Source organism: Limnohabitans sp. 2KL-3 (genome assembly GCF_001269405.1).
GTDB lineage: Bacteria > Pseudomonadota > Gammaproteobacteria > Burkholderiales > Burkholderiaceae_C > Limnohabitans_A.
In genome coordinates this window covers 1-57,671 of the sequence record NZ_CXON01000016.1, presented here as the reverse complement: position 1 = coordinate 57,671, position 57,671 = coordinate 1, and the positions used below count along the sequence as shown (strand labels likewise).

Annotated in this window: 48 protein-coding genes, 2 tRNA genes and 2 pseudogenes (1 of these 52 running past the window's edge); 34 read left to right on the top strand and 18 right to left on the bottom strand. The window is 57.0% G+C overall.

The annotated features are described in order from the left end of the window. Both AMM41_RS16690 and AMM41_RS16685 read right to left on the bottom strand, forming a co-directional pair. Positions 1-523: the 5' portion of a gamma-glutamyltransferase family protein gene (locus AMM41_RS16690; protein ID WP_089961662.1), read on the bottom strand. The gene continues 1,292 nt to the left of window position 1, outside the view; the window shows 523 of its 1,815 coding nt (coding positions 1-523); it begins with the start codon at positions 521-523; the stop codon falls past the left edge of the window. 144 nt (positions 524-667) lie between these two features. After that, positions 668-1,426 carry a 3-hydroxyacyl-CoA dehydrogenase gene (locus AMM41_RS16685; RefSeq protein WP_089961658.1) on the bottom strand — a complete coding sequence of 253 codons (759 nt, stop codon included), beginning with the start codon at positions 1,424-1,426 and terminating at the stop codon, positions 668-670. 249 nt (positions 1,427-1,675) lie between these two features. On the opposite strand from AMM41_RS16685, the gene cfa reads away from it, so the two are divergent. The 5 genes from cfa to AMM41_RS16660 all read left to right on the top strand — a co-directional run bounded on the left by cfa (position 1,676) and on the right by AMM41_RS16660 (position 6,193). Beyond that, positions 1,676-2,851, top strand: coding sequence for a cyclopropane fatty acyl phospholipid synthase (gene cfa / locus AMM41_RS16680; RefSeq protein WP_089961654.1), 1,176 nt, complete (start codon positions 1,676-1,678; stop codon positions 2,849-2,851). Positions 2,852-2,948: 97 nt separating this feature from the next. Next, positions 2,949-3,395: a DUF423 domain-containing protein gene (locus AMM41_RS16675; protein ID WP_194944834.1), complete on the top strand. Its 447-nt coding sequence runs from the start codon at positions 2,949-2,951 to the stop codon at positions 3,393-3,395. Between the two features lie 127 nt (positions 3,396-3,522). Next, entirely contained in the window at positions 3,523-4,089 is a 567-nt protein-coding gene (gene ahpC / locus AMM41_RS16670; RefSeq protein ID WP_089961842.1) for an alkyl hydroperoxide reductase subunit C, read from the top strand. A gap of 162 nt (positions 4,090-4,251) precedes the next feature. Then, complete coding sequence (gene ahpF / locus AMM41_RS16665; RefSeq protein WP_089961840.1) at positions 4,252-5,856, top strand: alkyl hydroperoxide reductase subunit F; 1,605 nt, start codon at positions 4,252-4,254, stop codon at positions 5,854-5,856. Between the two features lie 37 nt (positions 5,857-5,893). After that, positions 5,894-6,193, top strand: coding sequence for a hypothetical protein (locus AMM41_RS16660; protein WP_089961644.1), 300 nt, complete (start codon positions 5,894-5,896; stop codon positions 6,191-6,193). A 72-nt stretch (positions 6,194-6,265) separates the two neighbouring features. Here the strand turns inward: AMM41_RS16660 and hemP are convergent, their stop codons facing one another. The 8 genes from hemP to AMM41_RS16620 form a co-directional block, all read right to left on the bottom strand. Further along, entirely contained in the window at positions 6,266-6,499 is a 234-nt protein-coding gene (gene hemP / locus AMM41_RS16655; RefSeq protein WP_089961639.1) for a hemin uptake protein HemP, read from the bottom strand. After that, positions 6,496-6,909, bottom strand: a complete 414-nt coding sequence (locus AMM41_RS16650; protein WP_089961635.1) for an ExbD/TolR family protein — start codon at positions 6,907-6,909, stop codon at positions 6,496-6,498. Before AMM41_RS16650 ends, hemP begins: the two co-directional genes overlap by 4 nt. Positions 6,910-6,938: 29 nt before the next feature. Further along, positions 6,939-7,667, bottom strand: coding sequence for a MotA/TolQ/ExbB proton channel family protein (locus tag AMM41_RS16645; RefSeq protein WP_089961631.1), 729 nt, complete (start codon positions 7,665-7,667; stop codon positions 6,939-6,941). A gap of 63 nt (positions 7,668-7,730) precedes the next feature. Continuing rightward, positions 7,731-8,426, bottom strand: a complete 696-nt coding sequence (locus AMM41_RS16640; protein ID WP_089961838.1) for an energy transducer TonB — start codon at positions 8,424-8,426, stop codon at positions 7,731-7,733. An 89-nt stretch (positions 8,427-8,515) separates the two neighbouring features. Then, positions 8,516-9,574 (bottom strand): alpha-hydroxy acid oxidase, encoded by a 1,059-nt coding sequence (locus AMM41_RS16635; RefSeq protein WP_089961628.1) that lies wholly within the window; start codon positions 9,572-9,574, stop codon positions 8,516-8,518. 46 nt (positions 9,575-9,620) lie between these two features. Next, on the bottom strand, positions 9,621-10,310 hold the full coding sequence (locus AMM41_RS16630) for a Fe2+-dependent dioxygenase (protein WP_089961624.1): 690 nt from the start codon (positions 10,308-10,310) through the stop codon (positions 9,621-9,623). Positions 10,311-10,323: 13 nt separating this feature from the next. Continuing rightward, positions 10,324-12,633: a TonB-dependent receptor gene (locus AMM41_RS16625; RefSeq protein ID WP_089961836.1), complete on the bottom strand. Its 2,310-nt coding sequence runs from the start codon at positions 12,631-12,633 to the stop codon at positions 10,324-10,326. 147 nt (positions 12,634-12,780) lie between these two features. Continuing rightward, positions 12,781-13,767 (bottom strand): extracellular solute-binding protein, encoded by a 987-nt coding sequence (locus AMM41_RS16620; RefSeq protein WP_089961833.1) that lies wholly within the window; start codon positions 13,765-13,767, stop codon positions 12,781-12,783. Between the two features lie 231 nt (positions 13,768-13,998). Between AMM41_RS16620 and AMM41_RS16615 the strand changes: the two genes are divergently transcribed. Next, positions 13,999-14,838, top strand: a complete 840-nt coding sequence (locus AMM41_RS16615; RefSeq protein WP_228769329.1) for a patatin-like phospholipase family protein — start codon at positions 13,999-14,001, stop codon at positions 14,836-14,838. 187 nt (positions 14,839-15,025) lie between these two features. Here AMM41_RS16615 and AMM41_RS16610 read toward each other — a convergent pair whose 3' ends face one another. After that, positions 15,026-15,559, bottom strand: a complete 534-nt coding sequence (locus AMM41_RS16610; RefSeq protein ID WP_089961617.1) for a phasin family protein — start codon at positions 15,557-15,559, stop codon at positions 15,026-15,028. A 186-nt stretch (positions 15,560-15,745) separates the two neighbouring features. On the opposite strand from AMM41_RS16610, the gene AMM41_RS16605 reads away from it, so the two are divergent. From AMM41_RS16605 to AMM41_RS16555, 12 genes are all read left to right on the top strand, one after another. Further along, a complete protein-coding gene (locus tag AMM41_RS16605) occupies positions 15,746-16,675 on the top strand; it encodes a histone deacetylase family protein (RefSeq protein ID WP_089961613.1) in 930 nt (309 codons plus the stop codon). Then, positions 16,672-17,124 (top strand): acyl-CoA thioesterase, encoded by a 453-nt coding sequence (locus AMM41_RS16600; RefSeq protein ID WP_089961610.1) that lies wholly within the window; start codon positions 16,672-16,674, stop codon positions 17,122-17,124. The genes AMM41_RS16605 and AMM41_RS16600 overlap by 4 nt, the downstream gene beginning before the upstream one ends. Further along, positions 17,121-17,858 carry a nitroreductase gene (locus AMM41_RS16595; protein ID WP_089961607.1) on the top strand — a complete coding sequence of 246 codons (738 nt, stop codon included), beginning with the start codon at positions 17,121-17,123 and terminating at the stop codon, positions 17,856-17,858. Before AMM41_RS16600 ends, AMM41_RS16595 begins: the two co-directional genes overlap by 4 nt. A gap of 41 nt (positions 17,859-17,899) precedes the next feature. Next, positions 17,900-18,166: an ABC transporter permease subunit gene (locus AMM41_RS22300; protein ID WP_228769326.1), complete on the top strand. Its 267-nt coding sequence runs from the start codon at positions 17,900-17,902 to the stop codon at positions 18,164-18,166. Further along, positions 18,167-19,768: an ABC transporter permease gene (locus AMM41_RS16590; protein WP_228769325.1), complete on the top strand. Its 1,602-nt coding sequence runs from the start codon at positions 18,167-18,169 to the stop codon at positions 19,766-19,768. Next, complete coding sequence (locus AMM41_RS16585; RefSeq protein WP_089961604.1) at positions 19,765-20,586, top strand: ABC transporter ATP-binding protein; 822 nt, start codon at positions 19,765-19,767, stop codon at positions 20,584-20,586. The genes AMM41_RS16590 and AMM41_RS16585 overlap by 4 nt, the downstream gene beginning before the upstream one ends. Next, complete coding sequence (locus AMM41_RS16580; protein ID WP_089961600.1) at positions 20,573-21,223, top strand: ABC transporter ATP-binding protein; 651 nt, start codon at positions 20,573-20,575, stop codon at positions 21,221-21,223. Before AMM41_RS16585 ends, AMM41_RS16580 begins: the two co-directional genes overlap by 14 nt. A 78-nt stretch (positions 21,224-21,301) precedes the next feature. Further along, the gene (gene pncB / locus AMM41_RS16575; protein ID WP_089961596.1) at positions 21,302-22,486 is read left to right on the top strand and encodes a nicotinate phosphoribosyltransferase; all 1,185 of its coding nucleotides are present in this window, start codon (positions 21,302-21,304) and stop codon (positions 22,484-22,486) included. 92 nt (positions 22,487-22,578) lie between these two features. Next, the gene (locus AMM41_RS16570; RefSeq protein WP_089961829.1) at positions 22,579-23,961 is read left to right on the top strand and encodes a sodium:proton antiporter; all 1,383 of its coding nucleotides are present in this window, start codon (positions 22,579-22,581) and stop codon (positions 23,959-23,961) included. Continuing rightward, positions 23,961-24,947 carry a 2-hydroxyacid dehydrogenase gene (locus AMM41_RS16565; protein WP_089961591.1) on the top strand — a complete coding sequence of 329 codons (987 nt, stop codon included), beginning with the start codon at positions 23,961-23,963 and terminating at the stop codon, positions 24,945-24,947. The genes AMM41_RS16570 and AMM41_RS16565 overlap by 1 nt, the downstream gene beginning before the upstream one ends. Continuing rightward, the gene (locus AMM41_RS16560; protein WP_089961587.1) at positions 24,944-26,338 is read left to right on the top strand and encodes a DNA recombination protein RmuC; all 1,395 of its coding nucleotides are present in this window, start codon (positions 24,944-24,946) and stop codon (positions 26,336-26,338) included. Before AMM41_RS16565 ends, AMM41_RS16560 begins: the two co-directional genes overlap by 4 nt. After that, positions 26,335-27,528, top strand: coding sequence for an MFS transporter (locus AMM41_RS16555; RefSeq protein ID WP_089961584.1), 1,194 nt, complete (start codon positions 26,335-26,337; stop codon positions 27,526-27,528). Before AMM41_RS16560 ends, AMM41_RS16555 begins: the two co-directional genes overlap by 4 nt. Here the strand turns inward: AMM41_RS16555 and AMM41_RS16550 are convergent. From AMM41_RS16550 to earP, 5 genes are all read right to left on the bottom strand, one after another. Then, positions 27,510-28,382, bottom strand: coding sequence for an LOG family protein (locus tag AMM41_RS16550; RefSeq protein ID WP_089961580.1), 873 nt, complete (start codon positions 28,380-28,382; stop codon positions 27,510-27,512). The two genes, AMM41_RS16555 and AMM41_RS16550, sit on opposite strands and share 19 nt — an antisense overlap. Before the next feature lie 110 nt (positions 28,383-28,492). Then, positions 28,493-29,047, bottom strand: a complete 555-nt coding sequence (gene efp / locus AMM41_RS16545; protein WP_062404128.1) for an elongation factor P — start codon at positions 29,045-29,047, stop codon at positions 28,493-28,495. 96 nt (positions 29,048-29,143) lie between these two features. After that, on the bottom strand, positions 29,144-29,578 hold the full coding sequence (locus AMM41_RS16540; protein ID WP_089961575.1) for a DUF6691 family protein: 435 nt from the start codon (positions 29,576-29,578) through the stop codon (positions 29,144-29,146). Next, positions 29,575-30,057, bottom strand: coding sequence for a YeeE/YedE family protein (locus tag AMM41_RS16535; protein WP_089961571.1), 483 nt, complete (start codon positions 30,055-30,057; stop codon positions 29,575-29,577). The genes AMM41_RS16540 and AMM41_RS16535 overlap by 4 nt, the downstream gene beginning before the upstream one ends. Before the next feature lie 130 nt (positions 30,058-30,187). Continuing rightward, on the bottom strand, positions 30,188-31,285 hold the full coding sequence (gene earP / locus AMM41_RS16530) for an elongation factor P maturation arginine rhamnosyltransferase EarP (RefSeq protein WP_089961824.1): 1,098 nt from the start codon (positions 31,283-31,285) through the stop codon (positions 30,188-30,190). A gap of 54 nt (positions 31,286-31,339) precedes the next feature. On the opposite strand from earP, the gene uvrC reads away from it, so the two are divergent. From uvrC to AMM41_RS16490, 8 genes are all read left to right on the top strand, one after another. Continuing rightward, complete coding sequence (gene uvrC / locus AMM41_RS16525) at positions 31,340-33,268, top strand: excinuclease ABC subunit UvrC (RefSeq protein ID WP_089961568.1); 1,929 nt, start codon at positions 31,340-31,342, stop codon at positions 33,266-33,268. Positions 33,269-33,289: 21 nt separating this feature from the next. Further along, positions 33,290-33,859 carry a CDP-diacylglycerol--glycerol-3-phosphate 3-phosphatidyltransferase gene (gene pgsA, locus AMM41_RS16520; protein ID WP_089961565.1) on the top strand — a complete coding sequence of 190 codons (570 nt, stop codon included), beginning with the start codon at positions 33,290-33,292 and terminating at the stop codon, positions 33,857-33,859. Further along, positions 33,856-34,764, top strand: a complete 909-nt coding sequence (locus AMM41_RS16515; RefSeq protein ID WP_089961562.1) for a DMT family transporter — start codon at positions 33,856-33,858, stop codon at positions 34,762-34,764. Before pgsA ends, AMM41_RS16515 begins: the two co-directional genes overlap by 4 nt. A gap of 76 nt (positions 34,765-34,840) precedes the next feature. Beyond that, positions 34,841-35,926, top strand: coding sequence for a tartrate dehydrogenase (locus tag AMM41_RS16510; RefSeq protein ID WP_089961558.1), 1,086 nt, complete (start codon positions 34,841-34,843; stop codon positions 35,924-35,926). Positions 35,927-36,175: 249 nt separating this feature from the next. Further along, positions 36,176-36,448 carry an HU family DNA-binding protein gene (locus AMM41_RS16505; protein ID WP_089961555.1) on the top strand — a complete coding sequence of 91 codons (273 nt, stop codon included), beginning with the start codon at positions 36,176-36,178 and terminating at the stop codon, positions 36,446-36,448. A 13-nt stretch (positions 36,449-36,461) separates the two neighbouring features. Then, a tRNA-Val gene (locus AMM41_RS16500) sits at positions 36,462-36,537 on the top strand. A 61-nt stretch (positions 36,538-36,598) separates the two neighbouring features. Next, complete coding sequence (locus AMM41_RS16495; RefSeq protein ID WP_089961552.1) at positions 36,599-38,515, top strand: SurA N-terminal domain-containing protein; 1,917 nt, start codon at positions 36,599-36,601, stop codon at positions 38,513-38,515. 54 nt (positions 38,516-38,569) lie between these two features. After that, positions 38,570-38,645 (top strand) — tRNA-His (locus AMM41_RS16490). A gap of 1 nt (position 38,646) precedes the next feature. On the opposite strand, the gene AMM41_RS21985 is transcribed toward AMM41_RS16490, so the two are convergent. Both AMM41_RS21985 and AMM41_RS16485 read right to left on the bottom strand, forming a co-directional pair. Further along, the gene (locus AMM41_RS21985) at positions 38,647-38,790 is read right to left on the bottom strand and encodes a hypothetical protein (protein ID WP_194944833.1); all 144 of its coding nucleotides are present in this window, start codon (positions 38,788-38,790) and stop codon (positions 38,647-38,649) included. A gap of 271 nt (positions 38,791-39,061) precedes the next feature. After that, on the bottom strand, positions 39,062-40,381 hold the full coding sequence (locus AMM41_RS16485; RefSeq protein WP_089961549.1) for a vWA domain-containing protein: 1,320 nt from the start codon (positions 40,379-40,381) through the stop codon (positions 39,062-39,064). Positions 40,382-40,631: 250 nt separating this feature from the next. Between AMM41_RS16485 and AMM41_RS16480 the strand changes: the two genes are divergently transcribed. From AMM41_RS16480 to AMM41_RS16450, 8 genes and pseudogenes are all read left to right on the top strand, one after another. Beyond that, positions 40,632-41,867, top strand: a complete 1,236-nt coding sequence (locus tag AMM41_RS16480) for a hypothetical protein (RefSeq protein ID WP_228769324.1) — start codon at positions 40,632-40,634, stop codon at positions 41,865-41,867. A gap of 24 nt (positions 41,868-41,891) precedes the next feature. Next, positions 41,892-44,807, top strand: coding sequence for an SNF2-related protein (locus AMM41_RS16475; protein WP_089961541.1), 2,916 nt, complete (start codon positions 41,892-41,894; stop codon positions 44,805-44,807). Then, positions 44,792-48,259 (top strand): site-specific DNA-methyltransferase, encoded by a 3,468-nt coding sequence (locus AMM41_RS16470; RefSeq protein WP_228769323.1) that lies wholly within the window; start codon positions 44,792-44,794, stop codon positions 48,257-48,259. The genes AMM41_RS16475 and AMM41_RS16470 overlap by 16 nt, the downstream gene beginning before the upstream one ends. Continuing rightward, entirely contained in the window at positions 48,259-51,600 is a 3,342-nt protein-coding gene (locus AMM41_RS16465; RefSeq protein WP_089961536.1) for a DEAD/DEAH box helicase, read from the top strand. The genes AMM41_RS16470 and AMM41_RS16465 overlap by 1 nt, the downstream gene beginning before the upstream one ends. A 19-nt stretch (positions 51,601-51,619) precedes the next feature. Further along, complete coding sequence (locus tag AMM41_RS16460) at positions 51,620-54,766, top strand: UvrD-helicase domain-containing protein (protein ID WP_089961533.1); 3,147 nt, start codon at positions 51,620-51,622, stop codon at positions 54,764-54,766. Positions 54,767-55,037: 271 nt separating this feature from the next. After that, positions 55,038-55,268, top strand: a pseudogene (locus AMM41_RS22295) (IS5/IS1182 family transposase); the annotation flags it as partial. 149 nt (positions 55,269-55,417) lie between these two features. Beyond that, a complete protein-coding gene (locus AMM41_RS16455; protein ID WP_089961530.1) occupies positions 55,418-57,106 on the top strand; it encodes an IS1634 family transposase in 1,689 nt (562 codons plus the stop codon). 105 nt (positions 57,107-57,211) lie between these two features. Then, positions 57,212-57,671: pseudogene (locus tag AMM41_RS16450) on the top strand (IS21 family transposase); the annotation flags it as partial.

The following is a 57,671-nucleotide window of genomic DNA, read 5'->3' as shown; positions in this document are numbered from 1 at the left end:
ACAACTGCGCCCAAGGCAGGCGGCCGTGTTGGCGGTGCGCCACCTCCAGCATGCGCACCGCGCCGGGCACGCCCACCGAATGGCCGCTTTGCACGGCATCCGCGAACGGCAGCGGTTGGCCTTGGTCCATGAACATCTCTGCGCGGGCACCAGCCGGAGCGGTTTCGCGCCCGTCGTGCGCGGTGACTTTTTGGCCATCAAAGTGCAGCAAAAACGCGCCGCCGCCAATGCCACTCGACTGCGGCTCCACCAGGCCCAGCACCATCTGCACGGCAATGGCCGCATCCAGCGCCGAGCCGCCTGCGCGCAGCACCTGGTGCCCCGCATCGGTGGCCAGCGGGTTGGCTGCAGCCACGGCCTGGCGCGTGTAGGCCCAGCCGGGTTTGGCCGTGTTGCCACTGGCCGCCTCGGGCTGGATGGCAAGATCTGGCACGCTGTAGCGCAGGGCATTGGCGGGTGGCTGGGTGGTGCAGGCGCTCAAAAGCGCCATGACCGTCAGGCTTAATGGCAAGTTGATTTTCATGGATCCTCCGTGGGGAGATGATGACAGCGATCCTTGTCTTAATTTGCACCTGTTCGGGTATTCACGCAGACCTGATCGGAGTTGTAGCCCCGAAAAAAAACAGGCCCCGCAGGGCCTGTCAACAGTCCACCTGAGCGCAACAGCTCACTTCGGAGCCAAGCGGATCGCGCCATCCAGACGGATCACTTCGCCGTTGAGCATGTCGTTTTCGATGATGTGTTTGGCCAATTTGGCGTAGTCCTGCGGGGTGCCCAGTCGGCTGGGGAAGGGCACACCAGCGGCCAGGGCGTCTTGCACTTCTTGCGGCATGCCAAACAGCATGGGGGTGCCGAAGATGCCGGGGGCAATCGTCATGTTGCGGATGCCGTTGCGGGCCAGGTCACGGGCAATGGGCAGTGTCATGCCGACCACGCCGCCTTTGGACGCGGCATAAGCCGCTTGGCCGATCTGGCCGTCATAGGCGGCCACGCTGGCGGTGCTGATCAGCACGCCGCGCTCGCCTGTGGCTTCGGGCTCGTTTTTGCACATGGCTTCAGACGCCAGGCGAATCATGTTGAAGGTGCCCACCAGGTTGACCATGATGGTCTTGGTGTAGACGGCCAGGCTGTGTGCGCCGTTTTTGCCCACGGTTTTTTCGGCCGGGGCGATGCCTGCGCAGTTGATGAGGCCCATGAGTTTGCCCATGGACACGGCCTGTGCCACCACGGCTTGACCGTCTGCCTCGTTGCTCACGTCGCACTTGACGAAAGCGCCCCCCAGTTCTTTGGCAATCGCTTCGCCCTTTTCAGCCTGCATGTCGGCGATCACCACCTTGCCGCCGTTGGCCGCCAGCATGCGCGCTGTGCCTTCGCCCAGACCCGATGCGCCGCCAGTGACGATGAAAACCTTGCCTTGAATGTCCATGTTTCGCTCCTGAATTTGATTGACGTTACGTCAACGTCAATTATGCCCTTTGGTCACGGGCGAGCGAAGGGCAGCCCGTCATAAAAAGAGGCCCAGCAAATCGGCCATCCCTGTGCCCCATCGAGTGCACTTACCGCAAACACGGTAGGTCCGTACCGGTTTGGTCGGATGTGCAAACAGCGCCAGTTTTTTTAGCATGGACAAGGTCACGGGTGCATGACCCGGTTGGCATCATGACAGGAGAACCGCATGGCTTCAGAACTCTCGTGGGACAGGAATGAAACGGTTTTGGAGCGCACCGACGACAACTGGCGTCAGGCGTGTGCCTTGTTGGCCACGGCCGATATCCGTGTCGGGGGCGGCCGACCTTGGGACATGCGGGTGCATCACCCGGCCACGTTTGACCGCATCCTGACGCGGGGCAGTCTGGGCTTGGGGGAAAGTTATATGGACGGCTGGTGGGACTGCGACGAGGTGGACGAGTTGATCACCCGGATTTTGCGGGCGCGGCTGGACGAGCAGGTGGGTCGGGCCGGGTGGCTGTGGGCATCGCTCAAGGCGCGGCTGACCAATTTGCAGTCGCCACACCGGGCTTGGCAGGTGGGGGAGGTGCATTACGACTTGGGCAACGATTTGTACGAGGCCATGCTGGACCCTTCCATGGCCTACAGCTGCGGCTATTGGCCGGTGGCCCAAACCTTGGCTCAGGCGCAAGAGGCCAAGTTGGACCTGATTTGCCAAAAGCTGCAGCTGCGACCGGGCATGACGCTGCTGGACATCGGTTGCGGCTGGGGCAGTTTGATGCTGTTTGCGGCCCGGCATTACCGGGTGCAGTGCGTGGGGCTGACGGTGTCCAAAGCGCAAGCCCGGCTGGGCGCAGAAAAGTCGCGGGATTTGCCCATCCGTTTTGAGTTGACCGATTACCGGCAGTTCAACCTGAAGGGTGAGCAGCGCTTTGACCGCATCGCCTCGGTGGGCATGTTCGAGCATGTGGGGCACAAAAACTACCGCGCTTACTTTGACATGGCCCGGCGTTGCTTGCGTGACGACGGCTTGTTTTTGCTGCAAACCATCGGCAAAAACAGGGCGGGGTCGGGGATTGACCCCTGGGTTGAAAAATACATTTTTCCCAATGGAGCGTTGCCCTCTGCCTCTGAAATCGCGTTCTACAGCGAAGATGATTTCGTCATGGAAGACTGGCACAACTTGGGCGAGGACTACGACAAGACCCTGATGGCCTGGCATGAGCGCTTTGAGGCGGCATGGCCTGCGCTGAAAGACCGCTATGGCGAGCGCTTTTACCGCATGTGGCGCTATTACCTGCTGTGCTGTGCGGGCACTTTCAGGGCGCGTGACAACCAGCTGTGGCAGGTGGTGCTGTCGCCCAGCGGCCACGCGGGGGGCTACCGCAGGCCGCTGGTGTGAGGGGATGGCGGCGCAGTCACTGACGAAAATCCAATCAGCCGCACAAAGCCGTGTTTCAATGCGCTGTTTCCATTTTTCGCTTGATGCGCAGCCCCCCATGTCCAGCCCTTCGTCTGCTCCGTCGTCCTTTTCCGTGCCCCAAGTCTGGCCCTTGTCGGCCCGGTGGTTTCTGGCCCTGGGGGCGATCAGTGCCTGCACCAGCGTGGTGTTCAGCGCCGCCTTTGCGCATTTGCCGGTCTTTGCCGCAGGCGTGCCCACGGCGGTGCAAACCGCTTTGAGCCAGCAGCAATTTCATTCGCTGGGTTTGTTGTTCACGGGGCTGGCGCTGCGGGTTTGCAGGCCTTCGCGTTGGCTGCAGGCGGCGGGCTGGCTCATGCTGATCGGTTTGCTTTTGTTCAGTTTCAACCTTTATGCCAGGCATGTGTGGGCTTGGGATACTTTGCGGTCCATGGTGCCATGGGGCGGCGCGGCGTGGATATTCGCTTGGCTGGCTTTGGCCCTGGGTTTGGTGCAGGGGTTTGGAAGAGTAAATCGACGGGCTTGAGTTGAAAGCTTTTTCCTATGAGGTCGATAGAAACTACTCATGAGTAGAAACCCTAGGTTGTTTTATGATTGCGACCAATGAGTTTTCTCATTCGATAGTTTTTATTAACCACCACAAGGAAATGACCATGTCCTCTTTGATCAATACCCAAGTTCAGCCTTTCAAGACCCAGGCCTTTCACAACGGCAAGTTCGTGCAAGTGTCCAACGAAACCCTCAAGGGCGAGTGGTCTGTGCTGATTTTCATGCCCGCAGCCTTCACCTTCAACTGCCCCACCGAAATCGAAGACGCCGCTGACAACTACGCCGAGTTCCAGAAAGCCGGTGCCGAGGTCTACATCGTGACCACCGACACCCACTTCTCGCACAAAGTCTGGCACGAGACTTCGCCTGCCGTGGGCAAGGCCAAGTTCCCCTTGGTTGGCGACCCTACACACACCCTGACACGCGCATTTGGCGTGCACATTGAAGAAGAAGGCTTGGCACTGCGCGGCACCTTCATCATCAACCCCGAAGGCATGATCAAGACCGCCGAAGTGCACTCCAACGAGATCGCCCGCGACGTGTCCGAGACCCTGCGCAAGCTCAAAGCCGCTCAGTACACCGCCGCCAACCCCGGCCAAGTGTGCCCCGCCAAGTGGAAAGAAGGCGCCAAGACTTTGGCTCCTTCCATCGACCTGGTCGGCAAGATCTAAATCTTGACGTCTGCGCCCTGTATTGCAGGGCGTTGAGTACAGCACAACAGGGCCACAAGCCCGATGTGTGCTGTCCTCAGCGATTTCCCCCAACCCCCTCTGTTCGAGGCCCCGCCACAAGCGTGGGCCTGGGACGAATGCAGCCTGAAACCGGAGAACACCATGCTCGACGACACCCTCAAAGCCCAATTGCAGCAATACCTGGCCCTGTTGCGCCATCCGATTCGCCTGATCGCCTCGCTCGACGACAGCGAGACGGGCGTGGAGATGAAGCAACTGTTGGAAACCATCGTGGGTCTGTCTGACAAAGTCTCACTGGACACCTCTGGCCACGACGCTCGCAAGCCATCTTTTGTGGTGGCGCGTGAAGGTCAAAGCACCGGCGTGCGCTTTGCCGGTTTGCCTCTGGGCCACGAATTCACATCGCTGGTGTTGGCCTTGCTCTGGACCGGTGGGCACCCACCCAAGGTCGAGGCCGACGTCATTGACAGCATCAAAGCGCTGGAAGGCAACTTCAATTTCGAGGTCTACATGTCGCTCAGCTGCCACAACTGCCCCGACGTGGTGCAGGCGCTGTCGCTCATGGCCATCGTGAACCCGAATGTGAAGACCGTGGTCATCGAAGGCGGTGCCTTCCAAGCCGAAGTCGAAGCACGCCAGATCATGGCCGTGCCCATGGTGTTCTTGAACGGTCAGGTGTTCGGCTCGGGCCGCATGTCGGTGGAAGAAATCGTCGCCAAGCTCGACACCAACGCCGGTGAGCGCGACGCCGCCAAGCTCAGCGCCAAAGACCCGTTTGACGTGTTGATCGTGGGCGGTGGCCCCGCCGGTGCGGCCGCTGCTGTGTACGCGGCCCGCAAAGGCATCCGTGTGGGTGTGGCTGCCGAGCGTTTTGGCGGCCAGACCAACGACACCATGGCCATCGAGAACTACATCTCGGTTCTGGAAACTGACGGCCCCAAGTTTGCAGCGGCTCTGGAAGCGCAGGTGCGCCACTACGAAGTGGACATCATGAACTTGCAGCGTGCCGACAAAATCATTCCCGCCAGCCAGCCCGGCGGCCTGATCGAAGTGCAGATGGCCAATGGCGCCAGCTTGAAAGCCCGCTCGGTGATCTTGTCCACCGGTGCCCGCTGGCGCAATGTGAACGTGCCCGGGGAGCAAGAGTACAAAAACAAAGGCGTGGCCTACTGCCCGCACTGCGACGGCCCCTTGTTCAAGGGCAAGCGCACGGCGGTGATTGGCGGCGGCAACTCCGGCATCGAAGCGGCGATTGACCTGGCCGGCATCGTGGCCCACGTCACGGTGTTTGAATTTGCCGACCAGCTCAAGGCCGACGCGGTCTTGGTGAGCAAGCTCAAGAGCCTGCCCAACGTCACGGTGCACACCAACGCCCAGACCACCGAAATCACCGGCGCGGACGGCAAGGTCAACGGCATTCGTTACAAAGACCGCATCACGGGTGATGACCACTGGGTGGAGCTGGAAGGCGTGTTCGTGCAAATTGGCCTGGTGCCCAACACCGAATTCCTCAAAGGCACTCTGGAGCTGAGCAAGTTCGGCGAGATCGTGGTGGACGCCAAAGGCCACACCAATGTGTCCGGCGTGTTTGCAGCCGGTGACTGCACCACCGTGCCTTACAAGCAGATTGTCATTGCCGCAGGCGAGGGCGCCAAAGCCGCCTTGAGCGCTTTTGACCACCTGATCCGCATGCCTGCTTTGCCGGTGACTGACGCCACAACCCCCGCACAAGCCGAAGCCGTTTAAGCTGGCGGTTTTTTTTAACCTCACCAGGAGACCTGTGATGACGTGTTTTGTGATCGACCCCACCGCCAAAACCATCACCCCCGTCCCTTGGGACGGCGGGCTGGAGGCGATCCGTCAGCTGATCGGTTTTGAAACCATCGACAGCGACGAGATCGATGCGAATGGGGACCGTTTGTTTTTCGACGAAAAATGCTTCATTCGCCAGACCCCGGGCGTGGGCCGTTTTCAGCTCGACAGCCTGGCCCCGGTGGCGGGGGTGGGTGTGGTGGTGGGGGCTGGGGTGTCTGCCCCGCAAGTGACGCTGCAGGCCTTGCAGAGGCGGGTCAAATTTTTGTGAATGGCTACGGCTGCCAGCGGGGCTTTCACGCTAGGTCTTGAGAACTTCACGCCCGGCATGCTTGCCGGGTTTTTATTTGGTCAAGATCAATTTGCCTTGCCGCGTGGTTTGCAGGCGATAGATTTCGCCCAAGTGGCGAATGAGCACCAGGGCCTGCTCGCCCAAGAGGTCATGGCTGTCCAGGGTGCGCGTACGGGATGACTGGCTTGCGCTGCGGGTGTCAGTCGGCACCGACCTGGGCGTTCCTGGCGTGATGGTCGATTTGGCGGGGTCTGTCAGCGCAGTCTCAGGCGGTTTCAAGGTCATGGTTTTTGGCCCTCGGTCACAAAACCTATTTTGGCCAGCCCCGCACGCTGCGCAGCGCTCATGGCCTGGGCCACATGTTCATAAGCGACTTTTTTATCGCCCCGGATGTAGAGCTGGGGTTGCGGGTCTTTGGTGGCGTGTTCGCGCAGCGCATCCTCCAGCGCGTCAGCCGCTACAGGCTTTTGGCCTAAAAAGAACTGGCCCTGGCTGTCCACGGCCAGTTGCAAGTTCTCGGGCGGTGTTTTGTCTTGGCTGCTGGGGGTGCGGGGCAGTTCCACCTTCACGGCGTGTTGCACCACGGGGATGGTGATGATGAAGATGATGAGCAGCACCAGCATGACGTCCACCAGGGGCGTCATGTTGATTTCATTCATCACGTCATCGTTGTTGTCGTTGATTTCAAAGGACATGCGGGTTTCCTGGTGGGCGGGTCAGCTGCTCAGTGGCCAACATGCGCTGCAGCAAGGTGGGAAGGGAGATTGGCTTGCGCCGACGGGCTCACGCGGGCACCGGTCACGTAATAGGCGTGCAGGTCATGTGCAAAACGGTTCATGCGGGCGATGATGAATTTGTTGCCACGCACCAGGGCGTTGTAGCCCAGCACCGCTGGAATGGCCACGGCCAGGCCCAGCGCGGTCATGATCAGGGTTTCGCCAATCGGGCCGGCTACCGCGTCGATGCTGGCGTTGCCGGTGGCGCCGATGGCTACCAGCGCGTGGTAGATGCCCCAGACGGTGCCAAACAAACCCACGAACGGGGCGGTGGAGCCAATCGACGCCAGGATGGCCAGGCCGTTTTGCAGGCGGCTGGTGTGGTCGTCAATGCAGTTGCGCAGGCTGCGCGTGACCCAGTCGCTCACGTCCAGACGGTCATGCAACTGTTTTTGTGCCGCCTGGTGGTGTTCTGTGGCCTCTTGTCCCACTTGGGCCAGCGTGTGGAACATGTTGTCAGGGCGGTGGCTGAGCACGGCCAAGCCTTCGGCCAGACTGGTGGAGTGCCAGAACTGTTCGCTGCTCAAGGCGCTTTGTTTGTGTTTCCACACGTCCAGCGCCTTGAGCACGATGACGACCCAGCTGGTGACCGACATGCCGATCAGGGCGATGAGGATCAGACGGGTGACGGCGTCCCCTTGGGTCCAGATGTGTGTGAGGCCAAATGATTCGGGCATGAAAAAACTCCTGTGAATGGGATCGGGCAAAAAAATGGTGGGCAGTTGGGCCGGTGGGGCAGATCAGTCCAGCACAAAGCGGATGGGCACGTTGAACCACATGGCCTCGGGCGCGCCGTTGCGTTGGCCGGGCACAAAGCGCCAACGCTGCACGGTGGAAAGGGCGGTCTCGTCCAGGCGCAAGTAACCGCTGGAAGTTCGGATTTCGGCCTTTTCGGCGCGGCCCTCGGGCGTGATCAAAACGCGAATGATGACGGTGCCTTGCTCGCCCAAGCGTTTGCTCTGGCGCGGGTAGGGTGGGGCCGGGTTGTTCAGGTAGTCGGCGCTGGTGGACGGCAGCACCACGGCTGCCGCTGTGGCGTTGTTGGCAGGGCGCTGGTTGCCAGCTTGCGGTGCGGCTGGTGTGGCCGGGGCAGGCGCAGGGCTTGGCACCATGGGCGCGGCATCGCTGGGGGCTGTGGGTGACAGCACAGGCGTGGGTTGCACGGGAGGGCTGACGGGCTTGGCCTGAGGCTGCCGCTCGGGTTGGGGTTTTGTTTTGGCCTGTATTTGGGGTCTCGCCGGTTCAGGCTTGGGTGCGGCCGGAGCTGGGGCATCCATGACCACGCTGGCCATGATCACCTTGTCGGGTGCGCCTGCGGGGACCACGCGGGTCCATAAACCGCTGCCGAGCAAGTAAGCCACGCCAACGTGGCCCAGCATCACCGCACCGGTCACGCGCCAGGTACGGCTTGGATGCGTGCGGTTGGGTCGATGCATCGGTTCTTCTAAATGGGCTGCTTGCATAAAGTGGCTCAATGGAAATCAAGGGGCGTCAAACGGGCTGCAGAGGCCACAAGCGGTCTTTGTCAATATCTTGGGTGCGCGCAACCCGTCAGAGCCATGGTGGCCTCGAACTCGTCGCGCATCAGGCGCAGCACATGCGCTGCACCGCGGGCGCCCGCATGGGCCAGGCCATACAGGGCAGGGCGGCCAATCAGCGCGGCATCGGCCCCCAGCGCCAGTGCTTTGAACACATCGGTGCCGCGCCGAATGCCACCATCGACCAACACCAGCGCCTGAGGGTGGTGATGGCGAACGGCTTGCACGATGCGCGGCAGCAACTCGGCCGTGGCCGGCAAGGTGTCGAGCACACGGCCGCCGTGGTTGCTGACGATCACACCTGCTGCGCCCAAATTCAGCGCTTGCACAGCGTCTTGCGGGTGGGTGATGCCCTTGAGCAGCACGGGCAGTCGGGTCTGGCCAATAAACCACTGCACATCGGCCCAAGTGGGCGCGGCATCGGCCAAGCCAGCGCACAGGCCTGTGCTGGGTTTGTTTTTGGGGTCGGAGGTCGGCCAATGCACGGCTTTCACGCCTTCGGGCAAAGGCATGCCGTGGCGGCGTTCGCGGTCTCGAACGCCGTGTACCGGGGCGTCCACCGTGAGCACCAGGGCTTCAAAACCAGCGGCTTCAACCTGTGCCAACAGCTCGCGCATGGCACCCCGGTCGGTCAGCCAGTAGAGCTGAAACCACAAGGGGCCACGTTCGGCGTCTGAGGTCACCAGCGCTGCCACGTCTTGCAAAGGCGTGCTGGTCTGGTGCGACAGAACCATGCCGCAGCCTTGCGCAACGGCGGCCAAAGCCATGCCCGATTCCGCATCGGCATGGGCCCAGCGCTGGTAAGCCATGGGGGCCACCAGCAAGGGCATTGGCCATTCGCGGCCCAGCAAGCGACAACGCGTGTGGCCACCGCGCAGGTCTTGCAACACGCGGGGCGACAAGCGCAGACTTTGCCAAGCGGCCACGTTGTGGCGCAGTGTGATTTCGTCTGCCGCACCGCCGCTGAAATAGGCCCAAGCCGCCTCGCCCAGCGCCGCTTGTGCGGCGTGTTCGTGGTCTTGCAGGGTGACGATGGGCTGGGTCATGGTGTGTGCGGGTTGCGGGTTGCGGGTTGCGGGTTCAAAGAGCAGATCAGGTGTTGGCCCACTGGCGAAGCAGCTGGTGATACACCCCGGTCAAAGCCGTGGTCTCGGGCGTTTCGCCGTGTTGTTCACGCAGCTTGAGCAGGTTCATGTCCAGATCGAACAGGATGCGGCGCTGCTCATCTGAGCGCACCATGCTCTCCACCCAGAAAAAGCAAGCTAGGCGCTGTCCGCGTGTGACGGGCGTGACCTCGTGCAAGGTGTTGCCGGGGTACAGCACGGCATGGCCTGCGGGCAGTTTGACGCGGTGCACCACGCTTTGGTCTTGCGCACTCAGCTCGCCGCCTTCGTAGTCATCGGGGTCGTTCAAAAAGACGGTGCACGACAGGTCGCAGCGCACGCGCTGGCCGTCGGCACGCAGTCGAATCGCGTTGTCAATGTGCCAGCCGTAATGCGGAAATTCAGGCGTGTAGCGGTTGATGCGGGGTGTGAACACCTTCAAAGGCAAGGCCGCTGAAAAGAAGGTGCTCGACTGGTCCAACCCACCGAGCACCCAGTGGCGAATTTGCACGGCCGCCGGGTGTTGGTGCGGCAGTTGCAGGTTGTCTTTGACCGTGCGGGCTTGCGGGCCCGCACTGTCCCGCCCGTCGGCCCAGTCGGATTCGGGCAGGGCCAGCAACAGGTCGCGGGCCCTGCGCACGGTGTCCGGGCTGAGCAATTCGGGCAGGAAACGGACCATGTGGGTGTCGTCCTCAGAATTTGTAGGACGCGGTGATTTGCGTCAAACGGCCTGCACCTGGGATGTAGTGGCCGGGGTACAACTGATCGGCATACAGCTTGTTGGTGACGTTGCTCACATTGGCTTTGAAGCTCAGGGCATCGCTGTAGGCGTATTCGGCCATCAGGTCGCCCACCACAAACGATGGCACTTCAAATTCAGAGCGAGTCGGTGTCTGACGACCACGGAAGGTCAGGCCACCACCGACACGCCACTGGCTGTTGATTTGGTATGTCGTCCAAGCGCTGCCGCTGTGCACCGGGGTCAGGGCCGGACGATCGCCTACCCGTTCGCCGGGGGTGTTTTGGCTGCATGAGCCTGTGGCAGGGCAGGGGGCAGCCTTGCTGACTTTGGCATCCGGCATCCAGGTGAAGGAGCCAAACACTTCCCAGTTTGGGGTCAAGCGACCGGCCACATCGATTTCCAGGCCAGAGGCATAACGGCTGCCCGTCAGCGTGACCACGGGCAACAAGGGGTCGGTGTTGCGCTCGTTTTTCTTGGTGGCGCGGAACAGGGCCAGGCGGGTGGTGAAGCGTTTGTCGGCCGAGTCGAGCTTGGCCCCCAACTCCCAGTTTTCCGATTGCTCGGGCGGCGTGTCCACGTTGGAGGCGCCCAGCGAGTAGGTGTCGCCCAGCGAGTAGGTGTCGCCCGAAGTGTTGAACGAGGTGCCGTAAGACAAATGGAAGGACTGCAAATCGTTCGGCTGGAACAGCACGCCTGCGCGTTTGCTCCACTCGCCCACCCTCATTTGGTAACTGGTTTTGGTGCCGTTGTCGGTGGCGTTCGTGGGGTTGCCGAATTGGTCGTAGTCACCTTTCAGGCTGTCGTAGCGCAAGCCGCCCAGCACTTTCCAGTGCGGTGCCACTTGCACAAGGTCTTGCAGGTAGGCCCCCCAGCCGGTGCTGCTGTACTGGTTGTTCACACGCAGCACGCGGGTGCTTTCATCCACCCAGGCCCCATCGTTCGGGGTGCCAATGGTGGTGGTGGGCTTGGTGATGGTCACACCGCCTTGCGCACCCGCTGTGCGGGCGGCGTACACAGTTTTATCTTCGGTGGCCAGGTCGACCCCGGCCAGCAATTCGTGTTTCAGGCCCAGTGCCTGGAACTTCTTGCTGAAATCACTTTGCACATGCAGCGTGTCCATGTCCTGAATCTTCAGGTTGTTACCCCGGTTGATGACCGTGTTGGGGCCGAAGGTGGCCAAACTGACCGCTTGCCTGTCTGGCTGGCTGGCGGCATTGGCAAACCGCACAGTGCCAGCGCGCTGATCGCGTTCGTATCGCCCCTTGCGGATTTGCGTTTTGAGTTCACTGTCGGCCGAGAATCGGTGTGTGTGACTGGCCGTTAAATGTGTGGCGCTGCCCGCGTTGTAGTCGCTGGCTGCGCCGTAATAGGCCTTGGGGTCCAGCGGCAAGACGGTGGACTCCAGCGGGGAGGCGGAGGTGCTTGGGCGAATCCAGGGCAAACCATAGTTCATGCCATTGTTGTTGTTCAGGTGGTACAAGCCAAGTTGGAACTCGTCCTTCTCGCCAATGCCCCAGCGGTAAGCCCCGGCGATGCCTTCTTTGTCCAAAGAACTGCCCGAGCCGTTGTTGTCGGCTTGGGTTTTCATCACGTTCAGGCGCAGCGCGGCGCTCTCACCCGTTTGCTTGTTGAAATCGCCCACCAGCCGCACATGTTGGTGCGAGCCCAAGGTCAAGTCCACTTGGTTTTCATCCATCAAGCGGGGTGTTTTGCTGACCTGGTTGACCGCGCCGCCCGTGGAGCCACGGCCAAACAGCATGGAGGCGGAGCCGCGCAGCACTTCCAGGCGGTCCAGGCTGAAGGTGTCGCGCTCATAAAAAGCCGGGTCGCGCACGCCGTCAACAAACACATCGCCCGTGGCCTGCAAGGAAAAGCCGCGCAAACGGATGTCTTCTTCACCCCCTTCGGCTGCCAGAAAGCTGATGCCTGCGGTGTTTTTCAACGCTTCTTTGAAGGTGTCCAGGTTGCGGTCATCCATCAGTTTTTCGGTCACCACGGTCACCGATTGCGGAATGTCGCGCAGTGCTTGTTTGCCTTTGCCGATGCGGGTTTCGGTGGTCCGAATGCTGTTCTTGCCTTCGGCGATGTCTGTTTCGGCCTTGTCCTTGACGGTCACCGTTTTGAGGGTGCTCTCTTCAGGCTTGTTTTGGGCCATGGCAGCAGGCGCGGCTGAGAGCGAACCCGCCAGCATGATGGCGGCCAGCGGCAGCAATTTGGCCGGTGGCAGGGTGTTTTGGACGTGATCGTGTCTTTGAGTCATGGTGATGCGAGTCATTGATGGGGTGAAAAAGGCAAAACGGGTTTGCCGACAAGTTCAATGGCTGGCTATCACCATCCGGGTGTCCGGTGTGAATGGCTAGCTGATGGAGACAAAGTGGGTCGCCCACGGCGACCACCGGGTGATGCCTTACTTGAAGCCAACCCGGTCCAACATTTGCTGCACCTTGATTTGGTTCATGCCCACGGCGCTGATCGGGAGCAATTCGCTTTTGAAGTTGCCGCCCGTCATGGCCTTGAGGGCCGGATTGTCAAAGCTCACGCCTTTGGCCGCGGGCCACTCGTTGTTGCCGTTGGCAAAGTGGTTTTGCGCCGAGGGGCTGGCCAGGTATTCCAGGAACTTGACCGCGTTGTCGGTGTTTTTGGCATGGCGGGCCACAGCGCCACCGGCCACGTTCATGTGGGTGCCCCAGCTGCTTTGGTTGGGGAAGACCACACCGATTTTTTCGGTCACGGCTTTGTCGGCCGCGTTGCTTGACCGCATCATGCGGGCCAGGTAATAGGTGTTGGTGACGGCCACGCCGCATTCGCCTGAGGCCACGCCTTTGATCTGGTCGGTGTCACCGCCTTTGGGGCTGCGGGCCATGTTGTCCACCAGACCTTTGAGCCAGACCTCGGTTTTGGCAGGACCCAGGTGCTCGGTCATGGCCCCAAACAGGCTCAGGTTGTAGGGGTGTGAGCCGCTGCGGATGCACAAACTGCCCTTGAGCTTGGTGTTGGCCAGCTTCTCGTAGCTGTCCACATCGCTTTTGCTGAACTTGAGCTTGTCGTACACGATCACACGAGCCCGTGTGGACAGGCCAAACCACGCCGTGCCACCGTTGTCGGCGGGTTTGGCGCGCAAATTGGCGGGAATGGCTTCTTCGAGTTTGGCCGACTTGATGGGCAAAAACAGGCCATCGACCTCGGCACGCCACAAGCGGGCCGCGTCCACCAGCAAAATCACGTCGGACGGCGAGGCTGCGCCCTCGGCCTTGAGTCGGGCGAGAATACCGGCATCGTCGGCATCGACCCGGTTGATCTTGATGCCCGTGGTTTTGGTGAAGTCGCTGTACATGACTTCATCGGTGGGGTAGTGACGGGCCGAGTAAATGTTCAATACTTTGTCTTGCGCCATGGCCGAGGTGGATGCCCACAGGCAGGCGAAGCTCAGGAGAGATTTGGACAGTTTCACGAACTTGACTTTCAATGGGTGCTGATGGTCGAGTTTATCCTAAATGCGAATGGTTATCAATAAGATTTGAGGAATTCAAGGATGTCAGAGGTAAAGATTAAAAGGCTGATCACGTTTGGGCGAAGACTGTGCTTGTGCATTGGGTTTGGTCTGTTGGTCGCGTGCAGCAGTGTGGTGCAAGGTCCCCAGACGGAAGCGGGTCGCGACCAGACCAAAGTAGAGCCGAGAGAATTGCGCTTGGGCTTGGCTTTGGGTGGAGGGGCCGCTCGGGGTTTTGCCCATGTGGGCGTGATTCAGGTGCTGGAGGAGGCGGGTTTGCGTCCGAGTTATGTCACGGGCACATCTGCAGGCAGCCTGGTGGCTGCGCTTTATGCGAGCGGCAAAACACCCGTTGAACTTGTGCGGGTGGCGGAAAGCATGCAAGAAGCCGAAATCACCGACTGGATGCTGCCCATCTTGAACCGGGGTGCATTGCGTGGAGAAGCTTTGGCCAAATATGTGAACACCCAAGTGGGAGGGCGAACGCTGGAGCAAATGAAAATTCCACTCGGGGTGGTGGCCACCGATTTGGGCAACGGGCAGGCGATCACTTTCCGTCGCGGCAATACCGGGGCGGCTGTTCGCGCATCCAGCGCTGTGCCCGGTGTGTTTCAGCCTGTGCGTTTTGGTGACAGGGAGTATGTGGACGGTGGATTGGTGTCACCGGTTCCTGTGCGGCAGGCGCGTGAATTGGGGGCGAATTTTGTGCTGGCGGTGGACATATCCAGTGATCCCATGGGCAATCCAGCCTCGGATACTTTCCAGATTTTGATGCAGACGTTCACGATCATGGGCCAAAGCATCAACACCTGGGCTTTGAAAGAGGCTGATTTTGTGGTTCGGCCAGCCTTGTCTGGCGTCAAAAGTGCTGATTTTGGGGCACGCATGAGGTCGATTGAAGCCGGTCGAGTGGCCATGCGTGAGGCACTCCCGGGTTTAAAGCAACGCTTGGCTGCATTTGAAGCCGGTCGATGATCTGAGCGCCCCGCAGCCCGAGCACTGCCTGTGTCGATGGGGGCATGATGCGCCCATAAAAAAAGGGCTGATCTTGCGATCAGCCCTCAAAGGGATCCCTGTTTCCCAGATGAAATTCAAAGAGATCCGAGGAGACAACTTGCAATGTGTGTGGCAGTCCTTTGGCAGGGCTGCCCGGTATCAGAAATTACTTTTTCTTGGCTGCTTTAGGGGCCGCTGACTGGGTCACAGAAGCCAAATTGGATTCAGCCAAATCGGTGGCTTGTTTGACCGCTTTTTGAACCGATTCAAAGGCGGTGCTGGCAGCGGTCACGGCACCCTTCATCATGGCCACGGCTTGCTCGGAGCCGGCTGGGGCGTTTTGAGCGGCAGTGTCCACCAAAGTGGCAAACTGCTTTTGAGCGGCAGCCGTTTGTGATTCGAAGGCTTTGGTGAACTCGCCACCGGTGCCAGAAGCGATGTCATACAGGTGACGGCTGTAAGCGGCTGTTTTTTCGGCCAAAGGCTGGAACAGGTTGGCTTGCATGGCCACGAGTTCTTGAGCGTCTTTCACGCTCAGGGCGGCTTGTGTGTTGTTGGCTGACTCGTCCAAGGCGGCCTTGGCTGCGCTCAGGTTCAATTCCACCAGCTTTTCAACGCCTTCGAAGGCTTTGGCGGTCAAACCAAACAGGGTTTCAACGTTGGCTTTGTGTGAGGCGACGATTTGTTCGGGTGTCATCATGAGGAGCTCCAGAGATAAGTTTGGTTTCAAGAAGACTGCGCCGTAACTGGCCGGGGCCGTACAACTTTGTTGCAGTGCAGCATGGTTTGAATTTTAGGGTTTCTACGGGCCAATGCAAGGCCATGGGCCCTCTCGTGGCTCAGTTTAGAGAGGGTTATCTAGAATCGATTTGTTCAAAATCAAACCATGCACGCTTACTACGCCGACCACTTTGTCTTGCCGCTGCCCGAAGGCCACCGATTTCCCATGCGTAAGTACAGCCGCTTGCGCGACCGGCTCACACACGACCTGCCCGGCGTGCGCATGTGCGAGGCCCCGGCCGCGAGCGACGGTGAGCTGGCGCTGGTGCACACACCCACCTACATCCAGGGCGTGGCCACGGGCAGCCTCGAGGCGGCTTTGCAGCGCGAAATCGGTTTTCCCTGGAGCCCGGCCATGGCCGAGCGGGCCCGTCGCTCGGTCGGGGCCACGGTGGCTGCCGCCCGCGATGCCTTGGCCCAGGGCGTGGCGGGCAACCTGGCGGGCGGCACGCACCATGCCTATGCACACAAGGGCGGGGGCTTTTGTGTGTTCAACGACATTGCGGTGACGGCCCGCCTGATGCAGGCCGAGGCCTGGCGGCACCACCGCCAACAGATGAAGGTGGCGGTGATCGATTTGGACGTGCACCAGGGCAATGGCACGGCGCATATTTTTGCAAGCGACCCGAGTGTGTTCACGCTGTCGCTGCACGGCGAAAAGAACTTTCCGTTTCGCAAGGAGCCGAGCGACCTGGACGTGGGCCTGCCAGACGGCTGCACCGACGAGCCCTACTTGGAGGCCTTGCACCAGGCCCTGCAATCCCTTCAAGACCGGTTCGATCCAGATCTGGTCATTTATCTGGCGGGCGCCGACCCGCACGAGGGCGACCGATTGGGCCGCCTCAAATTGACGATGGACGGCATGCAGGCGCGCGACCGGGTAGTGATGGACTGGGCTTGGCAGCGCAGGCTACCGGTGGTGCTGTGCATGGGCGGCGGCTACGGTCACGACATCGAGACTACGGTGCAGGTGCAAATGCAAACTTGGGATGTGGCTTTGAGCTACTGGCAACGCTGGCACAATCTCGGGCGATGAACACCCCCGTTTCACCCATCACCAAACCCCAAGCCGACGCCCGCAGCAGCTACAAAGCGTTTCGCGCCATCAGCACCCGCTGGATGGACAACGACGTGTACGGCCATGTGAACAACGTGGTGTATTACAGCTGGTTCGACACCGCCGTGAACGCCACGCTGATCGAGCGCGGCGTGCTCGACATCCACGCGGGCTCAACCATTGGCCTGGTGGTGGAAACCCAGTGTTTTTACTTCGCGCCGTTGGCCTTTCCGCAAACCGTTGACGCGGGCATCCGCGTGGCCAAGCTGGGCACCTCGAGCGTGCGCTACGAGGTGGGCCTGTTTGCCCAAGGCGAAGAGTTAACCGCCGCCCGGGGCCATTTTGTGCATGTGTACGTGGACCGCGAAACCCGCCGCCCCGTGCCCTTGCCGACCGCACTCAAAACATTTCTGGAGACATTGACATGAGCATTTCCCCTATCGGCCCCCAGGTCAGCACCCGCGTGAACGACCCCGCCAGCGTGGACGCGGCCATTTTGAGCCGCTTTTCCGCCCGCGCTTATTTGCCCCAAGCGGTGGATCGCAGCGTTTTGCAAGAGGTGCTGAGCGTTGCGGCACGCTCGCCCAGCGGCACCAACACCCAGCCCTGGAAGGTTTACGTGCTGCAGGGTGCCAAGCGCGACGAGCTGGTGGCCAAGACCTGCGCGGCGCATGACGCCATCAGCGCCAACCCGGCCCTGGCCGCTGACTACGCTGAGTCTTATGACTATTACCCTGAAAAATGGGTCAGCCCCTACATCGACCGCCGCCGCGAATGCGGTTTTGGCCTGTATGGCGTGCTGGGCATTGGCAAGGGCGACAAGGGCATGATGCACGCCCAGCACCAAAAGAACTTCCGCTTTTTTGATGCGCCCGTGGGCCTGATCTTCACCATCGACAAAGTCATGGGCCGGGGCAGCTTGCTCGACTACGGCATGTTCTTGCAAAGCATCATGGTGGCCGCCCGCTCGCGTGGCCTGCACACCTGCCCGCAAGCGGCGTGGAACGGTTTTTCCAAAATCATCTTGCCGCTGGTCGGCGCGGGTGAGAACGAAATGGTGGTCTGCGGCATGTCGCTGGGCTATGCCGACGAGTCGGCTTTGGTCAACACCTTCCAGACCACCCGCGTGCCGGCCCAAGACTTCACCCATTGGGTGGACTGACTTTTTATCTCAACGCGTTTTTTTAAAGACAAGGGCCTGGTTTGGGATTCGAAGCACTGGCGCTGCAGCTGCTCAATGGCCTGAGCCACGCCACCACCTTGTTTTTGATGGCCTCCGGGTTGACGCTGATTTTTGGCGTCACCCGGATCGTCAATTTCGCGCATGGCAGCTTCTTCATGCTGGGCGCTTTGTGGTCGGCGCACGCGGTGACGAACTGGTGGCCCGACATGGCGGGCAGCGCTTGGGGTTATGGCGCGGTCATTTTGATGGGGGCGTGTGTGTCCGCCTTGATGGGGGCCGTGACCTAGGTGCTTTGGCTCAAGCGCATGCGCCATGCGCCGCAGCTTTACCAACTGGTGGCCACCTTTGGGCTGACGCTGGCGCTGCACGATGCGATGCGCTGGTACTTTGGGCCGGAAGAGGTGTTTGCACCCCGTTTTCCGGGCCTCAAGGGCGCGATTCAGCTGGCCGAGTCGTATTTCCCGAATTGGCAACTCTTCACCTTGGTGTTGGGCCCGCTGGTCTGGCTGGGCCTGCACCTCTTGCTCACCCGCACGCTGTGGGGCCAGCGCGTGAAAGCCGCCACACAAGACCGCGACATGCTGGCTGCAATGGGCGTCAACCCCGCGCCGCTCATGCTGGGCGTGGTGATGCTGGGCTGCGGCTTGGCGGGCTTGGCCGGGGCGCTGCAATTGCCGCGCGAGCCCGCGCATTTGCAGATGGACGTGAACGTGGTGGTCGAGACCTTTGTGGTGGTGGTCACCGGGGGCTTGGGCAGCATTGGCGGGGCTTTTGTGGCGGCGGTGCTGATTGGCGTGATCCATGCGCTGGGCCTGAGCTTTATCCCGCAAGCGACTTTGGTGCTGGTGTTTTTGACCATGGCCGTGGTGCTGGTTTGGCGGCCTCAGGGTCTGGCCGGGTCGGCCGCCCATGCCGAGCAACGCGAAAGCGTGCCGGTGTTTGCGCTGTGGCCTGTAGCGGGCTGGGGCCGGGCTGTGTTTGTGGCTGTGTTTGTGGGCTTGACGCTGCTGGCTTGGGGGCAGGGCGATTATGGCCGCAGCCTGGCCGAAGACGTGATGGTGATGATGCTGTTTGGCCTGAGCCCGCAGTGGATGATGGCTTTGGGCGGTCTGGTGAGCTTTGGCCATGCGGCGTTTTTTGCGCTGGGTGCTTATGGCGCGGCGTTGACGCACCTGCACTGGGGCGCGGGTTTGTTTGCCGCTTTGGCCGCTGGCATGGCGCTGGCCCTGGCAGTGGCCTTGGCCTTTGGCGCCTTGGTGGTGCGCAGCAGCGGTGTGTACCTGGCCATGCTGTCGCTGGCGCTGGCGCAAATGATTTGGGCGGGGGCCACGCAATGGGTGGGGCTCACGGGGGGCGACAACGGCCTGATCGGCCTGCGTTTGATCGCCCCCGAGTCGCGTGCGCTGTGGGACGCCGCGCTGTGCGTCTTCATGCTGTTGGCCATCGTCGGCATGGCACGCGTGGCCCGCTCCAGCCGAGGTGCGGCTTTGCAGGCTGTGCGCGATGCGCCGCTGCGCGCAGCGGCCAGCGGTTTGCCGGTGCAGGTTTTGCGCTACCAGGTGTTTGTCGGCAGTGCCACTTTGGCGGGTTTGGCTGGGGGCTTGTGGGCGGCATTCAAAGGGGCGGTGTTTCCATCGGTGGCCTCGGTGGCCATGTCGGTAGACGCTTTGCTGGTTATTTTGTTAGGCGGGGTGCACCAGCTGTGGGGCTCGGCCGTGGGCAGTGCGCTCTTGGTGTGGGGCGGGGCCGAGCTGGGGCAGGGCCTGGATTATTGGCGCGGGGTGTTGGGCCTGGTGATCATGCTCGTGATGGTGCTGGCCCCCAGTGGCGTGCTGGGTGGGCTGCAGATGCTGTTGGCCCGCTTTGCTTCCAAGAGGAGCCGCACATGAGCCGTGGAACAGTTTTGCAGGTCAGCGGTCTGGCCAAGCATTTTGGCGGTGTGCGGGCGCTGGACGGTGTGGATTTTGAAGTGCCCGCAGGCCAGTGTGTGGCCCTGATCGGCCCCAACGGCGCGGGCAAGTCGACCTGTTTTGCCTGCTTGGCTGGCCAGCAGGTGCCCACCGCGGGTGAGGTGCTGTGGCAAGGCCAGTCGCTTTTGGGCAAACCGCCCGCAGAGCGCCAGCGCCTGGGCGTGGCCCGCACCTTCCAGGTGGCGCAAACCTTTGAGGCGCTCACGGTGCTGCAAAACATTCAATTGGTGCTGCGCGGTGCAGCGCCACTGGCCTGGTGGGACCGGCTGGACCGCCGTCAACCCGAGCGGGCGCTGCGCCTGGCCGCGCAAGCGGGCTTGAAAGCCCAGGCCCAAGCCACCGTGGCCGATTTGCCTTATGGCGCGAAAAAACGCCTGGAGCTGGCCATGGCGCTGGCGGGCTTGCCGGACGCGGTGCCTGGCTCCGGGGCAGACCAAGGTGCACACTCAGCCCCGTCATTGCTGCTGCTGGACGAACCTGCTGCCGGGCTGGCGCTTGCCGAGCGGGCCGACATGATGGCGTTGGTCCGCCAGGTGGCCTCGCAAGGCGTGACGGTGCTCTACACCGAGCACAACATGGACGCCGTATTCGGCGTGGCAGACAGGGTGCTGGTGCTGATGCAAGGCCGCCTGGTGGCCGACGGCCTGCCCGAAGCGGTGGCGCAAGACCCGCAGGTGCGCGAGCGCTACCTGGGGCTCGACTTCGACGTGAAAGGCCTGCGCGATGCTCAAGGTTGAAGGCCTGAACGCCTGGTATGGCCAAGCCCAGGCCTTGTTCGACGTGAGTTTGTCGGTGGGCGAGGGCGAGCTGGTCGTCATTCAGGGCCTGAACGGCGCGGGCAAATCCACCCTGCTGCAAAGCCTGATCGGCATTGGCCCCCGGGCACAAGGCCGCATCACCTGGCAAAACGAACCCATCCAAACCTGGCCTGCGCACCGGCGCGCCCGGGCAGGCTTGGGTTTTGTGGCCGAGGACCGGCGCTTGTTCACCGGCTTGTCCGTGAAAGAAAACCTCTGGATCGCCGCACCCTCGGGTTCAAGCGCTCAAGCCACGCCCGCACAGCGCTTTGAGCGCGTGATGGCTTTGTTTCCCCAGCTGCAAACCATGCTGCACCGCCCGGCCAGCCAAATGAGCGGGGGCGAGCAACAAATGCTGGCGCTGGCCCGCACCCTGATGACCGGCCCGCGCCTTTTGCTGCTGGACGAGCCTTGTGAGGGCATCGCCCCAGTGTTGGTGGCGGCCATGCGAGAGGCGCTGCTTCAACTGGCCCGCGAAGGCGTGGCCATGCTGGTGGCCGAGCAGAACAACATCCTGGCCCGGCACGCGCAGCGGGTGCTGGTGCTGACCAGCGGGCGCATCGACTCGGCGGCATGAGCCCCGCTTGACGGGGCAGGGCATCCTTTACACTGCCCCACCACAAGGAGCGGCATCAGCTGCCAGAGACAACACACCATGATCATCACCAGCCTGCTTGACACCGACCTGTACAAATTCACCATGATGCAGGTCGTGCTGCACCAGTTTCCGGGGGCGCAGGTCGAATACAAGTTCAAGTGCCGCAACCCGGGCGTGCCTTTGGCTTTGTATGTCGATGAAATTCGGCAAGAAATCTGTTCCTTGTGCAGCTTGAGCTTCAAGGAGGCTGAGCTTCAATACCTCCGGTCGCTGCGGTTCATCAAAAGCGACTTTGTCGATTTTTTGGCCCTGTTCAAACTCAATGAAAAATACATCGAGGTCTTGCCCCTGCCTTCGGGTGAGATCGATGTCTCGATTCGTGGGCCTTGGCTGCACACCATCTTGTTTGAAATTCCCGTGCTGGCCATCGTCAACGAGGTCTATTTTCGCAACACCCAAAAGGTGCCTGACCTGATGGAGGGTCGACGCCGTTTGGAGACGAAGATCAACCAACTGCATGCACCGGGTCTGGAGACGCTCAAGATCGCCGACTACGGCACCCGTCGCCGCTTTTCTCGCGCTTGGCACGAAGAGGTTTTGCGTGTCATGGCAGCCCGTTTGGGCACTGGGCCCGATGGGCAATTTGCGGGCACCAGCAATGTCTACTACGCTTACCTGCTCAAAATGACGCCCTTGGGCACCATGGCCCATGAATACCTGCAAGCCGCACAGGCGCTGGGTCCACGCTTGCGAGACAGCCAAGTCTTTGCTTTTGAGTCATGGGCCAAAGAGTACCGGGGTGATCTGGGCATTGCCCTGAGCGATGTGTATGGGTTTAACGCTTTTTTGCGCGATTTTGATTTGTATTTTTGCAAGTTGTTTGATGGTGCTCGCCATGACAGTGGTGACCCGTTCAGCTGGGGCGAGCGCATGATTGCGCACTACCAGCAAAACCGGGTCGACCCTAAAACCAAGACACTGATTTACAGCGATGGCTTGACCATTCCCCGAACCATCGAATTGTTTGAGCAATTCAGAGGACGGTGCCAACTCGCTTTTGGCGTGGGCACCAACCTGACCAACGATCTGGGCTATGAACCTCTGCAAATTGTCATCAAAATGACCCGTTGTAACGGTCAGCCTGTGGCCAAATTGTCGGATTCACCGGGCAAAGGCATGTGTGACGACGAAAAGTATTTGGCCTATTTGCGCCAAGTGTTCGAGATCAACCCCATCAACTGACCGACACTCGCAGGCCGTTAACATAGCGCACCAATTCACAGGAGATTTTCATCATGAAGCGATGGGGTAAGCGGTGGACCGCGTGGCTGGCTATGCCGCTGTTGTTGTTGTCCGGAGGGGCTTTTGCTGCCGACTTTGATGGCGCTCAGTTGTCGGTGATGTGGGGCGTGCCATTCGCAGGCATTTTGTTGTCGATTGCCTTGATGCCTTTGCTTTTGCCGAATTTTTGGCACCACCATTACGGCAAAGTCGCCGCCGCTTGGGGCTTGGCATTTCTTGTGCCTTTTGCCATGGTGTTTGGTCCTGCTGCAGCAGGCGCGAACACGGTGCACGCCCTGTTTGCCGAATACATCCCTTTCATCATCTTGCTCACGGCCTTGTTCACGGTGTCGGGCGGCATTTTCATCCGTGGCAATTTGCACGGCAGCCCAGGCCTGAACACCGCCATCTTGGGGATTGGGGCCGTGCTGGCCAGTTTCATGGGCACCACAGGTGCATCCATGCTGTTGATCCGGCCCCTCATCCGCGCCAACGACAACCGCAAGCATGTGGCCCATGTTGTGGTGTTTTTCATCTTCATCGTCTCTAACGCAGGCGGCTCCTTGACGCCTTTGGGTGATCCCCCCTTGTTTTTGGGTTTCTTGAAGGGTGTAGACTTTTTCTGGACCGTTAAAACTATTTTCCCCGAGACACTGTTCTTGGTGGGCAGCTTGCTCGCCATCTTCTTTGCGCTGGACTCCTGGTACTACCACCGCCGTGAAGAGGTGTTGCCGCAAGATCCAACACCAGACTCGAAAGCGATTGGTTTTGATGGGGCCATCAACTTCTGGCTGCTGGCAGCCGTTGTAGGCTTGGTGCTGATGAGCGGTTTCTGGAAGTCGCCCGTGTCTTTCAACATCTACGGCACCGAAGTCGGTTTGCCGGGCGTTTTGCGCGATCTGGGTCTGGTGGCCTTGACCATTTTGTCGCTCAAGATCACACCCGCCAAGGTGCATGCGGACAACCAATTCGGTTGGGCACCCATGGCCGAAGTGGCCAAGTTGTTTGCTGGTATCTTCCTGACCATCATCCCGGTCATCGCCATGCTCAAGGCGGGAGTCAACGGCCCATTTGGTGCGGTGGTTCAAGCAGTGACCCAGCCCGACGGCAGTCCCGACGTGATGATGTACTTCTGGATCACGGGCGCTTTGAGTTCATTCCTCGACAACGCCCCCACTTATTTGGTGTTCTTCAACACCGCAGGCGGTGACCCGCAGGTGCTGATGACCACCTTGGCCCCGACGCTGGCCGCCATTTCGGCCGGTGCCGTGTTTATGGGCGCCAACACCTACATCGGCAATGCGCCCAATTTGATGGTCAAGGCCATCGCCGAAGACCGTGGCGTGAAAATGCCCAGCTTCTTTGGTTACATGTTGTGGTCGGGCGCTGTCCTGATTCCGTTGTTCGTTGTCATGAGTTTCATCTGGTTCAAGTGATGTCCAAACCTTCCATTTTGGTGGCCCGAGCCATCTTCCCCGAGGTCCTGCAGTCTTTGGCGCAGGTGTTTGAAGTCGAGAGCAACCAGGCCGACGAGGTTTGGTCTGCCGAAGAGCTGACCCGCCGCATGCAAGGCAAAGTGGGCGCATTGACCACCGGCAGCGAGCGCATCGACGTGGCGCTGCTGCAGGCCAATCCGCAGCTGCGCATCGTGGCCAATATGGCCGTGGGCTTCAACAACTTTGACGTGCCCGCCATGACCGCTGCGGGTGTGCAGGCCAGCAACACGCCCGATGTGCTGACCGAAACCACAGCCGATTTTGGCTTTGCCCTGCTCATGGCCACGGCCCGCCGCGTGACCGAGAGCGAGCACTATTTGCGTGCCGGTTTGTGGAAAAAGTGGAGCTACGACATGTTTGCCGGGGCCGAGGTGCATGGCTCGACCATCGGCATCATCGGCATGGGCCGCATCGGCCAGGGCATTGCCCGCCGCGCCGCGCATGGCTTTGGCATGAACGTGATCTATCACAACCGCAGCCGCTTGAGCGCCGAGCTCGAAGCCGAGTGCAAGGCCACTTATGTGTCGAAGCCAGAACTGCTGCAGACCGCTGACCATGTGATGCTGGTCGTGCCTTACAGCGCCGAGTCTCACCACACCATTGGCGCGGCCGAACTGGCGCAGATGAAGCCGACCGCTACCTTGGTCAACATCGCACGCGGTGGCATTGTGGACGACGCGGCGCTCGCCAAGGCTTTGGCAGCGGGCCAAATTGCCGCAGCCGGTTTGGATGTGTTCGAGGGCGAGCCTGCAGTGCACCCTGATTTGTTGACCGTCCCCAATGTGGTGCTCACGCCCCACATTGCCAGCAGCACGGTCAAAACCCGCAAGGCCATGGCGCAGTTGGCAGCTGACAACCTGGTGGCTTACCTGACCCGTGGTCAAGCCCTGACACCGCTGAACTCCGTGCCCGGCTCAGCTGCATGAGTGAATGGCTGTGGCTGGTCCTGGCCGGGTTGAACCTGCTGGGTTTGGTGCTGTTGCTGCTGCGCTCACGGGCGTCGCCCGAGGCACAGGCCAAGCAAGCTGCTGGCCAGGCCGCCGAGCAAGCCGCCTGGCTTCAACATCAGTTTGCAGCTCTGCAGGCCCAAACCGAGCGTTTGGAGCGCGAACTGCGCAGCGAAATCAGCCAGTCTGGTGTGCAAGGCCGACAAGAGGCCATGCACACCCTCACGCTGTTCCAGCAATCGCTGCTGCAGCAAAGCGCCGAAGCGACCCGCACCCAAAACCAGCAAATTGACGCGCTGGCCCAACAGCTGGCCTTGCTGCAAAAAAGCCTGACCGACAGCCTGGCCCAGCAGGTCAATGCACTGTCTGAGGCGAATGCCCGACGCCTGACCGAAATGCGCGGCACCATGGAAACCCAGCTGTCGCAGTTGCAGCAAAGCAATGCCGCCAAGCTCGATGAAATGCGCCAGACGGTGGACGAAAAACTCCAGGCCACCTTGCAAGCCCGTTTGGGCGAGAGCTTCAAACAGGTGGCGGAGCGTCTGGAGCAGGTGCACAAAGGCCTGGGCGAAATGCACACCCTGGCGCAAGGCGTGGGCGACCTCAAGCACCTGCTGACCAACGTCAAGACCCGAGGCATGTTCGGTGAGGCACAACTGGCCTCGTTGCTCGAACAAGTCCTCACGCCCGAGCAATACGCTGTGCAGGTGGCCACGCGGCCTGGCGACAAAAACCGGGTGGACTTTGCGATTCGCTTGCCTGGCCGGTCTGAAAGCGGCCAGCCGGTGTGGTTGCCGATTGACGCCAAGTTTCCCAACGACGACTACGAGCGCCTGCTCGAGGCCCAAGGCCGAGCTGACCCGGTGCAGGCCGAGCTGTGCGCCAAGGCGTTGGAAAATCGCATCAAACTCGAAGCCAAGTCGATTGCCGAAAAGTACCTGGAGCCGCCGCACACCACCGACTTTGCGGTCATGTTCTTGCCCACCGAGGGCCTGTACGCCGAGGTGCTGCGCCGCCCAGGCCTCATGGAAACCTTGCAGCGCGACCACCGCGTGACATTGGCCGGCCCCACCAACCTGATGGCCATGCTGAACGCTTTGCAAATGGGTTTTCGAACTCTGGCGCTTGAAAAACGCTCCAGCGAGGTCTGGCAGGTGCTGGGTGCGGTCAAGACCGAGTTTGGCAAGTTTGGCGATGTGCTGACCAAGGTGCGCAACCAGACCCAGACGGTGCTCAACACATTGGACCAAGCACAAACCCGAAGTAACGTCATGAGCCGCGCTCTGCGCCAGGTGGATGCGCTGCCCGAGCTGCAAGCGCAAGCACTTTTGCCCAGCGGGCCGGATTTCGCGCAAGAGGAGAACAAGTGAGCCCTGATCTGGCCCGGCTGATTGCGGGTCAGATGTTTTTGCACGCGTGCATGGCGGGCACGCGCATGGCCATCCCCCTTTTGGCCCTCAACCAGGGTTTCAGTGCCGTGGCGGTGGGCGCACTGTTGGCCTTGTTTGCGTTTTCCCCCATGTTATTGGCGCTGCCTGCAGGCCGTTACAGCGACCGTCGGGGTTTGCAAAAAATCATGCGCATCAGCGTTGTCCTGGCGGCATCGGGTGTGCTGCTGTCGGCACTGTGGCCCAACTTTGCGGTGATGTGCCTGAGCGCTTTGGCCGCAGGCGGTGCCACCGGCATGGCCGTGATCGCCTTGCAACGCCATGTGGGCCGCATGGCCAAAGACCCGGCCGCACTCAAGGTGGCCTTCAGTTGGTTGTCGCTGGGGCCTGCAGTGTCCAATTTTGTGGGCCCGGTGTTGGCGGGTTTGTTGATTGACTATGCCGGACCCGAGGCGGGGCACGTTTCGGGCTTCAGATGGGCATTCTTGCTGATGGCCGTGTTTCCGCTGTTCACATGGTTTTGGGTGCGCCCAGTGCCTGAGCTGCCTCTTTCACCCGAACTCGCCCATGACAAACCTCGACGTGCGCTGGATTTGCTGGCCGAGCCCATGATGCGGCGTTTGCTGGGGGTCAATTGGTTGCTGTCTTCGTGCTGGGATGTGCACACCTTTGTGGTGCCTGTGTTGGGGCACGAGCGCGGTTACAGCGCTTCTGTGGTGGGCTCCATTCTGGGTTCATTTGCTTTGGCTGCAGCCTTCATAAGGGTGTGTTTGCCTTTCATCTCGCGCCACGTCAAAGAACACCAAATCATCACGGGCGCGATGGTGTGCACGGCCTTGCTGTTTGCGGTGTACCCCCTGATGCCCACTGCCGTGGCCATGGGGGTGTGCTCGGTGTTGCTGGGTTTGGTGTTGGGGACGGTGCAGCCCATGATCATGAGCACTTTGCACCAAATCACCCCGGCACACCGTCAGGGCGAGGCGCTGGGTTTGCGTCTCATGAGCATCAACGCCTCGAGTGTGCTGATGCCCATGCTCTTTGGCGCGGCGGGTGCCATTGCGGGGGTGGCACCCGTGTTTTGGGTGGTGGGAGTCGCCGTGGGCATGGGCTCTCGCGCTGCTTGGGGTTTGCGCCCAAGCCATGCCTCCAAGCATCATGAAACTTTGAGTTGATAAAACTCGCAAATGGCCTGCCAGGCGGCTTCTGGTGTGTCCACGTAACGAAACAAATTCAGGTCATTTGCTGAAATCATGCCTTGTTCGACCAGCAAGTCCATGTTGATCAGGCGTTGCCAGTAGTCACTGCCAAAAAGCAAAATGGGGACCTGCCGGGCTTTGCGGGTTTGCACCAGGGTCATCACTTCAAACAGTTCGTCGAGTGTGCCAAAACCTCCGGGAAAGGCCACCAGCGCTTTGGCACGCATCATGAAATGCATTTTTCGCAGCGCAAAGTAATGGAACTTGAAGCTCAGATCGGGCGTGACATAGGGGTTGGGTGTCTGCTCATGCGGCAGGGAAATGTTGAGTGCCACCGACATGGCACCCGCTTCCGTGGCACCTCGGTTGGCCGCTTCCATGATGCCTGGTCCGCCTCCAGTGCAAATGAAAAGCTTTTCGTCATCAGGCAAGCAGGCACACGAGTGGGCCACACTTTGGGCAAAGACCCGCGCGTTTTCGTAATGTTCAGCGTTGCGCAGCATGACCTGGGCCGCTTTGATTTTTTCGGCTTGTTCACTCAGCAGGGCTGATTTCAGTTGTGCCTGAGCCGTCTCGCGGTCGGTGAATCGCGCACTTCCAAACACCACCACCGTGTGTTCGATGCCCGCTTCGGCTTGAGCCAGGTCTGGTTTGAGGAGTTCGAGTTGAAGCCGAATCCCACGGGTTTCTCGCCGAAGCATGAATTCTGGATCGGCAAAGGCCAATCGATGGGCTTGGGGTTCTAACCAGTGGGTGTTTTGGTCTTCGGCATGAAGGTCCGCCCAAGCGTGAGGCAAGACCGGTTGTTTGAGTTTGGGTGTGCTGTGCATGGTGACGATTGTGCATGCGCATCAAGTCGCACCTGATCGTGCAATGTTCTGCCCTTGGCCCATGAAAAAAGCCCCTTGCGGGGCTTTCATCAGGGGGCTTGATCGGAAGATCAGACGCGCTTGCGGTATTCGCCAGTGCGGGTGTCGATTTCGATCTTGTCGCCTTGGCTCACGAACAAAGGCACAGGCACTTCCATGCCGGTGGCGATCTTGGCGGGCTTGAGCACTTTGCCCGAGGTGTCGCCTTTGACAGCGGGCTCTGTCCAGGTGATCTCGCGCACCACGCTGGTGGGCAATTCGACCGAGATGGCTTTCTCGTTGTAGAACACCACTTCGAGTTCCATGCCGTCTTCGAGGTAGTTCAGGGCGTCGCCCATGTTGGTGGCTTCGACTTCGTACTGGTTGAAATCGGTGTCCATGCAAACGTACATGGGGTCAGCGAAGTAAGAGTAGGTGCACTCTTTTTTGTCCAGAATGACTTGGTCCATCTTGTCGTCGGCGCGGAACACGACTTCGGTGCCGAAGTTGGCGATCAAGCTTTTGAGCTTCATGCGCACGGTGGACGAGCCGCGGCCACCGCGTTGGTATTCGGTGCGCAGGACGACCATGGGGTCTTTGCCGTGCATGATGACGTTGCCGACGCGGATTTCTTGAGCGGTTTTCATAGGAATTGAGTCTGAAATGAAAGAGGGTGGCTTGAAGCCAAGCCCATTATTCTAACCTGTGGGGCTTGGTATTTGGCTGAAGGTCCATGCAGGCGGTCAGTCACGCGCTGTCAAGCCATGAAACAAGCCGCCCAAGACAATCCCGCCCAAAGCCCACAGGATGTCGGTGTTGCCTGTGCCCAAAGCCGCAATGGCCGGGCCGGGGCACACCCCGCTCAAACCCCAGCCCACGCCAAAAATGGCCGAGCCGATCACGGTTTGGCGGTTCCAGCTGGCCGGTTGTGTCAGGAACTGACCACCCAACAAAGGGCGGCCCAGCCAGCGCGGAAATCCTTTGTAAGCCAGCATGGCCAAGCCCGCTGCGCCGCCCATGACCAACATCAGGCCCCAGTCTTGAAAGCGCAAAAAGCTCAAAACCACGTCAGGCTGAACCATGGTGGCCAGCGACAGGCCAAAGCCAAACAAGGCCCCGGCGACCAGGGTGACCAGCGCTTTGGGCAGAGAAAGTGTGTGAGGGTTCAGCGGGTTCATGCCAGGCCTTTCGTGAAGATGGCCATCAGGTTGGCGGTCATGAAGGCGGTGGCCATGAAGGTGAGCACCGCGCCCAGCGAAGGCAGTTGCAACGAGCCCAGGCCACAAATGCCGTGACCGGAGGTGCAGCCATTGCCCAAACGCGCACCGTAGCCGACCAAAAAGCCGCCCACCAACAGCTGCCAGGCGGGCACGCTGGTGTGCTGCGCCTCGCCGTCCGCCAGCGTGAGCCGCCAAACCAGCGCCCCCAGTACCACGCCCAGCGCGTAAACCAGCCGCCAGTTGCGGGTGCCGACAAAGCGCGCTTGCTGGAAAAACGCCCGTTTGGACACAAACGACCAACTGCTGGAAAAGACGGAACTCATGCCGCCAACCCATCCGTTGAACAAATACAGCAGCGCCACGCCAGCGCCAATGGTGAGGCCGCCCAGCAGGTAGTGCTGCCAGCCGAGGGGGAAGAGGGTGTCAATCAGAGTCATGGGTCGGGATTATCCATCTGGGGCGAGAACGTATTGGAAAAGTGGATGAGGGATTTGTCCAAGGCTTATCAACGGTGGTTCAATGTCTAACACTGCCTGGAGCACGAAGTGTTGAACGAGCAGAACACGGTCAAAGTGCTGCGCATGGGTTCGCAGCGTGAGAAAGCAGTTGGCTCAACAAACCATCTTGTTTGAGTAGCCTTAGCCGCGCAGCTTGTGTGCAAGCTGTCCAGTCTGCCAGTGCGCTTGAATTGAGCGCAGGCCATTCCCCCGCTTCCATACCATTCCAAACCCGATGCGCCTTGCGCAAGCTTTCCGGGGCCTGCATCCAATTCAAAAACGCCTCCAGCTTGTCATGGTGGGCGTTGTCGTCTTGCGGATAGATGTGCCAGATGAAGGGCTGGCCTGCCCAAAGGGCCCGAACCAGCGAGTCTTCGCCGCGCACAAAATTCAAGTCGCAGGCCCAAAGCATCTCGTCAAAGCCGATTTGGTCGGTGTAGGGCAGGGCGCTCCAGTGGGGTGGCTCGGCCATGCCCGCCAGTGCTTGCTGCACCGCAGCCAGTGGGCGGCCCGGGGTGACGAGCAGGTGGTGGGGGGTGCCCACCCCTTGTGCCAGCAGCTGGGGCAGGGCGGCGGGTTCGTAGCAGAACAGGCTGATCAGCAGGCCATTCGGGGCCAGGTTGGGGGCGTGTTGTTGGCGCCATGCTGAACGTTTTAAAAGGTCAAAGTTTTGTTGGCGCTCCAGCAGGTCGGTTTCGCGCAGCAGGCCGCCCGTGTCTGGCGTGAAGCCGGGGTAAAAGAAGGTCTTGGTCCAGCCTTTGGCCGGGCCGCTCATGATGGGCGAGGGCAGCTGGTGCATGCGGGGCACCCAGTCTTCGGCGCTCAGGTATTCGAGGTTGATCCAGGTGGGCTGTTGGGCGTGTGTGGCCACGCCGTGCGTGACAAAGGCTTCGGGCAAGGTGCAGCCAAAGGCTTCGACCCAGACGTCGGCCGGGGGCAGCGCTTGCAGGGTGCTGGCTTGGCTGGCATCGGCCCACGGGCGCACTTCAATGCCAGGCTCTTGGTGGGCGGTGGGGGCCATCCAGGCCAGGGCCGAGGCGTCGTCCACCCACAGGCGCACGCGCTGGCCCGCGTCGCGCAACTGGCGCGTCAGGCGCCAGCACACGCCCAGGTCGCCGTGGTTGTCGATGACGGTGCAGAAGATGTCCCAGAGTTGGCCAGTTTGCATGCGGCGATTGTCGCTGGAGATTTCACACACATCTTTTCACAGACAATAGTCGCCATGTCGAACACCCATGATGAAGCCCTGCTCGCGCAAGTTGCCGCACTGCCCGCCTTGCCGGGGGTTTACCGCTACTTTGATGCGCAGGAGCAGCTGCTCTATGTGGGCAAGGCGCTGAACCTCAAGCGCCGGGTGTCGAGTTACTTCCAGAAGGACCACGGCGGCACCCGAATTGGCCACATGGTCAGCAAGATCACGCGCATGGAAACCACCGTGGTGCGCTCCGAGGCCGAGGCGCTGCTGCTGGAAAACAACCTCATCAAGACGCTGCACCCGCGCTTCAACATCCTGTTTCGGGACGACAAGAGTTACCCCTACCTCAAGCTCACGGGCAATGGCCGCGTGGCGCTGCCCGCGCTGGTCAAGACGCCCGAGGCGCAGCATTACCCGCGTGTGGCCTATTACCGGGGGGCGGTGGAAAAGAAGCACCGCTACTTCGGGCCGTTCCCCAGTGCCTGGGCGGTCAAGGAGTCGATTCAACTGATTCAGAAGGTGTTCAGGCTGCGCACCTGCGAGGACACGGTGTTTGCCAACCGCACCCGGCCTTGCCTGCTGTTTCAGATCAAGCGTTGTTCAGGCCCGTGCGTGAACCTGATCAGCCCCGAGGACTACAAGGCCGATGTGCAGCACGCCGAGCAGTTTTTGCGTGGCGAGACCCAGTCACTCATGCGCGAGATGGAAGCGCGGATGATGCAGCATGCCGACAAGCTCGAATTCGAGCAGGCCGCCGAGGTGCGCAATCAGTTGACGGCGCTGTCGCGGGTCTTGCACCAGCAGTCGGTGGACACGGCGGTGGACACCGATGCCGACATTTTGGTGGCCAAAGTGCAGGGCGGCCGCGCGTGCGTGAACCTGGCCATGGTGCGCGGTGGACGGCACCTGGGTGACCGGCCTTATTTTCCGGTGCATGTTCAGGACGCGCAGGACTTGCTGGGTCTGGAGGAAGGAGAGGCAACGCTCCCGGTCGAGGTGCAGGTGCTCGAAGCCTTTTTGGCGCAGCACTACATCGGCGTACCCGTGCCGCCGCTGCTGATCTTGAGCGCGGCGGTGGACAAAGCGCTGATCGCGGCTTTGTCGGCGCAGTCGGGCGTGAAGATCAGCACGGTGACGAATCCGCGCGAGCACCGCCGCGTGTGGCTGGAGATGGCCGAGAAAAACGCCGAGCTGCAACTGGCCCGCTTGCTGGCCGAAGAAGGCTCGCAGCAGGCCCGCACCCGGGCGCTGGCCGAGGCGCTGGATCTGGCTCCGGATGATTTGGACCAACTGCACATCGAGTGCTTTGACATTTCGCACACGGCAGGCGAGAACACACAGGCCTCTTGCGTTGTTTTCCGACAGCACAAGATGCAAAGCAGCGACTACCGCCGCTACAACATCGAGGGCATCACGCCGGGCGACGATTACGCGGCCATGCGACAGGTGCTGATGCGCCGCTACGGCAAGCTGGCCGAAGCTTTGCGCTCGGGCGAGGGCACTGCTCGCCTGCCGGACTTGGTGCTGATCGACGGCGGCAAAGGCCAGGTGAGCATGGCGCGTGAGGTGTTCACCGACCTGGGGCTGGACCTGTCGCGCATTGTGGGCGTGGAAAAAGGCGAGGGCCGCAAGGTGGGCTTGGAAGAGCTGGTGTTTGCCGATGGCCGCGAGAAGGTCTACCTGGGCAAGGACTCGGCCGCGCTCATGCTGGTGGCGCAAATCCGTGACGAGGCGCACCGCTTTGCCATCACCGGTATGCGGGCACAGCGGGCCAAGGTGCGCATGGGCGGCAGCAAGATTGAAGAAATCCCGGGCATCGGTCCCCGCAAGCGGGCCAAACTGCTGCAGCGCTTTGGCGGTGTGCGGGGTGTGGAAAGCGCCAGCGTGGAGGACTTGCTGGGCGTAGAGGGCATTTCCCGCGAATTGGCCGAAACCATTTACAACGCGTTGCATTGAGCGCATGCCACAATCAAGCCCATGTTTTTCACCATTCCCACCATCATGACCTGGACGCGCATCGTCGCGATCCCCTTGATCATTGGCGTGTACTACCTCGACAGCCTGAAGATAGAGACACAAAACCTGATCGCCACGGTCATGTTTGTGTTGTTTGCTTTCACCGATTGGCTGGACGGTTTTTTGGCTCGCAAGCTCAACCAAACCTCGGCCTTCGGGGCCTTTTTGGACCCGGTGGCCGACAAGTTTTTGGTTTGCGCCGCCTTGTTGATGCTGGTGCAGATGGACCGGGTGAATGTGCTGGTGGCGCTCATCATCATTGGCCGCGAGATCGCCATCTCGTCATTGCGTGAATGGATGGCGCAGATTGGGGCCAGCAAAAGCGTGGCCGTGCACATGGTGGGCAAGCTCAAGACCACGGTGCAAATGGTGGCGATTCCCTTTTTGCTTTACAACGACACCCTGTTCGGTCTCATCGACACCCGTGCTTGGGGTGCCGTCTTGATTGTGGTGGCCGCTGTTTTGACGGTGTGGTCCATGGTTTATTACATGCAAAAAGCCTTGCCTGAAATCCGAGCCCGCGTGAAATGAGTGGGGAGTCTGCGTCTGATGCCTGGGTCAGGGCGACGCCTGTGGCGTTTGTCTTGATCTGGGCCACGGGCTTCATCGTGGCCCGTTTCGGCATGCCCCATGCCCCCCCGCTGTCTTTTTTATCCGTGCGTTACGCCTTGTCGATCGCCTGCTTCTTGCCTTGGATTGTTTGGGCCAAAGTCGCTTGGCCCCAAAATCGCGCCCAATTCTTTCACCTGTCGGTGACCGGTATCTTGATGCATGGCGGTTATTTGGGTGGCGTGTGGGTGGCGGTCAAGGCCGGTATGGGTTCGGGGCTGTCTTCATTGGTGGTGGGCTTTCAACCAATCTTGACGGCCATTTGGCTGGCTTACAGCATGAGAGGCCATGATCAGCCAGGCGTGTCGCAGCGGCAATGGCTGGGTTTGTCTTTGGGGTTCGTGGGTTTGATGATGGTGGTTTGGCGCAAATTGACCTTGGGCACGCCCTTGGACCATGTGACCCCCACCAACATGGCTTTTGCATTGACCGCTTTGCTCAGCATTACGGTTGGAACGTTGTATCAAAAGCGCTATGTCCAACCGTGCGACGTGCGTTCGGCCAACACGGTGCAGCTCATGGCCGCTTTGGTGGTCACTTTGCCTTTGGCACTCATGGAAACCGAAACCATGCGTTGGAACGGCGAATTGGCAGGGGCCATGGCTTGGTCGGTATTGGGTTTGACTTTGGGCGGCAGTTCGCTTTTGTACATGCTGATTCAAAAAGGGGCGGCTGCATCGGTCACCAGCCTCATGTACTTGGTGCCCCCCACGACGGCCATCATGGCTTGGTTGCTGTTTGGTGAAGCCATCACGTTGACCACTTTGCTCGGTACAGCCTTGACGGCTCTGGGGGTGAGTTGGGTGGTGAGGCCGTCTCGTAGGTGAAACCCCGCTTGGCACTTTGTTGCTAAGCTTGCGCATTTGAATTTACGCCCATTTTTTGTTTCAGAAAGTCCCCCATATGAGCAAACACCGCATCGCTGTCATTCCCGGAGATGGCATTGGCAAAGAAGTCATGCCCGAAGGCTTGCGCGTGATGGACGCCGCAGCCCGCAAATTCGGCATCGATTTGCACTTTGACCATTTCGATTTTTCCAGCTGGGATTACTGCGAAAAGCACGGAAAAATGTTGCCCGACAACTGGAAAGACCAGATCGGTGGCCACGATGCCTTGTATTTCGGCGCTGTGGGTTGGCCCGAAAAAATTGCCGACCACGTCTCCTTGTGGGGCTCGCTGCTGTTGTTTCGCCGTGAATTTGACCAATACATCAACCTGCGCCCAGCCCGCTTGATGCCGGGCATCATTGCGCCGGTGGTGCGCCGCGACGGCAGCCCCCGCCAGCCTGGTGAGATTGACATGTACATCGTGCGTGAAAACACCGAAGGTGAATACTCCAGCGTAGGAGGACGCATGTTCCCCGGGACTGAGCGCGAGATCGTGATGCAAGAGTCGATCATGACGCGCATTGGGGTGGATCGGGTGTTGAAGTTCGCATTTGAACTGGCCCAAACCCGTCCCAAAAAGCACTTGACCAGCGCCACCAAGTCCAACGGCATCGCCATCACCATGCCCTATTGGGATGAACGCGTGGCCGAAATGGCCAAGGCCTATCCGGGCATCCATGTGGACAAATTCCACATTGACATTCTGACCGCCCACTTTGTGCAGCGCCCTGATTTCTTTGACGTGGTGGTGGCCAGCAACTTGTTTGGTGACATTTTGAGCGACCTGGGGCCTGCCTGCACAGGCACCATTGGCATTGCGCCCAGCGCCAACTTGAACCCGGATCGTTTGTTCCCCTCATTGTTTGAACCCGTGCACGGCTCTGCACCCGATATCGCAGGCAAAGCCATTGCCAACCCGATTGGACAAATTTGGTGCGGGGCCATGATGCTGGAGTTTCTGGGCTACAAAGCGGCGCACGACGCTGTTTTGGCGGCCATTGAAAAGGTGCTTGCACCGGGCAGTGGTGCGCCACGCACGCCTGATTTAGGGGGCACTGCCAGCACATCCGACTTGGGGCGTGCCATTGAACAAGTGCTTTGATGTGAACTGATGTGAAGCGGGTTTCTGACACGCACAAAAAATACCGAAAGCGGCCTCAGAACGTTGAATTTCAACGCTAGAATTCACTCCGAATTGCTTTCATTTGCACTCGTTAAGGTTCATCGCAGGGTCATGTGACCATCCGAATTCAGGGTGATGATGCGAACATTGCATTCATGGTTGTTGCCATGATTGTTCAATGCCATTTCATAAGCTGGTGCGCCCGGCATTTAACTCTCAGAGGTTTTTGTGAACAAAACAGAATTGATCGAACACATTGCCAAAGATGCGGACCTCTCCAAAGCAGCGGCTGGCCGTGCGCTGGAGGCCGTGATTGGCGCAGTCCGTACAACCTTGAAAAAAGGCGGTACAGTCTCGTTGGTGGGTTTTGGAACTTTTGCGGTGGGCAAACGTGCTGCACGCACCGGCCGTAACCCCCGCACTGGCGCTGCGATTAAAATCAAAAAAGCCAACGTTCCAAAGTTCCGTCCAGGCAAGGGTCTGAAGGACGCTTTGAATTGATTTGAATTTGAGAGGGTGCTTAGCTCAGTTGGTAGAGCGGCTCCTTTACACGGAGTAGGTCGGCGGTTCGAGACCGTCAGCACCCACCACCTCTCACTCAAAGGCGAACTCAATGTTCGCCTTTTTTGTTGATAACCCGAGACCTAGATCATGTTTGACACCATCCGCAACAACTCAAAAATCCTGATGGGGCTGTTGTTTTTGTTGATCATTCCTTCTTTCGTTTTATTTGGTGTGGATGGCTATCAGCAATTTGAGGAAAAAGGCGCGGTTGTCGCCAAGGTCGATGGCCAGAAAATCACACAAGTCGAGTGGGATGCGGCACACCAGCGCGAAGTGGATCGCATTCGTGCGTCTGTGCCCAATTTGGATGCCAAACTCTTGGGCTCTGACGACGCCCGATATGCAACTCTTGAGCGCTTGGTCAATGACCGCGTGATTGCATTGGCCTCAGATAAGCAATTGTTGGTCACGAGCAATCAGCGCTTGGCCAATTATTTGCAGCAAGACCCGTCCATCGCGGGTTTGCGTGGTGCAGACGGCAAACTCGATATGGATAAATATCGCCAGTTGGCTGCGAGTCAAGGCATGACGCCAGAAATGCTAGAGGCTCAAGTTCGGCGCGACTTGTCACAAAAACAAGTTCTTTCTTCGCTGCAAAGTTCTGTGATGTCCTCTCAGCGACAAAGCGAAGGGGCTTTGCAAGCATTTTTGCAGCGTCGCGAAATCCAAATCCAACGTTTCGAGCCAGCAACTTTTTCAAGCAAGGTCCAAGTGACCGAACCTGAGCTTGAAAAGTTTTATCAGGCCCAATCGGATCGATTCCGTTCCAAGGAGTCCGCGGACATCGAGTTTCTGGTTTTGGATGCCGCAGCGCTCGAAAAAAGCATCACCCTGCCCGAGCAAGACATCAAAACTTACTACGACCAAAACCTGCAACGGCTTGCAGGTCAAGAGCAGCGTCGTGCGAGCCACATTCTGATCAACGCAGCCAAGGATGCGCCTGCTGCGGATCGCGAGAAGGCCAAGTTAAAAGCTGAGGCATTGCTGTCTGATTTGCGCAAAGACCCCAAAAACTTTGCCGAATTTGCCCGGAAAAACTCTCAAGACACGGGCTCCGCCAGCAAAGGGGGAGACCTCGACTTTTTTGCCAAAGGGGCCATGGTCAAAGCCTTTGAAGATGCCGCTTTTTCTTTGAAAAAAGGCGACATCAGCTCGGTTGTTGAGTCTGAGTTCGGCTACCACATCATTTTGCTCACCGACATCAAAGCTGCTGCTGCCCCCAGCCTTGAGGCGATGCGCCCCCAGCTTGAAGCTGATCTGCGCAAGCAACAAGCCAAACGCCAGTTTGCAGAGTTCGCCGAGACCTTCAGCAACAGTGTTTACGAGCAAGCCGATACGTTCAAGCCCGTGGCTGAAAAGCTCAAGCTGAGCATCCAAACGGCCAAGGACCTGACCCGTTCACCGTCACCTGCTTCCCAGGGCATTTTGGCCAATCCAAAATTGTTGGAGGCCGTGTTTGCTGAGGATTCCGTGAGCAAGCGTCGAAACACGGCTGCCATGGAGGTGGGCAGCAACACCTTGGTTTCAGCGCGAATCATCAACCACCGCCCCGCAGCCTTGAGGCCTTTTGCTGAAGTCAAAGATGAGGTGCGTGTTCAATACATCCAGGAAGAGGCTCTGAAATTGGCCAAGGCCGAAGGGCAGGCCAAATTGCTGGAGTGGAAGAGCAAACCTGATCTTGCGCAACTTGGCGCACCATTGATCGTTTCCCGTGATCAAACGCAAGGCCAGCCACAAGCATTGATTGACGCCGCTTTGCGTGCAGACCCCGCGAATGTGCCCTCGTTCTTGGGTGTGGATTTGGGCATGCAAGGTTTTGCTTTGGTTCGCATGAACAAGTTGGTCCCAAGAGAACCATTGAATGCACAGCAGCAAGATCAAAGTCGTCAGCAGTTTGCTCGCCTTTTGGCAAACGCCGAAGCCAATGCCTATTTGGTCTATTTGCGTGCACAGTTCAAGGCTGAGATTCTTGTTCCCCAGCCCAAATCATCAACAGGCTCATAAAACTTTCGCAAGGTCATTTTTTTGAAGAACTAGAGGCTATAATATCGCTCTACGGTGGCTGTAGCTCAGTTGGTAGAGTCCAGGATTGTGATTCCTGTTGTCGTGGGTTCGAGCCCCATCAGCCACCCCAGTTAAACCAACAATTTAGCCCACTCCTCACCGAGTGGGCTTTTTTGTTTCTGGCTCTTGCAAGCGACTTCGTTTGATCTTTTTGTGGCAAGCATGACGCCAATTTCCGGGTGCTTTTCACAGGCACTGACGATGGCCACTTTCATTCTTGTCCTGTTCCTGAAATTTTAATTCTGGAGTTCAAAAACGCGCCACAGGCTTATCCGCTGTTATCCATTGTCTGCATCGCTGCCCTACTGAACTCGCCGATCAGGTCTGCCGGAGCCCCTCCAACTTTTTCATTTGGCAAGCGTCAAAGTCTCTCTCAATGACAGGTGTGTCGAAAAATGACTAAGTAAATGAGATGGAGCCCGGGACGTCCATTTACCGTGATTGGCAAATCCAACATGACCACGGGCTCTGGATGACTAAACCTGCTCAGTCCTGTTTTTTCCCCTTGCCCTCGCTGACCTTCTTGCGCAAGAAAGACGGCATGACCGACTCGCTGATGTGGGTCTCATCGCTTTCAAAGGCCATCTCTTCTTTGCAGGCCAAGCGACGTGACATGCGCATCATGGAGTAGCGCACCTCTTTGGCCATCATTTCGGAATCTTGGTCAGCCAACTGACGCAGTTGCTCAATCTTGGCGTTGAGCCAGGGGTGGTGCCCAAAGCGCTTTTCCAGCACATCCAATGCCCTGTGCGTGGCGATGCGGTCGCCATCTTTGGCCAATTGGCGCAAGTGCTCAGATGCTTTGGCAAAGGCCAGCTCTTCCAGCCGGGTGTAGGTCGTCTCGTTGCGTGGCATGGCTTGCAACGCGGCTGCATCCAGTACCGGTAGTTGCAGGACAGGCGCATGGACCTGCATCTGGTTGCCATCCAGTGCGGTGCCGCTCACGCTGGCGGCCAACACGTCCCAGGTCGTATCTGCAGAGCTGGGGCTCAAGTGCAGGCGCACCGCCACCCAAGCCTCGGCACTCCAAGCCAGATCGGTCATGCGCCAACTGCCATCGGTCAGCTGCTGGGCAGGGCTGATCATCTCCACAATCACCCCCGGCGCGGGCAACAGTTTGAGCTCGACTTGCCGCAGGTACATGGCCTGCAGCAAAGCCAGTTCTTCGTCAAAACTGTCGTACAGGTCGGCGGCCGTCTGGCCGTAATAGTTTTGCCCGCCGCCTGCACGGGCCATGCCGATCATCAAATCTTCATTGAAACTGCGCCCCAAACCCACCGTGGTGGTACTCACGTCCCGGCCCAGCCACTCGCGGCACTGCGCCTCGATCACCGACAAATCGGTCTCGCCGTGGTTGGCCTGTCCATCGGACAACAAAATCACCCGCGAAACCGTCTGGTCTGTGCCGCCTTCCAGTTGCTGGGCGCCGGCCAGCCAGCCGCCATGCAGGTCGGTCATGCCCCCTGCTTGCACACCGGCTATCGCCTTGGCCACCGCATCGGCCGAACGCATGGGCTGCAAAGGCAGCAGCGTGTCCACCTTGTCGTCGTACACCACCAACGCCATAGCGTCTTGCGGCGTCAGGTGGCTGGCAATGTGCGTCACGCAGCGCAGAGCCTCTTGCAGCGGTTGGCCGTTCATGCTGCCCGAGCGGTCCACCACCAAAGCCAGGCGTTTGGGCAAATGAGTTGCCGCCAGATTCTCAGGCCGGTCTGGCGCTTGCACCCGAACCAGCACCTCCAGCGCACCGCCTGCTGCAGGCACACCCGCTTGAAGCGGAGAAAAAACAATCGTCGGTTGGGTCATTACTGGCTCCTTGGGTTGGTGAGGGCCATGATGGTGCGGTGGGCGAGGCTCAGGGCAAGAGCTTGCTTAGCTGTTGAATTACCCAGTACCTGTGAGTCCACGATGGTGAGATTTGCGGGATGAAGCATTACTCCATCAAAACTGGTGGGATAAATAAGCCTGCTGCAGAACTGTATTCATGAACAGGTCATGAGGCTCATGGCAAGAGCCCCCAGATGCATAAGATCTATAAGTCATAAAAGGATTCGGCATGCTATCTGGCCCCATACGACTTTACCGCTGCGGTTCATGCGACGGCTTGTTTTCGCGCAGGACGCTGGCTTCGGGCAATACCCTCGGCGCGCAATACCGTTCGGACGGCCAGATGAAGGCCCGCATATTGCCGCAGACGCCGCCTTTGGTTGTCTGCCCCCACTGCCAAGTGCCTTTTTGCATGCTGGGTGTAAAGCACGCCATTGAGTTCAGGGACTACTTTCCAGGTTGGGGCTTTTTGGGAGAGCCGAAGCCTGAAGAGGTGGCCAGCAAAAAGGCTCAAGAAGCCTTGGCTCAGCAATACAAGGATGTCCCCCGCTACGAGCTGGCAACGCACACGCAGTGTTTGGACTATGTCCAGAGCCACAAAATGGCTGAGAACGAAGAGCCTTTGCGTCTGTATGCCTGGCACCGTGTCAACGACGAGCGGATGGACTCACCCCGACATCTTTCGGCTACAGAAGCGCAAAACCTTCAGTCGCTTTTGATGCGGCGGGATACAGAAGAGGATGACGACATCCTCATCAAGGCCGAAATGCTGCGTGAACTGGGGCAATTCGAAGCCGCCGCCGCCGTTTTGGACCACGATTTCAGCGACGAGGCTGAAGCCCAAGCCGAGCAAATCATGCAGGCGATCGAACGGCAAGATGACCAACCCTTCATCTTCGCGCCCAACCGGAATGACGGCGACATTGAATTCGCCCGGGCATGGCAAGCCCGCCGCTACCCACCTGAAGTGCCGCAATTGCTGGATGAGGACACAATGGACATACCCCTGTTTCAGGTCAGCAACAGAGATTGGTGGGTCAAAGTGCTGGGAATGATGTCGCACAACTGGGCCTTGATCGAGCCCCAGGCCAACGGAGAAGCCACGGTGTACTTCTTTCACGATAAGGGCATGACGCTGCGGCACAGTGGTTTCAAAAGGGCCAACGTCAGTAACCGCAGTGCCGTTGTCGATGCACTGAAGTTTGACGATGTGCATCAGGCACAGCGAGCCCTGAAAGCCAACGACTTTGACCGACTGAAGGTAAAGCCCGGCCCTTGGCTTGACTTCGTGTCCGATGGCCATTTTTGGGATGCCAGGGCGACGGAGGAGGGGGTTTATTCCAAGAAGGGGTATTTGCAGCCCTTACATGAGGGACGCAAAACGAGCACGGAAGCCCTTTTTAGCCTTGAGTTAGCGAAAAAATCACCTTTTTCTGAGTACGATCTGATCGATCCCACCAATTAGCCATGAACTGACCACTCCGACAGCATGCAAATCACCCCGCACCAAGCCAAATACATTGCGCACGACCTCACGCTGCAGCACTCTGGCGGCGGTATTGATCGTTTGGGGCAGGCCCTTTTCAATGCCAGTGTTGACTTAAACCCTCACCAGATTGAGGCCGCGGTTTTTGCCTTGCGCTCGCCTTTGTCCAAGGGCGTATTGTTGGCGGACGAGGTGGGTTTGGGTAAGACGATTGAGGCGGGCATCGTGCTGTGCCAGTACTGGGCCGAGCGTAAACGGCAACTACTGGTGATATGCCCGGCCTCACTGCGCAAGCAATGGGCACAGGAGCTGGAGGAAAAGTTCAACCTTCCCGCCGTGGTGCTGGATTCCAAAACCTGGCGCGAAGCACAACGGCAAGGCATGGCTCCGCTCCGCCAAAAAGCCGTGGTCATCGTGTCTTATGCCTACGCCACCCGCATTAAAGAAGAAGTGCGATCGATGGCTTGGGATTTGGTAGTCATTGACGAAGCGCACAAACTGCGCAACGCCTACCGTGAAAGCAACAAGATCGGGCAAGCCATCCGATGGGCCACAGGGGACAGCCGCAAGCTGCTGTTGACGGCTACGCCTTTGCAAAACTCTATTCTGGAGTTGTACGGTCTTTCCACCCTCATCGATGAAAACATCTTTGGGGATGTGAATGCTTTCCGCAGCCAGTTCACGGGAGCAGGTGGTGACTTGCAAGGCTTGCGTAACCGGTTGGCCAGCTTTTGCAAACGCACGCTCCGCAAAGACGTAACTGAATACATCAACTACACCGAGCGCAAGCCACATACGCAGAAATTTCGGTCTACCGATGATGAACACAAGCTTTATGAGGCGGTTACCGCTTACCTGCTTCGGGATGACAGCTACGCCATACCGCGCCGCCAGAGGCACTTGACCGAGCTGATATTGCGTAAGCTGTTGGCGTCCAGTTCTTTGGCCATCGCAGGCACCTTGTCAGTGATGAAACTTCGTCTGGAGGCTCTGCGCGAAGAGAAAATCCAGGCACAAGACGACTGGGTCGATTTGCTGATTGAAGACGAAGAGATTGAAGAAGACCTGCTTGATGAAATTTTGAATGAAGGCAAAGAAGAGCAGGCCGAACCGACAGATCCGGCCAAGCTGGACCGTAAACGTTTGAACGAGGAAATCGGTGAGCTTGATCGCCTCGTTGCCTGGGCACAAGGCATTGGGACAGACACCAAAACGAAGGCATTGATCCAAGCTCTGGACGTTGGTTTTAACGCCATGGCCAGCACAGGCGCTCAACGCAAAGCGCTGATCTTCACAGAATCCAAACGCACCCAGGAATACCTCAAACGCTTTCTGGAGCAAAACGGCCATGCAGGCAAAGTGGTGCTGTTCAGCGGCACCAACAACAGTCCGGAAGCCACCGGCATTTACGAGCGGTGGGTGAGTGCGAATCAAGTTTCAGTGCGTATCACCGGTTCACGCGACATTGATATTCGCACCGCACTGATCGAGCACTTCCGCGACGAAGCCGACATCTTGATCGCCACCGAAGCCGCAGCTGAGGGTGTGAATATGCAGTTCTGCTCCTTGGTGATCAACTATGACCTGCCTTGGAATCCCCAGAGGGTGGAGCAGCGCATTGGCCGCTGCCATCGTTATGGACAAAAGCACGATGTGGTGGTCATCAATTTCTTCAACGAGCGAAACCATGCTGACCAGCGCGTGCTGGAGTTGTTGGCCGATAAGTTCAACCTTTTTAACGGTGTGTTTGGTGCTTCAGATGAAGTGCTGGGCACCATCGAGTCGGGGGTGAACTTTGAACGGCGGATTCTGGAGATTTATCAAACCTGCCGCACACCAGAGCAAATCGACACAGCCTTTAACGCCTTGAGGGCTGAAATGGATGCCTCCATTCAGGTTCGTATGCAAGACACCCGACGTCAGTTGATGGAAAACTTTGACGCCGATGTGCACGACCGATTGCGCATTCAGCTGCAAGACACACGGACGCATCTGGACCGCTTCAGCCGTCGTTTTTGGGACTTGTCACGTCATATTCTTCGGGAGCAAGTCTGGTTTGACAATGAGCGCTTGCATTTCGACATCAAGCCGCCGCGCCCAGCAGAATTGCCTGCTGACGTGCCCACAGGCCGTTATCACCTGATTTCGCGCAACCAACCTACTGACCCAAACTCACTGGCAGTCAATGACCCGAGTCTGGATGGCCATACCTACCGTTTGTCTCACCCATTGGGTGAGTGGGTAGTGCACACTGCCAAACAGGCCGAAACTCCCGTGCAAAGGCTTGTGTTTGACACGCAAAAAAACGAAGCCCGCATTACCGTGGTTGATCAACTGCGCGGCCAATCAGGCGTGCTGACCTTGCAAAAACTCACGGTAAACAGCTTTGAAAAGCAGGAATATTTGCTGTTTTCAGCAATGACCGATCAAGGTAAGAGTCTTGAACAGGAAACCTGTGAGAAGCTCATGGATGTCTCAGCCAGCCTAGATTCGAATTTAGAACAGCTAACAGGTGTCTTTGGACATCGCCTGCAAGCTGAAGCAAAGCGTCATGCCGATGCCACCATGGCTTATGCATTGGAATCAAATAACAAGCACTTTGCCGAAGCCCGCGACAAGCTGGACCGCTGGGCCGAAGACATGGTGCAAGGGGCTGAACAGTCCCTGAAAAACACCAAAGAGCAAATCAAGGTGGCCCAACGCGAGGCGAGACAAGCCCCAACGTTGGATGAGCAACAGGTCATTCAAGAGCGAATAGCTAAGCTAGAGCGCCAGCAACGCAAGCAGAGGCAAGAAATCTTTCAAGTGGAAGACGAGATCCACGACAAGCGTGATCAGCTCATTGAAGAGTTGACTAGGCGAATGGCGCATTCGGCATCATCTGAACCACTTTTCACCATTGCATGGCAGGTTATCTGAACCTGCAAAACAACCCGCAACAAGACATGGCAACGACAAACAACAAACAACTCGTCCGTCTCAAAGGCCTTTTGAAGGACCTTTTCCAACTTGATCAACCTGAGCTCGACTTTGGGCTTTACAAAATCATGCACGCCAAGAGCGTGCAGATCACCCATTTTCTGGAAAACGATTTGCTCAAGGAAATTGAGACAGCATTTGGTGCTCGTGACAGCGCCAATGCCGATCAGCTATTTGCACAAGCCAAAGCCAAGTTGTTTGAAAGCCTGGGCGACACTGCCTTGGACGCCAACGGAGAGCTCAACCCCACCTTTGCGGCATTGCCTGCAGGCAAAAAGTACCTTGAGGATATGGCGAATGCACAGGCCGCCAAGGAGTCGTTGAGCGCTGATGCGGAAATTTACGACCACCTGTACCGTTTCTTTGAGCGCTATTACGACAACGGCGATTTTTTGAGTCGCCGTTACTACGCCCGTGAAAGCGACACACGGGCCGCACCCTACAGCGTGCCCTACGACGGACGTGAGGTGTATTTGCACTGGGCCAACAAAGACCAGTATTACATCAAGAGCGGCGAAAACTTCAGCCACTACACCTTTGACCTGATTGAAGCATTCAAAAAGCTCATGGAAGGTGCCAAAGCCAACGGTCAAGACGGTGGCTTTGATTTTGAGGTACTCGCCACCGCCGCGGGCGAACAAAAAGCCATGAAGGTGCATTTGCGCATTGTCGAGGCACAAGAGGGTGAGCACGGCAACATCAAAGCCAGTGGTGACCAAAAGCGTGAATTTATCCCGCTGCTCAGCAAGCCTGCTGAGCTGGATGCGGATGGCAGCCTAGTGCTGAACTTTGAATACAAGGTACTGCCAGAAGCCTATCCCTTTGACGAAGTCGAGATCAAAGCCAAGTTTGGAAGTATCAACAAAGAGCACATGCCCGCCCACTGGATGGCCGACGTGTTCTTGCAAGCCATGGCCCAGTTGCCAGAAGGCCAAGCTGCGGACTACATGCGCCTGCTCAATCTGTTGGCCCCTACCGACAAGCAAACCAAGCGCCCCTTGCTGGCCAAGTACATCAGCTTGTACACCGCCCGCAACACCATGGATTACTTCATCCACAAGGACCTAGGTGGCTTCTTACGCCGTGAGCTGGACTTCTACATCAAGAACGAAGTTATGCGGCTGGATGACATTGAAAACGCCGATGCACCCAAGGTGGAGCAGTACCTGGGTAAGGTCAAGGTGTTACGCCGCATTGCTCATCAGCTTATTTCATTCCTAGCCCAGCTTGAAGACTTTCAGAAAAAGCTTTGGCAGAAAAAGAAATTTGTGACCGAAGTTAATTACTGCATCACGTTGGATCGAATTCCAGAGAAGTTCTACCCGGAGATTGCGGCAAATGAGGCACAACGTGAGGAGTGGGTCAAACTTTTTGCAATTGATCAGATAGTTGGCGACACCGCAACTATTGGCTACAGTCAGCCATTGACAGCGGATTTTATTAAAGCGAATCCGTATTTGATCGTTGATACCGCGTTTCTCCCTGATATCCAAAAAGTTGCTTTACTGAGTGAGTTAAAAAATGTTGATCAGGCTTGTGACGGAGTGCTCATTCACTCAGAGAACTTTCAAGGATTAAATTTCCTTCAAAATAAATATGCTTCTTCGATAAAGTGCATTTATTCAGATCCTCCCTACAACACCTCGGGGGACGGCTTTCCATATAAGGATGCTTACAAACATTCGAGTTGGGCCAGTATGATGTTTGATCGTCTGATGCTCGGGAGGCAGCTTTTGTCAAGTGACGGCTTGGCTTCTCACTATATAGATGAAAACGAACATGTGATTGCGTCTTTATTGCTTTCAATAGTTTTTGGTGAGGAAAATAGAGCTGGTGATATTGTCTGGAAAAATTCAAGCAAAAATGATCAATCCTATGTTTCAATGCAGCATGAGTATTTAATTTCAGCTGTCAAGTCGAAAAAAATTAATAAAGGTGAATGGACAGAAAGAAAAGAGGGGCTTTCTGAGATTTACGCTGCATTCGATGGCTTTCGTGCAAAGCACGGTGATGATTGGGGTGCCATACATAAAGATGCGCTGGCTTGGTATCGTCAGTTCCCCGAATCAAATCCGATTATTGATAGTAAACACTATTCCTGGATGGATGGGCGCGGTGTGTATTTTCCAGATAATATTTCCGGACCTAATCACGGGCAGTACGTTTATGAATTAATTCACCCAAAAACCAAAAAGGCTGTAAAGGCTCCTGCCAGCGGCTGGCGATACCCAGAAGCGACAATTCTTGAAAGAATTAAAGATGACTTGGTTCATTTTGGAAAGGATGAGACCACAGTTCCTAATAATAAAACTTATTTAAAAAATACCGAAAATCAGAGTTTAACTAGTATCAAGTATCGAGATGGGCGTGTGGCAAGCAAAGCACTAAATGCCATGTTTGGTGAAAAAACTTTTGCCAATCCAAAAGATGTGGAGTTGTCTGCAAGATTTTTGAAGGCATTTAAGGTTGATGATTCTTGTGTGTTGGATTTTTTTGCTGGAACTGGAACTACGGGGCATGCTTCAATTGAATTAAGTCGACAATCAATATTAAATAAATTTATTTTGATTGAGCAAAATGCTTATTTTGATGGGTTGTTGCTGCCGCGTTTGAAAAAGGCCGTTTACTCAAAGGAATGGAGGGATGGCTTACCAGTTGATCGGAATGGTATTGGTTATTGCATTAAATACCTTCGACTTGAAAGCTATGAGGATGCACTCAACAATTTGATTGTGTCTGATGATGCGGCCCGTGACCGCGCCTTGGATGTAAGTCCTGAGCTTCGTTCTGCATATATGCTGAACTATTGGTTGGATGTTGAGACACAAGGCAGCCCCAGCTTGTTAAATGTGCAAGCCTTTGCCGACCCTACCAACTACGCCATGAAGATCAAAAGGCCTGGCAGCGATACCTTGGCACAGCAGCGTGTTGACTTGATTGAGACCTTTAACTGGCTGATTGGTCTCTGGGTGGAGCATTTGGCTGCCCCGCAAACCTTCATTGCTGAGTTTGAACGAGAGGTCGACAAAGATTTGCCCAAGGATCAGAACACTCGCCTGTTGTGCAAGCGCCTCAAGCCGGATGATCAAGGTCCGTTCTGGTTCCGCTTGGTGGAGGGCTATACGCTCAAGGTACCGGGTGATGACAGCTCGCGCCAAAAAACGCTCATTGTTTGGCGCAAGCTGACCGACAACCCCGAGCAAGACAACGCTGCTTTGCAAAAGTTCCTGGTGGAAAAGCTGCAAATCTCACCGCGTGAAAACACCTACGATGTGATATATGTGAATGGCAGCCACACGCTGCCCAACCCATTGGTGGAAGCTGAACAGAACAAAGTGCGTCTGATTGAAGAGGCCTTTCACGCGGCCATGTGGTCGCAAGAGGCGATCTGATGGCTACACGTTCAAGAATCGCACGGTCAATCCCAGTTTTGCCTTTCTCACAAAAACTGGTGCTCAACCAATGGTTGATCTCGTTGTTTGGCATCGACCCATTGCAGCAGCATCAGCACAATGGACGTCCCGTGCGCCCCATGTATGCGCTAACCAAGACTTTGCGCGATTGCCGCGAGGGCCTGGATACTGACAACCTTCACTTTTATTCCAAGCAATTGCAGTTGGGTTGGTTACCGCAGGCATCGCTGCATCCTGATCGTTTGCTTGCTTACGACCAAAACATCGTGGCGCATACCCAATGGCTCAACGAGGGGCGGGAAAGACCGATTGAGTGGAAGTATTACCAATGGTTGTCTCTGTTATTCACAGAAATTTATCTGGACCAGTACTTCAACCATCGGAACAATTTATTGTCCAGTTTGAATGGTTATGTCAGCCGCTTCAATGCGCACTGGGCCTCGCAGGCCATGCCGCACGCGACTGGGATTGAGGCCTACACCGAAGACGAGTTGAACAAACTGTGTTTGCAAAACGCCACTGGGTCGGGCAAAACGCTGCTCATGCATGTGAACTACCGTCAGTTTGCCCATTACGCCAAAGAAGCGGGTCAGGCCGATGTGGTGACGCGCACCATCCTCATTACCCCTAACGAGAGCTTGAGTCAGCAACACGAGCACGAGATGCGACAAAGTGGCATTGAAGTGGGCCGCTTGGTGCTGGACAACAACGATATGTTTGCCAGCCAAAGTGGGCATTTGACCCGCATTGACTATATAGAGATCACCAAGCTGGGTGACAAGGATGGTCCTACATCCATTTCCACCCGTAACCTAGGCATGCAAAACCTAATTCTGGTGGACGAAGGCCACCGGGGGATGGGTAAGGCCGAAGAGGATGGCTGGTACAAGCAACGCTCCATGCTGACCGAGCAGGGCTTTGCGTTTGAGTATTCGGCAACCTTCCGCGAGGCCGTCACAGCTGCTGCAAGCTCTAGGATTGAGCAGGCCTATGCCAAGGCGGTGCTGTTTGATTACTCGTACAAATACTTTTACGAAGATGGCTACGGCAAGGATTACCGGATTTTCAATATTCCAAAGTCCCAAGAGGACGTGGAGTTTTTGTACCTGACGGGTTGCTTGCTGACGTTTTACCAACAGCTTGCACTGTATGAAGAGCGCAAGGCTCAATACGCAGAGTTCAACCTGGAAAAGCCACTTTGGGTGTTTGTGGGCGGCAGTGTCAGCAAGGCCGTTGCCAGCAAAAAAGTCAAAGGCAAAGTCGTTGAAGAGGTGGATGAAACTGCCTCAGACGTGGTGCAGGTTTTGAGCTTTTTGGCTCGGTTTCTGGCAGATCCAGACAGGGCTAAAAATGCGGTTCAATCTTTGTTGACGAAAAAGGGCGACGAGACGGGCCTGGTCAGCAACAACGTGGATATTTTTCACGGGGCGTTTTTGTACTTGCTGCAACAGATGCAGTCGGGCAAAACGGTTGAAACCGTCCATTCAGACATCTTGGCCAAGCTGTTCAACAACTCAGCGGGCGGTTTGCTGCAAGTGCAGCGCTTAAAGGGTGACAGTGGTGAATTGGTGTTGCTGGCTGGAGAGGCTAGTCAGCACTTTGGTTTGATCAATGTGGGTGATGCACTCGGCCTATCCAAACATTTGGAGTCATTGCAAAAGTCTGACGTCTTGCCGCCGATGTTGGTCGGGGACAGTGATTTCCTTGCCGCGCAGTTCAACAGCGTGAAGGAGTCAAGCTCGCCTATCAATCTGCTGATGGGTGCTAAAAAATTCGTTGAAGGGTGGGATTGCTGGCGTGTCAGCACCCTGGGGCTGATGCGAGTAGGGCGGACTGAGGGTTCGCAAATCATTCAGCTTTTTGGTCGTGGCGTGCGTCTTAAGGGGTGGGAGTGGAGCCTCAAGCGTTCGAGCCATGCACGGCCTATGGGTGCACCGCAATACATCAACCTGATTGAGACTCTGAATGTGTTTGGAGTGCAGGCCGACTTCATGGAGAAGTTTCGCCAGTTTTTGCTGGACGAAGGCCTTCCTACCAATGACAGTAAAGTGGTTTTCACGATTCCCATGAATGTGACACATGACTTTGGTCACAAGCTCAAGATCGTTCGGCCTAAACTCAAGGACGGCGAAGGGCGCGAATACAGCTTTAACCGCGACGGCGTGATGCCTCTCCTGGGGGAGGTGCCCGAGTACTTAACGCGCAACCGAATTGAGGTGGATTGGTACCCCAAAATCACGGCCATTGCTGCCCCTGAGGTTGGCAAACAGGCCGGTGCTGTTAATGAAAAGAATCAAGCGGTCTTTTCAGCGCAGCATGTGGCGTTCATCGATAAGGACCGCCTTTATTTTGAGCTGGAAAAGTACAAGGCCCGTGAGAACCAATACAGCTTGATCATTCGGCCTGAAAGCTTGACTGGGTTAATGTTGGACACCAGTTGGTACAGCTTGTTGGTTCCCGCTGAGCTGATGTCGCTGCAAAAATATAGCAATGTGACCGTTTGGAATCAGCTGGCGTTGGAGCTTCTCAAGAAGTATTGCAGCCGCTTTTTCGATTACAAGCGTGACGAGTTCATTCGACCAAGGCTTCGTGTCGCTGACCTAGATGCCTCCCATGAAAATCTTCCCCAGCTTGGTGAGTCATATACGCTGACAGTGGATGCCAGCGAGACTCAGCTGATTGCAGATATAAAAAAATTACAAATTGATGTAATAACTGCGCAAAAGTCAAAGGCCAAACGATTGCTCTTGGATGTCGGACAGTTGAAGGCGTGCATTCTTGGAAACCATCTCTATCAGCCGCTGCTATCAGCTAAGCGCGGCACTCCCGTCAGCGTTTCTCCAGTGGCATTGAATGAAAGTGAAACAGGTTTTGTCAGTGCTCTTATGGGATGGCTAGACCGCGAAGAAGCTAGGCTCGAAAATGAGAATACGACCATTTATTTGTTGAGAAACAAATCTAAAGGCAGTGGGATAGGATTTTTTGAAGCCGGAAATTTTTATCCTGACTTCATTCTTTGGGCTGTCAACGGATCAAAGCAAGTTGTTTTGTTTATTGAGCCACATGGCATCTCGCATGAAGGCCCCAAACACCCTAAGGTGAAATTTCATAAAACAATCAAAGATATTGAAAAACGCTTAGGGGATAAAGATTTGCGATTGGAGAGCGCGATCGTGACTCCAACCAATTTTTCAAGTGTTAGAGATCGAGGGTTGACCAAACAAGATTGGGTGGATAGCCATGTTTACTTCATGTTGGACTTGAGTGCGACAGGGAATCCCGACTTCATCGACAACTTGATGCGCTTGGTTACGCAATAAAGATAGCCTTGGTTTGAATATGAAAAAAGCCACAGAATTCGCGATGCATACGGATTTCTTGCCATCGTTGCGTGCTTTAGCTCAGAATGGAGGGCCAGGAAAACGTGCTGCAGATACTGCATTGAAGGCATGGGAGAGGTCGCAGAAGGATGGGATTTCTTTTGATGAGGTATTTGAAGGTATACCTTTAACCAACCATGGTGAAAACCGAATCAATAATTGTCGAAAATTTGATCTCACAGGTTTCGCCAGATTGGTCACGGCCTACAGCAAAAACATTTGTGTTTTCCTTTACATAGGTGATCACACTTCCGTTGATTCATGGCTGGATAAGAACCGTGGGCTAGACATCATCGGTCGCTCAGACGGTAAGAAAACTCTGCTTGCGCCTGTTTATGTTTCAGATACCAAAAATGATGATGTGGGCGTTATAGATTCGTCTATTGATCTTCAAAGCAACGGTCCAATCATTAATCAATTAGATGAAGCTGATTGTGCTATTTTGCTTGCTGGGTTATCAGCGGAGATGATTGCAGTAATTCAGTCTATAGAGGCAATCACAAGCGAAGACGAAATCCTGCAATCCATGATGCGAATGTCAGAAGGTGAGCAAACTAATGCACTTTTAGATGTCTTGTTGATGTTGCGTGCAAGCGATAAAGTCAAAGCAAAAAACAGGATTGATCAATTTTCAGGTGCTGCGAAACTCTTATCGGATATTTCTGAAAATTCGCTGGTGGATGTTGTCTCCAGCGACAGTATTGTCATGGTTCAGGACGTTGATCCTGTGCTGTTTCAGCACTTCGTTCGTACAGCAAATTTCAAGCAATGGATGTTGTATTTACATCCGGCTCAAAGGAGCATCGTTGATCGAAGTTTTGATGGTCCTGCAAGGCTCGCAGGTGTTTCTGGTTCTGGAAAGACGTGTGTTGTTGTTCATCGTGCCATTCGGCTGGCTCGTGCTGAACCAAACAAGTCAGTACTCATCATTACTTTAAATGACGCACTAGCAAAACTCATCAACGATCTCGTTGTCGCGCAATGTGGTGACTTAAGTCCTGCCAACATCCAAATCAAATCAATTTTTCAACTTTGCGCAGAACATCTTGCGCAACTTGAGCCAGGTAAAGAGGACTATTACTCACGTCGAACAACAGTCAAGAATCAATTCGCAGCATCTGAACATATTGATGAAATATGGCGTGAATACTTCTACTGTGAAGCCAATAATCGATCTGCTGACGTCATGTTGGATCTGATCAAAACACTGGCTGTTCGGGGCATCAGCGCCCAAGATTACATTCGTCAAGAACTTGATTACGTACGTAGTGCTTTCCCGCTTGGAAAACGAGTGCAGTACCTAAAAATGGAACGTACTGGTCGAGTTATTCCATTGATAGAGCAATACCGAGTTTCCGTTCTTGATGGATTGGTCGGCTGGGAGCAAAAGATGGCCGCTGTCGGTGCTGTCGATGATCTCGGTATAGTGACCGCTCTGTACAAGCACATACACTCAATCGCTCCGAAGTTTCATCACACATTGGTTGATGAGGTGCAAGATCTTGGTACCCTTGAGCTCGAAATTATTCGAAAGTTGACGTTCAGTGGTCAAGATGATTTGTTCCTATGCGGGGATGCTGCTCAATCAGTTCAAACAAAACATGCTGACTTCAAATCAGTGGGAATTGTTATTCCCCCAAGAAATAGCATCAATCTTAAGCAAAACTATCGTAATAGCAGTCAAATTTTATCTGCTGCACAGGACGTACTGACAAAGTCCTTTGAAAGAATTCCTTCGGGGACTGTTGATATTGAAATTCTTCCTCCAGAGTACGCAAATTTCAGTTCGCCCAGCCCTGCTTTGTTGCGAGCGGATTCATTAAAGGAAGAGTTGGCACTGGCATTGGCCTATGTTGATGAGGTACTGCCAAAAAGCGAAGCGAAGAAAGCATGTGTTGCCCTTTGTGGATTTACTCAAAATTCAGTCGAAGAGTTGGCCTTAAGCCTCGATTTGCCTGTTTTATCTGACACATCCGATATTTCATCTGGCCATTTGTTTTTATCAGATCTTGAGCAGACAAAAGGGTTTGAATTTGATCTGATGCTTATTCTTAATTGCTCTGCTGGTGTTGTGCCCCATCCTCAGTTACCAGAGGAGGAGTGGTTCAGAGATTTGAGTAAGTTGTACGTCGCCTTGACACGAGCAAAGACCGAGCTCGTGGTCAGTTATTCCGGTGACTTTTCCTCCTTTTTGAAGGAATCACTTGCTAAATTTAATCTCGGTATCTGGAGCGACTATGGTCTCGTGCCAAAAGATTTGCGTTCAGTCGAGATACCTGATGCTGCGCTTGAAAAAATTGGTGATCTGTTTAGATGGAACGTTGAAGGTAAGGATTTTCTGAAATTGAGAGATGCAATTGGGCTCTCGATTCCAGCACAGGATGCTATTTTGCAGCGTGTCACTGGACGTGAACGGACTGAAGGGCGTACTAGTGGCAGACGCAAACAACTTGAATGGCGCACTTTCAGTCAATTCATGACTGCAATGCAGAACAAACAAAATTCGATTTCAGTTATTAGTTCCGAGGTTTGGGAGGAACTTAATTTGAGATTCAGCAGCTTTATACAAAATAGCCTAAGAATTTTACCGGCACTAAATTCATCCTCCAAGGAAGCACTGTTGGTAAGTAGTGACTTGCCGACGAGCATCTCCTCAACTGAAAATCAATCAAAGACGATTTTGAAGTTATTTCGCCCGCCCAAAATTTCAGACTATTCAACCAGAACCCATGCTGCTTACATGATCGCTTGCCTTCTGATTGCGCAGGATGTTACTGATGTGAATGAATTGGCTGTTGGCAAAGCTATGTCTTCAGATGTACTCCAGTTTTTGCTGAACACACCTCCGATTAGGTTTTGGGTAGAGCGGGGGTGGATGCGTATCCATAAGGCTAATTCGTCGATTTATCTTTTGACTAAGTCAGGAGTTGATGAGTGCAAATTGCGGCTATCAACCACGATTACTCAGAATAAAGGTAAAACAGGTAGTAATTTCTCTAAAGAGCGGATTGATGCTTTTCGTCAAACGATTTTGTGCGGCCCAAGTTCAATCGCGGTGAGTCAAGGGCATAAGTACATTGAACGCTCGTTCACTAAATACATGTAACGAAACGCTAGACAGTCTCTGTTCATTTAATGCCCAAAGATTGTTAGTCAATTGCCATAAGGATTGTTCGGGTTGTCTTGGTTAAAGGTGTTTCCAGCGTCAAATGGGTTGTTGATGCTTTCCGGTTAAAGCGGCTGCCATATTTACCGAGTCGTCCCTGAGAAACCCCTGAAACCCGCATGAATGCTGGCTTTCAGGGTCATTCCCAATTCTCAAAACTCCCATGCTGACATTCAATTGAGCCTGTTTTCTGGGAGTTCTTGAGGCACATATGTCCATCACCGCCGATTTCTTTCGCAACCGCTTCGATCAAATGATCGATCTGCGTCATCCACTGGCCGTTTTGGCCAACCGCATTCCTTGACAAGAAATCGAAGCTTCTCTGGCCCACCACTTTGCCCGCCAAGTGCGCGCTGGCAAGAAGATCGAAGACTCGGACTTGTTTGGAGCAACCGAAGTGATTGCCGGTGCTGGCGTCTCCAAAGCCGGACGCCCCCGAGTTCGACACTTCCCCCCTGTTTTTCGCTCATTTCGAGGGGTGGCCTCCATATGAATCAATCACTTAGCCGTGGTTTCTTGGATTTTCTTGTAGTGTAAACATTTGTTAGTTGGTGTAGTTCCCCCTTTCGCTCCATTTGCTACACTTGCACCATGTTCATCAAACTCGCTCGCGCCCGTGGTCACACCTACGCTCAAATCGTAGAGTCCTACCGCGACGCCAACGGTCAGCCTCGCCAGCGCAACTTGCTCACCCTCGGCCGTATCGACGAGAACAACGGGCAGATCGACAAGATGCTGCAAACGCTTCTCAAGGCCCGTGGCCATGGGTCCGTTGATACCGCCACCCCGCAGGTGCAGTTCGAGTCGGCCCTGTCTCTTGGCGATGTCTGGGCTTTGGACCAACTCTGGCGCGAGATTGGCTTTGACTGCCTGGCTGGTGTTTTCCGCCGTGCCCGCTTTTCCATCGCGGTCGAGCAATCCATTCGCGTCATGGTCTTCAACCGCCTGTGCGATGCCGACTCCAAACTGGGCACTCTGCGCTGGCTGCAAACCGTCTCCATGCCCGGGGTGGATCCGGCCAAGATCACACATCAGCACTTGCTGCGCAGTATGGATGCGCTCATGGACCATCAGCAGGCGGTTGACGACTGCGTGGCCCACCTGCTGCGTCCCTTGATCGATGACGCGCTCTCCGTTGTCTTCTACGACCTGACCACCATCCGCGCGGCAGGCCACAGTGTTCAAGACGGCGATGTGCGGCACTTTGGCATGTCCAAAGAAGGCACGGTGGCCCGCCAGTTCATGCTGGGTGTGGTTCAAACGGCCGACGGCATGCCGATCTACCACGAGGTATTTGACGGCAACACGTCAGAAGCGCCCACCCTTTTGCCAACGGTGCGCAAGGTGCTGGCGCGTTACCCGCACATCCGCCGCTTGGTGATGGTGGCTGACCGGGGCTTGCTGTCTGTCGACAACCTGGCCGATCTGAGCGCCATCAGTCTGCCCGATGGGCAACCGTTGGAGTTCATCTTGGCAGTGCCGGGTCGCCGCTACGGGGAGTTTGCCGAGTTGCTGCAGCCCTTGCACGCCGCCGCTGAGCCCGAGGGCGAGACGGTGGCCGAAACCTCTTGGGAAGGACTGCGTTTGGTGGTGGCTCACAACCCGCAACGGGCTCAGGAACAAACAGACAAACGTACAGCGCGCATTGCGGCGTTAGAAGCCCGGGCCAGAGACTTGGCCAACAAACTCGATGGACAAGACGCCGGGCAAAAAAAGCGCGGACGCAAGCTCAGCGACTCGGGGGCCAAAGCACGTTTCTTTCAAGAGGTGGCCGAGGCCCATTTGTCCAAAATCATCAAGGTCGACCTCAAGTCCGATTTGTTCGCGTACGACATTGACGCCAAGGCATTGGCCCGCGCCCAGATGATGGACGGCAAGTTGCTGCTAGTGACCAACGTGGCGGACCTTGAACCTGCCCAGATCGTGCAGCGTTATAAGAGCCTGGCCGACATTGAGCGGGGTTTTAGGGTGCTCAAGTCCGAGATTGAGATCGCGCCGGTCTATCACCGACTGCCTGAGCGCATCCGCGAACACGCCAGCATATGCTTCATGGCCTTGATTCTGTACCGCGTGATGCGTCAGCGTCTGAAGGCGGCGGGCCATAGCGCCTCGCCCGAAAGCGCATTGGCGCAATTGAGAAAAATTCAACGCCAAAGCGTTGCCATCAACCAGGGGGTGCCGGTTTCAGGCATCTCCAATATCCACCGCGAGCAGGCCGACTTGCTGGCGGCGATGAACATCAGAAAGCCCGTGCCGGATGCGCAATTGAGTCTGTTGTAGTGGAAACTTTGAAGTGGTTTCTAATGAAATCAAGCACTTAGCGCGTTTCGTGTCGAACTCGGGGGGTCTCAACGCCGACACCGTCGGCACCTGTTGGCAGGACGCATGTTCTGGCCTTCCTCGAAGGAAGGCCAAGGAGTGAATGTCTTGAAACCCAACCAACGCGCCACGGTGATCACGCTGCTGCAGCGCAACACGCCCCAGCGCGAGATTGCCCGCATCACCGGCATCGACCGCAAAACCATTCGCAGCTACCACACCCGCTGGCTGCTTGATCCTTCAAACTCCCCCGGGGTGACCACCGGCTCTGAGGCCGTGACCCCTCAAATTCCCCCACCCTGGCCACCGGCTCTCGTTTCCACTTCCTCCAGCCTGTGCGAAGTCCACCGCGTCTTCATTGAGGCCCAACTTCGCCTTCGCCGCAACGCCACCGCCATCTTCCAAGACCTGGTCGATGCCCACGGCTATTCAGGGGCCTACAACTCCGTCAAACGCTTTGTGCGCGCCTTGCGCAAGAAGACGCCCGAGCAGTTTGATCGCCTGTCCTTTTTGCCCGGCGAGGAGA

Coding starts and splice junctions, on each gene's coding strand:
- AMM41_RS16675 (WP_194944834.1), top strand. CDS start 2,949: ATGTCCAGCCCTTCGTCTGCTCCGTCGTCCTTTTCCGTGCCCCAAGTC.
- AMM41_RS16550 (WP_089961580.1), bottom strand. CDS start 28,382: ATGCACAGCACACCCAAACTCAAACAACCGGTCTTGCCTCACGCTTGG.
- hemP (WP_089961639.1), bottom strand. CDS start 6,499: ATGACCTTGAAACCGCCTGAGACTGCGCTGACAGACCCCGCCAAATCG.
- AMM41_RS16470 (WP_228769323.1), top strand. CDS start 44,792: ATGGCAGGTTATCTGAACCTGCAAAACAACCCGCAACAAGACATGGCA.
- AMM41_RS16510 (WP_089961558.1), top strand. CDS start 34,841: ATGAGCAAACACCGCATCGCTGTCATTCCCGGAGATGGCATTGGCAAA.
- AMM41_RS16515 (WP_089961562.1), top strand. CDS start 33,856: ATGAGTGGGGAGTCTGCGTCTGATGCCTGGGTCAGGGCGACGCCTGTG.
- AMM41_RS16475 (WP_089961541.1), top strand. CDS start 41,892: ATGCAAATCACCCCGCACCAAGCCAAATACATTGCGCACGACCTCACG.
- AMM41_RS16645 (WP_089961631.1), bottom strand. CDS start 7,667: ATGCCCGAATCATTTGGCCTCACACACATCTGGACCCAAGGGGACGCC.
- uvrC (WP_089961568.1), top strand. CDS start 31,340: ATGTCGAACACCCATGATGAAGCCCTGCTCGCGCAAGTTGCCGCACTG.
- AMM41_RS16605 (WP_089961613.1), top strand. CDS start 15,746: ATGCACGCTTACTACGCCGACCACTTTGTCTTGCCGCTGCCCGAAGGC.
- AMM41_RS16565 (WP_089961591.1), top strand. CDS start 23,961: ATGTCCAAACCTTCCATTTTGGTGGCCCGAGCCATCTTCCCCGAGGTC.
- AMM41_RS16540 (WP_089961575.1), bottom strand. CDS start 29,578: ATGAACCCGCTGAACCCTCACACACTTTCTCTGCCCAAAGCGCTGGTC.
- AMM41_RS16465 (WP_089961536.1), top strand. CDS start 48,259: ATGGCTACACGTTCAAGAATCGCACGGTCAATCCCAGTTTTGCCTTTC.
- AMM41_RS16560 (WP_089961587.1), top strand. CDS start 24,944: ATGAGTGAATGGCTGTGGCTGGTCCTGGCCGGGTTGAACCTGCTGGGT.
- earP (WP_089961824.1), bottom strand. CDS start 31,285: ATGCAAACTGGCCAACTCTGGGACATCTTCTGCACCGTCATCGACAAC.
- AMM41_RS16640 (WP_089961838.1), bottom strand. CDS start 8,426: ATGCATCGACCCAACCGCACGCATCCAAGCCGTACCTGGCGCGTGACC.
- efp (WP_062404128.1), bottom strand. CDS start 29,047: ATGAAAACCGCTCAAGAAATCCGCGTCGGCAACGTCATCATGCACGGC.
- AMM41_RS16650 (WP_089961635.1), bottom strand. CDS start 6,909: ATGTCCTTTGAAATCAACGACAACAACGATGACGTGATGAATGAAATC.
- ahpF (WP_089961840.1), top strand. CDS start 4,252: ATGCTCGACGACACCCTCAAAGCCCAATTGCAGCAATACCTGGCCCTG.
- AMM41_RS16630 (WP_089961624.1), bottom strand. CDS start 10,310: ATGGTCCGTTTCCTGCCCGAATTGCTCAGCCCGGACACCGTGCGCAGG.
- AMM41_RS16455 (WP_089961530.1), top strand. CDS start 55,418: ATGTTCATCAAACTCGCTCGCGCCCGTGGTCACACCTACGCTCAAATC.
- pgsA (WP_089961565.1), top strand. CDS start 33,290: ATGTTTTTCACCATTCCCACCATCATGACCTGGACGCGCATCGTCGCG.
- AMM41_RS16485 (WP_089961549.1), bottom strand. CDS start 40,381: ATGACCCAACCGACGATTGTTTTTTCTCCGCTTCAAGCGGGTGTGCCT.
- cfa (WP_089961654.1), top strand. CDS start 1,676: ATGGCTTCAGAACTCTCGTGGGACAGGAATGAAACGGTTTTGGAGCGC.
- AMM41_RS16595 (WP_089961607.1), top strand. CDS start 17,121: ATGAGCATTTCCCCTATCGGCCCCCAGGTCAGCACCCGCGTGAACGAC.
- AMM41_RS16620 (WP_089961833.1), bottom strand. CDS start 13,767: ATGGCGCAAGACAAAGTATTGAACATTTACTCGGCCCGTCACTACCCC.
- AMM41_RS16580 (WP_089961600.1), top strand. CDS start 20,573: ATGCTCAAGGTTGAAGGCCTGAACGCCTGGTATGGCCAAGCCCAGGCC.
- AMM41_RS16460 (WP_089961533.1), top strand. CDS start 51,620: ATGAAAAAAGCCACAGAATTCGCGATGCATACGGATTTCTTGCCATCG.
- AMM41_RS16660 (WP_089961644.1), top strand. CDS start 5,894: ATGACGTGTTTTGTGATCGACCCCACCGCCAAAACCATCACCCCCGTC.
- AMM41_RS16495 (WP_089961552.1), top strand. CDS start 36,599: ATGTTTGACACCATCCGCAACAACTCAAAAATCCTGATGGGGCTGTTG.
- AMM41_RS16685 (WP_089961658.1), bottom strand. CDS start 1,426: ATGGACATTCAAGGCAAGGTTTTCATCGTCACTGGCGGCGCATCGGGT.
- AMM41_RS16480 (WP_228769324.1), top strand. CDS start 40,632: ATGCTATCTGGCCCCATACGACTTTACCGCTGCGGTTCATGCGACGGC.
- AMM41_RS16570 (WP_089961829.1), top strand. CDS start 22,579: ATGCCGCTGTTGTTGTTGTCCGGAGGGGCTTTTGCTGCCGACTTTGAT.
- AMM41_RS16635 (WP_089961628.1), bottom strand. CDS start 9,574: ATGACCCAGCCCATCGTCACCCTGCAAGACCACGAACACGCCGCACAA.
- pncB (WP_089961596.1), top strand. CDS start 21,302: ATGATCATCACCAGCCTGCTTGACACCGACCTGTACAAATTCACCATG.
- AMM41_RS16535 (WP_089961571.1), bottom strand. CDS start 30,057: ATGACTCTGATTGACACCCTCTTCCCCCTCGGCTGGCAGCACTACCTG.
- AMM41_RS21985 (WP_194944833.1), bottom strand. CDS start 38,790: ATGAAAGTGGCCATCGTCAGTGCCTGTGAAAAGCACCCGGAAATTGGC.
- AMM41_RS16625 (WP_089961836.1), bottom strand. CDS start 12,633: ATGACTCAAAGACACGATCACGTCCAAAACACCCTGCCACCGGCCAAA.
- ahpC (WP_089961842.1), top strand. CDS start 3,523: ATGTCCTCTTTGATCAATACCCAAGTTCAGCCTTTCAAGACCCAGGCC.
- AMM41_RS16610 (WP_089961617.1), bottom strand. CDS start 15,559: ATGATGACACCCGAACAAATCGTCGCCTCACACAAAGCCAACGTTGAA.
- AMM41_RS16600 (WP_089961610.1), top strand. CDS start 16,672: ATGAACACCCCCGTTTCACCCATCACCAAACCCCAAGCCGACGCCCGC.
- AMM41_RS16585 (WP_089961604.1), top strand. CDS start 19,765: ATGAGCCGTGGAACAGTTTTGCAGGTCAGCGGTCTGGCCAAGCATTTT.